Origin of the sequence: Acinetobacter sp. TR11 (assembly GCF_027105035.1) — a bacterium.
Lineage (GTDB): Bacteria > Pseudomonadota > Gammaproteobacteria > Pseudomonadales > Moraxellaceae > Acinetobacter.
In genome coordinates, this window is record NZ_CP114256.1 from 2,305,139 (window position 1) to 2,362,809 (window position 57,671).

A 57,671-nucleotide genomic window follows, 5' to 3' on the forward strand; every position below is an offset into this window, starting at 1 on the left:
GTTTGGTTTTGACAAAGGTATAAATTATTTTCTAAATCAAAATGATACTTCCATAACAGTTGATCAATGTTTTCTATACGATACGGCATCACAAATTCACCTAACGTTAAAACACTTTCTGCAAATCGATGCGGCGTATTGGCATCACGTTGATTTTTTGCTTGTCCAAGTTCAGAAATTCCCTGAAAACCAACAGCAATAGGCACAAGCCAACCTTGAGCTTTACGCTTTGATACCCATGTCACTTTGTCATTTTCATCTATAGTAGAACTATGGGTGACCTTCAAATAATCTAAAACCGCATCTAGTGCATCTTTACCCTCATTCATACTTTCTATAACAAGATCACGGCGCTCAATGATTACGTGTCCTAGCATGAGTTTATTTAAGATAGGTCTTAACTCTTTATCTTGATTTTCATATTCATCATCAAAATCTATGATTTGATAATCTTTCACTGCTAAAACATCTCCACTTGCAAATTTCATACTGCACACGAGATCAGGAATAAGTTCTAAAAGTCGCTCTCTCTTTTTTATGTTTAGATTTTCAACTTCAATTAAAAGTGAAACTTCTAAATGACAACGTGCCTCTTCAATAAAAGCAGGACGACTACCATCTTTATCTAAGGGGTTTGCAGTACCTATAATGGAATGAACAAAATCCCCTTGCCCTTTATAAGTTTGCAAATTAAATTCATGACAACTAATTGCCATTTTCGTTAAAATTACATCACAAGCTTTGCTCTGTAACTGGCGTTGTAAGGCATGAACAGCACCGAGCCACGCAGTCATTGCAGGAAATCCAATCGTATATGGGCTACTCATTGCATTGGCATTGTGAAGTTTTAAATGAGGAATCAATAAAAAATGGCGCATTAAAAAAATCCCTTTGCTTGTTGTAATGATTTTTCTACACGTTGTTTAACATCAAGCAACTCACCTGTTCCTAATGTATAAGCATCGCTAATTATTTTTTCATAACTCCGTAATATCCAACGAGCAATTTCTTTACTTAACTCATCACACCAGTCATTATCTGCTTCTCTTTCTTTTTGATGAATTTTATCTAACCAAATACGCTGTACTTTAGGTAAATTTGCGTAATAATCTTGATTTGACCAACCTTCGGTTGCATATTCTCTAGTTCTTAATGCCTGTAACAATATTTGATCTATCACAAACTGAATGATATTTCGGATCGCATTTCGAATATCAATATTATTTAAATCAAGCTGCATAAATTTATGCAATTGAATAAAACTGTCTTGATAGTTTTTTCTATATAAACATTGAAGAAAAAAATCTGTTTTAGGCAGCCGAGTTGCTCTTTTTTCTAATACAGGTGGGCAACTTGATAATAAATAAGCTCGTCCTGCATTTTGACTATTTAAAACACTGACATTTTGTGGTTGAGTTCCACCATATCCAGTAATAGTCAAATCAAAAATATCAGCATAGCCTATTTCATGATGCTCATTTTTCTTACGTGCCTCTTTAGCTTGTTTAGTATCTTCAGAAAAACGTATCGCATCAATAGATTGTTTTAGTCGGGTGATTAATCCTGATGGTGTTAAAATAGAAAGTAAATGATATTGTGCTTCACGAACTGGAAAATAAATTTGTTTCACCAAATGATCTGTTTTAACAGAATGATCTGTTGCTTTAATTTTTAGAAATTCTGTACTTAAAGTATCAAAGTTTAATTTTGCATGAGTAATTAGAGTTTTCAATGCTTGATCTTGCTGTTCAAAACCGTCCAATACCGTGAAATTTTCATTTAATGGTAAGGACAAAAACTTAAATACATCCATTGCAGCAGCATTGCCAAATACATCTAATGAATAATCCACATTCCCACTTCGTAAATAGCCATCATTAGATTGTTCTACTTTAGCAATCACGCTTGAAGTTTTTGCACTTGGGTGACTGAATTTACTTGGGTGACTGACCATAGAAAGCTGTGTAACTCGCTTTGCTGCGTCAGGTAACCACTCATTTAAACTAAATTTATCATTTGCTTGTTGTTGTAATTCAGCTATTACCGTTTCATTTTCCGCCTTTTTTATCCGATCTTTTAACCAAAGTTCTTTTCGCTCATTCAAAAAAGCATAAATACTTTCTGCCATATTTCCCCCATTTATTATTTATCTAAAACTACAAGTCCAAATTGTTCTGAATAAACAAGTCTTTTATTCTCATCATATTCAGGTAACATAATTTCCCCATAGCGTTCTGATAATATTTCTATCTTTTCTTCAATATCCTCATTTCCACTCACTTTATCAAGAGCAAAACGACACAAAATGTCGTAATAATTTCGATTTAACCATAATCTTTGTTGCTCTAATTCATTTAATTGAATGTGATGAATATTATAAAAGCCATTACGATCAATATATTTTCCAAGATCATTTTTTACACAAAATGCAAGCTTATGATTTTTTAACACTGCAAAAAGCTGAATATTAGGTGAACTTTGTCTAAAAGGCGTAAATCTCTGAGGTAAAGCCGTTAAAAACCAGTTTTGAGTCAACCATGAATTAAGGGGCTTCGCACCTACTTTATTATATGAAGTTAAGGCATCAGCCATAACAGCATGTTCAAGATCAGCCAATTTTTTTTCGGCTTGCAAAGGTTGATTTGCCTGAATACGTGGAATCGCATTAATATTAAAATCAACATTTGAAATATCGAGGAGTTCATTTAAATTTTTGGCCTTTAACTTGAATTTATCATTATTCATTTCAAAACCTGGCTTTTCGAATGCAACCTTCGCCTTTCGTAACCCTTTCAAGTTATATTGCATTAAAGCAATATTGGGTTTTTGAATATCCTGCTCCAATTTTCGATGCCTTAATACACGCCCAGCAAGTTGGATGATAGAGCGATAAGAAGATGGCTCTACAATTGCCCAATCAAAATCATGATCACGACCAACTTCCTCTACAGGTGTTGCAACTAAGATAAAAACAACATGTTCATGCTGTGTTGAATCTAAATGCTGTCGAATCACATTTTCTGAAAATGCAGTCGCCTGCTCTCCTACTTTTTCCTTGCGCTTCAAAACCTGATCTAAATGTCGCTCCTGCTCACTACGTAATAGCAAAACTTGGCGACTATGATATGCCATGACACGAGGTGCAATTCCTTGTGACCACTCAGCATTCAATAAATATTGGGTGAGTGCAACGCATGGTGGAATATTCGCTACGCGTACCACACCAAAAGAAACTTTTTTGCCTGTTTTAATATCAATACTGTGATGATTTAAATGCAACTGTTCAGCATTTTGCTTAATTCGTTCAAAATATTGCGACTGCAAACTTTGCTCTAAACGTTGTACTTCTTTTTCTGCAACAAGATCAGTGCAATCTATAATATAGGCTTTATGTTTTACGATTTGCTGACTTAATGCAGTTGTACGAAGTTCAATAAATTGATCATGTACATTCTTATATTGCTGTATCGTTTCTTTTGATTTTCTTGCATCAATCATTTGAGTCTTGGTTTTAAATTCATCGACCCACATTGCAGCAATATTCGTATTTTTAAGTTTCTTAAACGCACAATACAATGACCAACCTTGCTGATACGCATTAAAGAAACCCTCAGCTAATGCAGGTGGAATGGTTGCCGAGGAAATCATCACTTTTCGCCCTAGCATCCCTGCCAAATGTACTAGTCGAGCAATTGCAATTAAGTCTTGACCGTTAAAATCATCAACTTCATCAATGACTAAATCAGACGAAGAAAGCCTTAAACTGGGTAAAATATATTTCCCGCCACGTTTGGTTTCCGTGGCTGCCATCATATGGTCAATGGTACAAGCTAAAACAGGTTTATATAAAAAAGCTTTATTACGTTGTTCCTGATGCTTTGGAAATAAAGCATTCATAAACTCTGCTTGAGGCATAGCCTCATAATCAAGTTCATTGTCTAATAGTTCTTCTAGTGACTCTGAACCTATTTCCTCAATACTGACTTCATCTGGCTGAGTATTTTTTATATTTTGATGATGTAATTCCTGAACAGCTTTTGAACCAATTAAAACAGCAAGCTCATCATTGCTCAAACCAATATCATGACGATATGAATCGCCTGTTTGTAAAGTTAATGTTCTGAGCCCTAAAGCTAAGATATAGCGTAATGATTGCCCATCTTTGGATAGAGCTTGCATAATTTTAGCATTAGCAATCGTTTTACCCTTACCCGTACTCGCCATATTGACAATAAACCAACCTTGTTTCTCCATCCCCTCATTTTTTTGAATAAATTGTTGTATTCCTTTCACTGCCTGATCTTGCCATTCAAAACCTTGAGGACTTTTCTTTTTTAATTTTTGAATATCATAAGCGGGTTCCATGTCATCGGCTAAGCGACTTAAAGACTGAGCGACTCGCATCGCATTGTCACTAACGCGTACTAAATGCTCATCTAAAAATTGTTTGGCTTGTTTCGTTTTTGGGTCAGTATTTGCAACGAGTGATAAGTTGGTTTTCCACGTTTTATCCGCCTCACAAGATGAATAATAGTGATCACCTAACATAAGACACAATCTGGCATGATGTAAAATCACTCGCCAACTACCATCCACAAATATCTGTTGAGATGCTTGAGACTCCTGTAATAAACGTGTTGACCATTTTTTAATTTGTTTATTCCATTCAGATGACTGAGTCAACAAACCTTGTTTAAACTCAAAACACAATTTAAGGCGTTGTTGATATTCTTTTTCCTCAAATTTATTTTGGTAACCCCAATCTGCTTTGATCAATTCAAATAAGTTATTTATATATGAAACATCTTCACTGCCATATTTCTTATATTCTTCTTCACTTTTTAAATTGGGTAACCGATGATGTGAAACGATCAACCATGCGACCAACTGCGCCAAGGGTGGAAGTTGATCTAAAACTTTTGATTGATCTGAGTTTTTTATAATCGTTTGTTTGAGTACCTCTTCATTCCAACTTTGACTGATAAATAAATTGAGCCATGCTTCATCAGTTTCAATATCGCCCGATGATTGAACCAATGCATTGAGCAAAAGACAAGAAATCCATTCATGCCGTAAAGGATCGCCTTTGAATTGGTTATTTTTACTGAGGAGTTTCTGCTGAAATAAAAGCGTTGCTTTGCCCCAATCATGAAGTAATGCGGACACGGCAACCAACGCTTTAATCAGAGGTAAATAATGCCAGTCATTTTCCCATTTATTTTGATCTAATTTTTTCTTCGTGGTATTCACAGGCACAATACCCTGCGTATTAAACTTATTCCGATTTCCAACAATCCACAGCAATTCACTTCTACGACGACCACGTATCCAGTGACAACTCACAGCGGTACTTTTGGTGACAGTCTTTCTCAACAATTTTTTAACAGCAATCAAACCATCTTCGGTAATGACTGTTTGCCATGTATTGTCACCAATTCGATCCGCAAAAGCATCGAGTACACGGCGAGTTCGAGGAATCGCTTTCTTTTCACATTGAGAGATAAAAGTCACAATCATGCTTGCTCTCCATCATTCGATAAAGCGCGCTGTAAGGCTTTTTCTTTCACCTGATCAAACATCCAATCCAAACAGCGATATTCAGTGAATTTTTGTAGTAACTGCTGTCTAAACTCTTGCTCTTTCATGCCCTCTTTGGCACAAATAAATGCCCAAGGTAAAACTACAGCATCCTTAATTAGATCCGCTACATCAAACACCAAAGCACCACGGCGCGTTTTACCGTGCATCACAGCAAATGAATGAGAAATGCCTAACACCCAAAGTGTGGTAGCGGCTAAACCATAAGCCAAATAATTGCCATGATTTAAAAAATCATTGGCTAAATCACCTTGTTCAGGATTGCGCTCAAAACTAAGTTTGCAACGTGTGGCCGCAATTTTATAAAGCTGCTTGGTCATTTGTGCTTCAGCAAGCAACAAATCACCAACTTTGCTTTGATGCGGAATTTTCTTTTCAAATCCTATTAACGCTTGGGTGATATCTTGGTCATCCAGATAAAATCCTTCTGCTTGTAAATCTCGATCTTTAGCCCAAACTTTACGGATAAATTCGATACGCGCGAACTGAAATTGTTTTGCGACCTCTAAACGTTTTGCCTCATCAAACCAAAAGCTCATCCACCCCTGCATATATTCCGTAGGGCAATATTCACTTTGTGGCATCATCCATTCAATTTCGCTCCCCATAAATAAAGGCGTTCCACCGCCGCCTGTAAAACCGACCAATACTCCTGCACTGGCGAGCATCCGCATTGCCGCTTGGGTAATGGATGTGCCTGTACCCAATAAAATGACCGTGGTATTGGCGATTGGAATATTCCAATATTGGTTTTCATTTTTGGCTTCTGTGAGATATAAAACTCGACCATCTTTTTGCATGACACGAGCATGTTCAAGGTAGTAAAGATTTGCACGTTTAGAATGTAAAATTGCTTTTAAATCGGAAGGATTAAGTTGTTCCATTATTATGATTTCTCTTATTTTTTCTTATCTTACTTGAACACTTGGTAATAAAAAAGCTGCCGAAGCAGCTTTGCGACAGTAAATGTCGTTTATCGTATTAAAGCAAAATATTTTTAAGAATCAATTTTATCCAATTGACGATCAACCAAACTCAAACGCCCACGTGCAACGTCCGACAGCATCCTCCAGTCAGAAATGAAGCTATAAAATGGCTGTTTAAAGCTAGCAGGTTTATTGTGTTCAAAGAAAAAATGCCCCACCCAAGCGCAGGCATAGCCTGAGACTAAGCCATAAGCGAAGTATTTTGCTTTACGCTGACGAATCGCTTTAGTAAAGAAATATAAGCCAATAGAACTGCCTGCGACATGCAATCGGCGGCTCGTGATACTACGATGCTCTGTCAGGTAGAAATAATAGAATTCATTATAATTTTTAATCGGTAATGAAAATTCCACTGGCTTGGCTATATTGGCTGGTGCATTCATTTCTTGATCATCCTAATCGTGCAAGATTGTTCACACGTTAATTCATTTTTTGCACAAAATAAAGTCATTAGGTGTCATCGTATCCAGACTTAAAACAACTTTACAATCATTCTTGAGATCAACCCGTTATACTCATTTTATATTTATCATTCTTTGCGCTCAGGAGTCATAACATCATGGAAATAGAGCTTAAATTTCAACTTCCTGAATCTAAGAAAAAAACCGTTTTACAAACACTGAATAAGCAAAAAGCGCAAAAAATTCAGCTCCAAGCCAAATATTATGATACCGCTGACCGCTTACTTGCCAAAAACTATGTCGCTATCCGTTTACGCCAAGAAGGTGAACACTGGGTACAAACCTTTAAAGCCGCCAGTAAAAACCATCTACAACGCATTGAAGAAGATATTTATCTGGGTAAATGTGAACAAGAACCTGAACTCGATTTATCACTTTATCAGCACAACCGAACCGTTCAAACGGTGCTACATGAAATTTTAGGTGATACGCCTGCTGAGCTACAATTACAGTTTCAAACCAATGTACAACGAAGTTTCCATGTGTTTGAGTTTGAAGGCTCGCAGATCGAAGTTTGTTTAGATGACGGTGAAATTCGTACCCCAACCGATCAAGCCAAAATCTGTGAAGTCGAATTTGAACTCAAACAAGGTGTAGCACAAGACTTAATTCATTTTGCCAAGACATGGGTAGATAAATATCAATTATGGCTTGATGTGCGTAGCAAAGCAGAACGCGGTAATTTACTCGCAGTTGGCAAACGTGTTTCTCCTGCGACCAAAGCCAAACAGCTAAACTTAGAATCCGACATTAGCGCCGAACAAGCAGTTAAATTGATCGTCGAAAATACCTTAAACCAAATATTGCCGAATGCTGCCGCAATTGCCGATGGTGTCGCTGAAGCCGATCATATTCATCAAGCACGTGTCGGCTTGCGTCGCTTACGTTCTGCTTTAAAACATTTTTCAAATTGGTCAGCACAGGTTGATCCAACTTGGGAAAATGAATTAGCAGAACTTTTTAGGGCTTTGGGGCAATCACGTGATCACGATGCAATTCAGGGTTCTGTGATTCCGCTTATAAAACAAAGCTGTGATTTTGAATTTCCTCTTGGTGCTGAAATAGATTCCAATATCGCTAAGCTTTTCAGTGCAGCTAAAACAACACAGCTATTCTTATCATTATTTAGTTTTATATATTGTGGTGATGAGTCGAAATCAAAATTATCTAAACAAGTAGCTAAAAGTTTGAGCAAGCTTTTTAACAAAATTTTAGAGGACGCAGCTCAGTTTTCTACGCTTGCAATTGAAGAACAGCATCGTACTCGTAAGCGTATCAAGCAATTGCGTTATTGCATCGACTTTATTTCAGGGCTTTATCCTGAAAAAGAGGTTCAGCAATTTTTGAATAAACTAGAACCAATCCAAGAATATTTAGGTTTTTATAATGATCTATTTGTGGCGGAACAGATTTTTGAAAAACAAGCACTAGAACAATCACAATTTTTATTTGCTTTAGGTTGGGTAAAAGCACAACAACCGCATGTCGCAAAGAAAGCTAATAAAAAGTTACAGCATTTATCGGTTAAAGATATTTTTTGGAAGTAGTAATCGCCCCCAAATACAGATCAGTGTAAATCACCCCTAACCCCTCTTTGAAAAAGAGGGGGATGAAAAGATTGACTTGATAAGAAATTATCAAATCTTACCGATATTTCCCAAAAATCTTCCATGTCCCATTATCAGCAATCGGATCACTATAACTATCATTACGCTGCTTACGCGGCTTATCCCGTGCATCCACCAATTTAAAATGTGGCTCGACACTTAAAATCATACCATTCATATAAAAACGGGTGCGCGTATACTCGGTTTGCCCGTGTTGAAAAACATAAGTCCGTAAATCAATAAACTCACGATGTGCCACCAACGCAGCAGTATCATCACTACCTAACCATTCCTGCATTGCAAAAATCTGATCTGTCTCAAATTGCCCACATTTTTCGAGCAAAGCCGCCACGCCACGAAAAGTCTTAGATTCTTTAGCCCGTGTTTTATTAATTCGAATACGATCGACATGAAAGAAAAACAGCGGCAAATTAAGATGGCTCGGTAAATGAATGGCATCCACCACGCCATCCTCCATAAAGGACTGACAGAGTTGCTGTGCCCTTTCAATCAAAGGTTGCCATTGTCGGTAGTATTCATCAACCTCGTCCTTTAAACCATAATAAATCGGCAAACCTTCGACATGCTCTAAATATTGTGGTGGATGAATATGTTGGCGTAGTAAGGCAATATCCGTTTTAAGACTTTGAATTGCAATTGCATCTTGCATAGTGATTATTCTAATTACTTAGGCTATTTTAGATTAAGCCAAAGGTTTAGTTTCCACAAGGCTTTGTCTATAATATTGTGTCTTATTTGTTGTTGGGAAAAATCATGTCTCAAAAAATTAATGCCACTGATGTGACAGAAGAAGAAGCTTTAAATGCGATATTTTTTGAGCGAGCAGATGAATTTATCAAACAAGCCAATGAGTTTTGTCGCCCACAAAAAGGACAGCAACCCAAACCAGAAGAGTTACGCGGACAAGTCAGCGCTGCCATGTTATTTGCAACAGCTCGTTTTAATACGTGGGTTGCAGCAAATAATTTTAAAGATGGCAATGAAATGCGTGATGCCAAAGAACAAGTCATGTCTTATCTACTGCAACAATTCCAAATGATGTTAGAAGATAACTTTGACGAATATTGCGAGCAGTTTGAAAATTATCTACGTTTCCGTAAAAATGAAGATTTTCATACGCACAAACACGATCATTGATAATCTAATGATAAAGCTGTTTTTATATATGCAGTGATTAGGTGTAAGTGAATGAAATACTAGTTTCATCCACTTATATCTTTACTTATGATAAACATAAACCATTTAATCTTGCTCTATAGCTTTTTGGAATTTGAGGATTCGTTCTTGCTTCATTAGCTTCATCACTACAATATCTAGAGTCGGGAGAGGCTTCACTTATACACTTATTATAAATTTCTTCTTTAAAGTACTGAGCTGCATAATCCTGTGGTCTAGCATTAGGATTGTATGCAGCATTGGTTGGAATTTTATAATTTTTAGAGCTCCATTTTGATTTATATGCCTCATTTAGCGTTATGTTAAACCATTTTTTTGTTTCAGTTGATAAATATGGTCGAGCAGCAGATTGAGATAGCTGACTTTCTATTTTGTTTCTCGGGGTATCATTCCCATTTCTAAAATACATCATTGTGTGAGCATGCCCCTCTATCTTTTTACAGAATCCTATAGGACTTTGAGCATAAGAGCTAGTTGCAAAAAATGTTAATACTAACAGTATTATTTTATTCATTTGTTCCTAATTTCCACATTTAAGATAATTACAAGACCTCTTGCAAAAGTCAGACAGCTATAAATTATGATTTTTAAGGAATTTTTAAAATCATTAAAATTATACTTATACAAGAAGTTCATAGATAACCTTAATATTAATTTAAATTTAATCCTTTCTTAATATATGGATTAAAACCAAGACTTCTTCCTGAATTTCCGCCAAATCCAGAATCCATAAAATAATTATGATATAATACTGATTTCTTTAATGTTATATCATTTAAATCGCCTGTAAAACTAGAGAATTTTGTGTATCCTTTTTTATCAAACCCATTTCTTTTGGCAATAATCATATGGTTGTTTTTTGGCATATAATACACATAATACTTATTATTTCCATCTGTTGATTTAGCTGAAATATCGAGGACAAGAACTGATTTAAAATACATGTCGAAAGGAGTAACTTCTTCATCAGGATTATCAAAAATTTTTTCTGTTAACTTAACATTGATATCTTTGAATAACTTAGTAGCTTTAATACGAAATTTTTCATCATCATAAAAATTTAAATACTTTGTACTAATAATCATATTTAAATGCTCTGGAAACTTACAAGGGTTAACTACAGCCGAAGCGTAATTATTGAATTCAGATGCATATTTACAGTACTTATTATATGTATCTACAATATCTTCTGGAGGAGTATGATAGTCTTCATAAAACTCTTCTGCAAATACGCTATTGATACAAAGAATAAGCAAAAATGGTAAAAAAATAGTTTTTTTCAAAATATTACACCTTATTAAATTTTGGATAAAAATTAAATATGAATTTCATATGCACACATATAGAATTTTATATGATTATCAATTAGATAGAAATACTTATGAATTAAAATTTATTAAGCAAAAAAATTGTTCAAGGTTAGTCGTAATACTTTCTATGCTCTTATCAAGAAAAGTAAATAGCCAAAACAGCGATGGTACTTCTCCGTTCAAGATATGATGTGATTATTTGGAAATAAAGCAGATAACAAAGCAACAGAACAAGCTATTATTGAACTATATCTCAAAAACAAAGCCACCTCATCGGTGACTTTGTTTTTGTGGTTTACTTCAAGTCTTGGGCTTTACCATATTGGTCAGCCATCACCTCAACAAACTGATCTAGCTTGATATATTTCTTAATCACAGCATCCACATCTGCCTTGGTCAGTTTTGCAAGCGCTTGATCTCGCTCAGCACGATCCATCAAGGTTTTATTACGCTCTAACTGTCCTGTAAGCATTTTATGAATATTTCGTTCATCTTCTAACGAAGTCACGCGCTTCTTCATAATATCTGCTTTAGCCGCTTCCACTTCCTGCTCAGTTACCCCTTTACTCAATAAATCGGTCAATACCTTATGAACAGATTGTGATACCTGATCAGAACGACCCGCTGTATAATTCGCTGTAATACTAATCGACCCACTTTCGTTGTCTGAATCTAGATCAAGATCACTCCCAAAACCATAAACAAGCGCATTTTTCTCACGTAATTCCTGAGCCAAACGAGAAGATAACTGCGAGTTACCCATAATATGACTGAGGAGAATCAAGGCAGGAGCATCTTGATGATAAGCACCTACAGGAATAGTCAGAATACTTTGATAGCTACCAAACTCACGTTGCTCGGATAGAGCATGTACTTTTTCCGCTTTGAATTGAACATACGGCGATGTAATTTTTTGGTATGGCTGTTTGGTTTTCCACTGTCCAAATGCTTTTTGTAAAGTGTTCTGCATTTTCTTCAGATCGAAATCACCTGTCACTGCGATTTGCGCATGATTAGTGACAAAGAATTGATCATAGAATTGCTTAACCTGTGCTTGCGTAGCCGCATTTAACTGCTTCTTCGCAAACTCTGGTTCAAAGTGATAACGCAAATCACCGGGTTGATAGGTTTCAAGTAATCGAGCCAAGGTCATTGAGGCAACAATTGCAGGTTCAGTATACGGTCGATCTAATGCAGATAAGCTTTGATTTTTCGCTAAATCAAATTCTGATTGTGCAAATTTAGGCTGCTTCATGACATCAATAATAAAGTTTAAGAAATCTTCAAACTTATCTTTTTTTGCCTGAATCCCAATCGTCAAACCATTACCATTTGAAGTAATAGATGCACCACCACTTGCTGCAATCGCTTTATCTGTAATTTCTTGTAATGTATGTTTTTCAGAACCACGCAGCATCAAATAACTGGTTAAATCTAAGGTCACCCCTTTGCCAAACAGTGATTTCTCCGTACCAAAATCTAGGCTAATGGTGGCATAGGTTTTATCATCACGTGTTGTGGTTGGGAATAAAGCATAGCGAATACCATTCTTTAACTCACCACGTTGGATTTTTTGCTCATTTTTCTGTAGTTGCTGCGCAGACTGTGCAACAAACTGAGTGACTTCTTGTTGATAAATCGCAACATCTTTTAACGGTTCAGGCTTTTCGGCACTTTGATCTAAGGTTTTAGGTTTATCTTGTGCCTTGAGTGTCATCGCTTTCTTTTGATCTTCAGGTGTAGGTAGAATATCGCCCGAAATACGATGCGATGATACTAAAAACTGTTTTAATGTTTGATTGGCATCATTTAATTTTAAATCTTGAATGGCTTGTAAATCTTTGAAGTACTGATCCCATTGTCCGTGTGAAGACACTGCATAATCACTAAGGCGAGAACCCAAAGCAACAGCATCATTTGCAATCGTATCAGCGGTATTTTGAGTAATGGTTTTGATACGTTGTAGCTCTGCATCTGTAAATGCTTGGCTATTCTCGACGCCTTCAACCAAGGCATCATCGACTTTTTTCGCATCATGATTCGGCGCATAAATAGCGCCCATAAAGACCAAATTAAAATCTTGGTCTAACCATGTCGTCGATTGAACAGCCGTGCTCACTCCTGTTTCTACCATGCTCTTATACAGCGTACCACTAGGCTGCATGGTATAAAGTGCTGGTGCAAGTGCTAATGCTGGCTGTAGTTGCGTATTTTTTCCATTCATATAAATGTGGAATTTAGCAAGATCACTACCCTTTTGCACCGTGAATTTTCGCTGCTCAATCTTACTTGAATCTAAGACTGGAACTTGAACAGGTGTAGGCACAGTACGTGCAGGAATCGGACTAAAATATTGATCAATTTTATTTAATACTTCTGATTTATCAAATTTACCCGAAATCACCATCACAGCGTTATTGGGTGCATACCATGTTCTATAAAACTGATTTAGTTCATTCATTTTTATAGATTTTAATTCAGGCAAATCACCAATCGGCAATCGACCTAAATATTGATTGCCATAAGCTGCTTTCCACATTTGATCCATCAATACTGCAAACGGTTGATCCATTCGAACTTCACGTTCCCGCTTTACAATCTCAATTTCAGAAGGTACAAATTTTTCTTGTAGCACCAATTTATCCATACGCTCAGACTCAAGGTATAGAATTTCATTCAGTGCATTTTTTTCAGGACGAACAATATTTAAATATTTAGTTGAGTAATAATCGGTACTGGCATTGGTCATTAAAGTGAATTGATCCAAACGACGCTGAAACTCCTCTCCTTTTACATTTTGTGTGCCTTTAAATGCCAAATGTTCAAGCAAATGAGCAAGACCACTTTTCCCTTTAGGATCGTTAAGAGAGCCTGTTAAATACACTGTATTTACATAGACTTTATTTTCTTTATCATTTGGTGCAAGAATAACTCTGAAACCATTATCTAATTTATATTCTTCGATATTTTTTTCACTTTTTACGAGTACTGTCTGAGACCAAGATGTCGCACTCAATCCAATCAAACAAAGAGAGAGTGTAAGCTGCTTAAACCGCATTAACATAATTTATCCAAGTATTTTTAGTCATTTAAATAAAACGATAAACCATATAGTAGAGAACGATTCGCATTTTTAATAGTGATGTTTTGAAAAAAGCTGTGCATTTAAACAGCTTTTTTCTATGTTTTTATAGCGTTTGAGTTAAAACTTAGATTGCAAGTTCAGCCTGCATATACAGTTTTGCATAACCTGAAATTTCAATACGATGTTCAGACTCAATCACACACTCTAAAACCCCACCTCGGACTGATGCCTGATATGCGATAAGCTGAGTTTGATCAAGTTTTTCAGCCCACAATGGAGCAATCGCAGTATGAATCGAACCTGTGACAGGGTCTTCATTAATACCAATCGCAGGGGCAAAATAACGAGATACACAATCAAACTGACCTTCACCTCTTGCTGTAATAGCCACATCAGGTTGAGACGCAGTAATTGCGGTACGTAATGCGCCTAATTGCTTTAATTTTTCAAAATCAGGTTGCTCGTTTAATACATCAGCGACTGTTTCATATTCAACAATATATGCCTGACCATTCAGATAAACCGCTTTAAATGGCTTGGTTAAACCATCTCGAAGTTCTTGAGGATATTCAGATATAAGTTCAGCTTTTCGAATAGGGAAATTCATTTTAATCTTGCCGTCTGCTGCTTGGCTAACGATAAAAATGCCCAAATCTTTCACATGAAATTGAATCGTCTTTACAGTGGTGAAATCTTTAAATAAAACAAAGGCACTGGCTAAAGTCGCATGTCCACAGAAGGCAACCTCATCTGTTGGTGAAAACCAACGAATTTCATAATTAGTTTCATCTTGTTTTTTGACAAAAGCCGTTTCAGATAAATTATTTTCCAATGCGATATTTTGCATTAAGTTTTCATCTAACCACTCATCTAACACAATGACTGCTGCAGGATTACCTTTAAATAGTTCTTGGGTAAAAGCATCAACTTGATACATCTTCATGACATGAGACTCTAAATATTTTTCAACTATTCTGAACTTTTAGCCGATGAAACATAGATACAGATTTATCTAAATTTACGATACAGTGCATATTTATATGGTTGAAAATCATGTGAAATGCACAATGAAAGAACGATATTAACAAACGATACAATCGAACTAAAAAAATGCCGACAAAAAAGGGCGTTACTTAAACACCCTTCTCTTGAGCTCAGCTTTGTTTAATCTTCCATGTGTTGAATAATGGCTTGACCAAATTCCGAACAGCGCAATAGGGTTGCATTTGGCATTAATCGTTCAAAGTCATACGTTACTGTTTTCGCTTCAATTGCACCAGAAACACCTTTGATAATCAAATCAGCAGCTTCGCCCCACCCCATATCACGTAACATCATTTCAGCAGAAAGAATAATTGAACCAGGATTAACCTTATCCTGCCCCGCATACTTTGGTGCAGTTCCATGAGTTGCCTCGTAAACTGCTATCGCACCACCAATATTGGCACCCGGTGCAATGCCAATTCCCCCTACTTCTGCTGCCAGCGCATCAGAAATATAGTCACCATTTAAATTAAGTGTCGCAATAACAGAATAATCTGCCGGACGCATTAAGATTTGCTGTAAGAATGCATCGGCAATCACATCTTTAATAATGATGTCTTTACCATTTTTAGGGTTCTTGATTTTAACCCATGGTCCACCATCAAGTAGTTCACCACCAAAGCGTTCTATTGCGAGTTCATAGCCCCACTCTTTGAATGCACCTTCGGTGTATTTCATAATATTACCTTTGTGAACCAACGTCACAGAAGGTTTATCATTATCTATCGCAAACTGAATGGCTTTACGTACTAAACGTTGTGTCCCTTCTTTAGAAACAGGTTTGATCCCAATTCCACAGCCTTCGTCAAAACGGATTTTTGTTACGCCCATTTCTTCTTTTAGAAATTTAATAATTTTTTTAGCTTCCTCTGAATCTGCTTTCCACTCAATCCCTGCATAAATATCTTCTGAGTTTTCGCGGAAAATCACCATATCCGTGAGTTCAGGATGTTGAACAGGTGAAGGAACACCCTCAAACCAACGGACTGGCCGCACACAAACATATAAATCAAGTTCTTGACGCAACGCAACATTCAGTGAACGAATACCACCACCCACAGGTGTGGTTAAAGGACCTTTAATTGAAACAATAAATTCTCGTAGAGCTTCGAAGGTTTCTTCAGGCATGTAAGTGCCATAAATTTTATCTGCTTTTTCACCGCAATAGACTTCCATCCATTCGATCGAACGTTTGCCACCGTAAGCTTTTAACACCGCAGCATCTACTACTGCTTTCATAGCTGGTGTAATATCCACACCAATACCATCACCTTCAATAAAAGGGATGATTGGATGATTTGGAACATTCAGTGACAGGTCTGCGTTTACTGTGATTTTGTCACCATCAGCAGGAACCACGATCTTCTGATAACCCATTTTGCAGGTTCTCCCTCATGTATTTAGCGATTATCACTATGCCTTCTATGGCATACTTTCGTTTTTATTGCATGAAACAGTTTAGTTCAAAACAGGTTTTTTTGAGATTTATACGGGAAATAACAACATTTTCCGATTAAATAGAAACCTTTATTGTTATGATGCCGCCCATAGCCAAAGCAGTATACTCATATGAAAATAGTTGTATTCAACAAACCTTTCGACGTTTTGTCACAGTTCCGTGAGGATGAAGCTCACCTTACACTTTCTCATTTTATTCATGATCCAGATTTACGTCTGGCAGGCAGACTTGATCTTGACTCAGAAGGACTTATGTTCCTTACCGATCATGGTGGTCTGAATCAATACATTACGAATCCTGCAAATAAAAAATTTAAAACCTACCTTGCTCAGGTTGATGGTGATGTAACTGAGGAAGCATTAGAACAATTGCGTAAAGGCGTTGAACTCGCTGATGGCATGACGTTACCTGCTAACGCAATGAAAGTAGATGCGCCAGAATGGTTATGGGAACGAGATCCACCAGTACGTTATCGCGCTAACATCCCAACAAGTTGGATTGAGCTACAAATTTGCGAAGGTCGTAATCGCCAAGTACGTCGTATGACCGCGGCGGTTGGCTTTCCAACTTTACGCTTAATTCGTACTAAAATTGGTGCAATTGATTTGGTTCGTTTAGGTTTACAACCTGGCGAACAAGTTGAAATTGAACCTTTGTTATATCCTGACTTTAAAGATGTTCCTGCAGATAAGCCGTATGAAGGACGCTCTTTTGCTAAAAAAACGAATAATAAACCGCATTTCTCTCGTGCTAAAGATAAAGCACGTGAAGAAAAAGGTGAAAAACCGTTTAAAGGTAAGAAAAAAGCAGGTGGCGGTACAACACGTATTTGGCAAATGGATGAAAGTGAGAAACCACGTCGCAAGACCAATGGTACAACTCGTCCAAATACTAAAGCACCACGTGGTCGCAACCGTAATGGTCGTTAAAAGTTGATTTTTTAAAGCCCACGGAAGTGGGCTTTTTTATTAAATAAAATTTAATAATTTCATAGCATCATCTAAAATATTCTTGTATTTATATTTTTAAACAAATCCTCAATCTCAGTATATTCAAACTCATAGGAATTTGATTTTAACTTCATTTGGAAATATTTGATTCCACGCCCTTTCATAGCCTCCATGACCTGTTCTTGACTCACCTGAGATGAACTATCTGATAATTTCTTATTATCATCATGCAGATCTTGCTTTGTTTTTGGCATTCTTAAACCAAAATAAATTGCCTTCACGGCTCTAGCATCATATTCAACTTACCAAAATGATTGATAATTATTCTTATCTCATCCTCATGCAACCACCTCTTTGATTTTGTACCAAGAATTAACTTGGTCAATTTAGAAATATTATTATGATGAAATACTGAGCTAAAATTCAATTTTGGTATAAGTGTGTTTAGGCAATTAAACATGCGTAAAAAATCAAAAAAATCACCATAAGTGATTGTATTTTATTTATTAATTTAAATAACAAACATGTTTACTTTTTAGCTCTTACTTATCTACATCATATTGCACAATACAATTCAATTTAATACTTTCGATTTTCAATAATATTTCTTGATCATATTCAATAAAAAAACCTTTATGTGCATTAGCGTAATACGCCCATAACAACTCATCTTTTTCAGTTTTACTCAAGGAGTAAATACCGTAATTTTTAACTTCTTTATAAAATCGAGAGAAATCATTTTTAAACAAATGATGTAGTCCAGTTGCATCTAATATCTCATCAATAAATATCCCTTCGTAAGGATCATTTAATTCTAAAGAATTAGGGGCATAAAAATAATTCTGTTGTAAAGAATCTAAATCATGTTTTGAGCCATATCTATATTTATAAACATTCATATTTTTATAGAAAATAATATTAAAAATTAATACTAACTTCAGATCAAACTTAATTCAAATAAATCAAATTTAAAAAAACCGATACTTTCGTATCGGCTTTTTCACTTTATCGACTGATAGCCGATTTTACTAAACTTAAATAGTTTCAAGCGTAGCATTAAGCGTTGAACTTGGACGCATCACTGCATTTACTTTCACTGGATCTACAGCGTAGTAACCACCGATATCAGCAGCTTTACCTTGTACTTCACTTAATTCAGTAAGAATTTTTTGTTCATTTTCAACCAAGGCTTTTGCAAGAGGCGCAAACTTCGCTTTCAATTCAGCATCTTCGTTTTGAGCAGCAAGCGCTTCAGCCCAATACATTGCTAAGTAGAAGTGGCTACCACGGTTATCTAGCTCGCCAGTACGACGTGATGGAGACTTATCATTATCTAGCAATTTACCCGTTGCTTGATCAAGAGTTTCTGCAAGTAACTTCGCACGTGCATTATCTTCTTTAAGACCAAGCTCTTCTAAAGAAACTGCAAGCGCAAGGAACTCACCAAGCGAATCCCAACGTAAGTGGTTTTCTTCAACTAACTGCTGAACATGCTTCGGCGCTGAACCACCTGCACCTGTTTCATACATACCACCGCCCGCCATTAACGGAACGATTGATAACATTTTCGCTGAAGTACCCAACTCCATGATCGGGAACAGATCAGTTAAATAATCACGTAAGATGTTACCAGTCACAGAGATTGTGTCTAAACCACGTGCTACACGTTCAAGCGTATAACGCATTGCACGTACTTGTGACATGATTTGGATATCAAGACCCTCTGTATCATGTTCTTCTAGATACTTTTCAACTTTCTTGATCAACTCATTTTCGTGTGGACGGTATGGGTCGAGCCAGAAAATCGCAGGCATACCAGAGTTACGAGCACGACTTACTGCAAGTTTTACCCAATCTCGAATAGGTGCATCTTTCACCTGACACATACGCCAGATATCGCCTTCTTCTACATTTTGAGACATCAACACTTCACCAGTCTCTAAATCGGTAATGTTCGCAATACCCGCTTCAGGAATTTCAAAAGTTTTGTCGTGTGAACCGTATTCTTCTGCTTTTTGCGCCATCAAACCAACGTTCGGTACAGTACCCATCGTACGTGGATCGAAGTTACCATTCCACTTACAGAAATTAATCATTTCTTGGTAAATACGGGCGAAAGTTGATTCAGGCATAACAGCTTTACAATCGTAAGGTTTACCATCGGCACCCCACATTTTACCGCCACCACGAATCATTGCAGGCATAGATGCATCTACAATCACGTCGTTTGGAGAATGGAAGTTATCAATACCTTTCGCTGAATCAACCATAGCTAATGCTGGGCGATGTTCTTGGCAAGCATGTAAATCTTCAATAATTTCTTCACGAAGTGAAGTTGGTAAAGTTGCGATCTTTTCATAAAGACCTGCCATACCATTATTGACATTAATACCTAACTGATCAAATAACTTACCGTGTTTTTCAAAAGCATCCTTATAGTAAATTTTCACACAGTGACCGAAAACGATCGGGTGTGAAACTTTCATCATGGTCGCTTTTACGTGTAATGAAAATAAAATACCAGCTTCACGGCAGTCATCGAGTTGCTTCTCATAGAAGTCACACAATGCTTTTTTGCTCATGAACATCGAGTCAATCACTTCGCCATCTTGAAGCGCAACTTTAGACTTGAGAACGATTGTCTCACCGCCCTTCGTGATTAACTCCATCTTCACATTACGTGCACGATCAAGTGTCATTGATTTCTCGCCATGGTAGAAGTCACCTTCTTCCATATGAGAAACGTGCGTTTGTGACCACTGTTTCCACTCACTCATTGAATGAGGATGCTTTTTCGCATAATTTTTTACAGCAGCAGGCGCACGACGATCTGAGTTACCTTCACGTAATACAGGGTTTACAGCAGAACCAAGACATTTACCGTAACGCGTCTTAAGTTCTTTCTCTTCATCCGTTGTTGGATTTTCTGGATAATCAGGAATTGCATATCCTTTAGACTGCAATTCTTTGATGCATGCTGTTAACTGAGCAACTGAAGCACTGATATTTGGCAGTTTAATGATATTTGTATCTGGATCTTGAGTAAGGCGACCAAGCTCAGCAAGGTTATTGCTTACCTTCTGCTCATCGCTTAAGTATTCCGAAAATTCCGCAAGCACACGTGCTGCAACAGAAATGTCACTCTTGACAATTTCTATGCCAGCTGGCTTAGTAAAGGTCTCAATGATCGGCAGTAGCGAATAGGTCGCCAACAATGGCGCCTCATCAGTCAGTGTATAAATGATTTTTGACTTTCCACCAGCCATATATAGCCCCTTGTGTTTGGTTGAGTTTTTCATGAACGAGCTTTTGGCCCAGTCCATTAAAACCGGTTTGCTTGATTAAGGTCTGAGAGTATCAGTCCTCAACGTATCTCAGTCAACGCAATATCTTGTGATATTGACATTTCGCTACGAAATAATGGTATAAAGCTTACGCTTTGTGACCAAGGAACCGGTTAGCTTAAATAAAACATGAGAGTATCAGTGTTGATTACTTCTCAGTCAATGTAATATATCGTGATATTGACATTTCGATACGAAATACCAATGCTTGAGTACTTCCGTACGATTAAACCCTACATTTTTTAAAATTCTATTTGCTGATTCATTTCTGCCAAATATTTTATAAAATGCTTAATCATAATAAATTGTTTAAGTCCGTACGAATATTCGACTCAAGTTTCATTTACACTTTTTAAACCTATATCTTGAACAAATGATTAAAATCATTTTTTATTTTTTAGGATTGGTCAGATGTTAAAAGTTTTGATTCCTTGCGTAGCCATTTCTCTTTCATCTTTTAGCTTTGCGCAAAACCCTTTAAGTGTGCATGTGCTTAACTTAGAAAATGGACTTCCTTCAGCGGGTGTAAAAGTTATTTTGGAAAAACAAGAAAATAACCAATGGAAAGAGCTTAACCAAAGTACAACCAATCAACAAGGTCGGATCACAGCGTTATATCCTGAAGATGCTGCCCTTCAAAAAGGTATTTACAAAGTTACTTTTAAAACAGGTGAATGGTTCCAAAAGAATAAACAAAGCTCATTTTTCCCAGAAGTTCCTGTCATTTTCTCTGTGGATGGCAATCTTGAACATTATCATATTCCACTTTTGATTAGTCCTTATGGATACTCAACTTATCGTGGTAACTAATAATTTTCAAAAAATCTTAATTAAAATTTTGGGTGGTGTTCTAAAAAGTATGCTCATAAGAAAAGGAGGCAACGAGGAACAATTCAGCTATATTTAAATGTGTGAAAATCGAAATAGAACTTCATTGTCCTCGATGCCAGAGTACAAGTATAAAGAAGAATGGCATTAAACACGATGGTAAGCAAAACTATCGTTGTAAAGAATGTAATAGGCAGTTTGTGGGTGACCATAATTTGACGTATTTAGGCTGTCATTCAAAAGCGGTCAAATTGATTTTGCTTATGCTTGTGCGATGTTGTGGCATTCGGGATATTGCAAAGATTACGAGGTTTAGTATTGGCAAGATACTTAAAACGCTTACACAATCAAATCATGAAATAATTCCTCAAAGAACTCATTATAAATGCTTGGAAGTTGATGAATTTTGGACATTTGTAGGCAACAAGAAAGATAAGCATTGGCTACAGTACGTCTATGATAGAAGTAGCGGAGAAATAGTGGCTTTTGTATGGGGAGGAAGAGATGCTCATACAGCACAAAGGCTAAAAAACCGTTTAGAAGAACTGGGTATTACTTATGATTGTATATCGAGTGATCATTGGGAAAGTTTCATCAAAATTTTTAAGCCGGACCAAGAAGGGAAATATTATACAGTCGGGATAGAAGGAAACAACTGCCGATTAAGACACCGCATAAGGCGAGCAGTAAGAAGAACATGCTGTTTTTCGAAGAAGGTATTGAATCATGTAAAAGCTTTTAATCTTGGATTCTTTTACATTAACCACAGTTTTGTATAGTGATGTTAAAATGATCAGCATACATTTTGAAACACCACCTAGTTTCTTTCTGAAAAACATCAAGTTTGCAAATAAATATAGATTGAGAATAATCCTTATTTACTTCTTGTAAAATAGATTCTGTTTGGAATTGAAGTGACTTAAAGTCACATAATATATCTAGATCACTCAAAGTATTTTTTTGAAAAATTTTTTCTAAATATTTATAAGCCAAATTTTCAACTTTCAAAAATAATGCTGACGATCTTTCAACTCTGGCCATTTTAATTCACTCTTTTTAGTAGGTCATAAAAAAGAGCCGCTCTTTAGCGACTCTCTTTAATTTCAACCATTAACCCATTGCTGGTAATGGTGGCGGTGTAGATGGACCATCTTTAGGAGGTTCAAATGCAGCCACTGGATTTTCAGCAATATAAACTTTGGGTGGTTGAGGCTCACGACCTTCCATAATGTCACGGATTTGGTCGCGATCAATGGTTTCCCAATCCATCAACGCTTTCACCATTGCATGTGCGATATCCTTATTATTTTCCAAGATATCACGAGCAACTTTATATTGTTCATCCAAGATACGACGTACTTCTTCATCAACTTTTTGCTGAGTTGCTTCAGAAATCGTACGGCTACCCACATTACCGAAGAAACCACTTTGGTTTTCATCTTCATAAACCATGACACCAAGGCGATCTGACATACCGTACTTGGTTACCATTGCACGTGCCATTTTGGTTGCACGTTCAAAGTCGTTAGATGCACCAGTGGACATTTGATTAATAAACACTTCTTCAGCAATACGACCACCAAACAGGATAGAAAGTTCATTCAACATCTTATCTTTATAGTGGCTAGTTTGGTCTTGCTCAGGCAACTGCCAAGTTACACCTAATGCCCAACCACGTGGCATAATTGTTACTTTATGCACTGGGTCTGTACCAGGTAAAATTTCAGCGACAATGGCATGTCCAGCTTCATGGTAAGCCGTCGCACGACGTTCTTCTTCACGAATCACCATCGATTTACGTTCTGGACCCATGTAAATCTTGTCTTTTGCATCTTCAAAGTCATGCATATCCACCGTGTTTTTATTACGGCGAGCAGCAAACAACGCAGCTTCGTTGACTAAGTTCGCAAGTTGAGCACCAGAGAATCCTGGAGTACCACGTGCAAGAACTTTAACATCCACACCTGTAACAGATGGAAGTTTCTTCAAATGAACATTTAAAATTTGTTCACGACCACGGATGTCTGGTAAACCAACCATTACCTGACGGTCAAAACGACCTGGACGAAGCAAGGCTTTATCCAGTACATCAACACGGTTAGTTGCAGCAATGACAATTACGCCTTCATTACCTTCAAAACCATCCATCTCAACAAGCATTTGGTTCAAGGTTTGTTCACGCTCATCATGACCACCACCTGTCCCCGAACCACGGTGACGACCCACCGCATCAATCTCATCGATGAAAATGATACATGGAGCATGACGTTTAGCTTGTTCAAACATGTCACGAACACGTGATGCACCGACACCAACAAACATTTCAACGAAGTCAGAACCAGAGATACTAAAAAATGGAACTTTAGCTTCACCTGCAATGGCTTTCGCAAGTAATGTTTTACCCGTACCTGGAGGACCAACCATCAATACACCACGAGGAATGGTTGCACCAAGACGTTTGAACTTAGAAGGATCTTTCAAGAAGTCAACAATTTCAACCACTTCTTGTTTTGCTTCATCACAACCCGCAACATCGGTAAATGTAATCTTAATCTGATCTTCAGATAACATTTTCGCTTTTGACTTACCAAAACTCATTGGGCTGTTTTTGCCACCAGCGCCCCCACCCATATTACGCATAAAGAACATGAATAATAAGATGATCAGTAATACAGGGAAGCTCGCAATGAGAAGTTGCATCAAAATGCCTTGACGTTGTGGTGCAGTACCTTCAACGACTACATTCTGTTTATTCAAGCTTGGAAGCAATTCAGTGTCTTCTACTTGTGGACGAACCGTTTCAAAAGAAGAACCATTGGTTTTTTCACCACTAATGTTTAAACCGTCAATTGTGACTTGTTTAATTTGCCCAGCATTTACCGCTGCAACGAAATCAGAATATTTCATCGCTGCAGGCTTATTGCGGTCACTGACGTTGCTAAAAATCAAAATCAGAACACCGAGTATGATGAGCCACAATACGGCATTCTTGAAGTAATCGCTCAAGGCTTTATTCCCATATCAATCTAATTTGATCATACCTAATCTTGGCTGACCTTCACAAAAACAGCAATAAATTTGCGTTGCAAAAAACTTAAAAGGTACAAAATGCACAATTTTTAACAACTTGGCAAGTACACTTTTATTGCAATGCCTTTTTACGACCTTGACCAATCAAAAAAACTTCTTTTGATCGAGCACGAGATGCCGCAGGTTTGGCTGTTTTTAATACATCAAAACTATCAACAACTTGTTTTCTGAACTCATCAAATCCTGAGCCTTGGAACACCTTAACAATAAACTGTCCATTTGGGCCTAAAACTTTTTGAGCAAAATCTAATGCCAACTCACATAAGTAAATCTGGCGTGGTTGATCGACAGCCCTATTACCTGATGTATTGGGGGCCATATCTGAAATTACAACGTCTACTTGACGCCCATTTAAAATATTTAACAATTTTTCGAAAACTTCTTCTTCTCGGAAGTCGCCTTGCAAAAATGTCACATCTGGAAGAGCGTCCATTGCGAGAATATCTGAAGCAATTACTAAACCATTTGATCCAACCAGTTTACCTGCAATTTGCGACCAACTTCCGGGTGCTGCACCGAGATCAACAATTGTCATGCCCGGTTTGATCATTTTATATTTTTCTTGGATTTCAAGTAACTTGTACGCTGCCCGTGCGCGATAACCCTCTTTTTGTGCTTTCTTTACAAAAGGATCATCCAAGTGCTCTCTCATCCACACACGGCTGCTTTTCGACAATTTTTGATTGGTAATGCGCGTCGCCATAACTCACTAAATTTCAAAAAACTTCTGATTGATCATTGTACGTGAAAATTACTCCCATTACAGTACGGTTGTAGTTCATTCACACGAACTTTTACAGATTTTTTCCGATTGCCATGATTGGCTATTTGCCTAATTTTCACATATTTGTTTCAAGTGCCTGTCTGCTAAATCTATCTTAGAAACGGGATGCAAGTTATACTAGGTCGTTTTCCCAATCAGGTATTTTTAATGGCGGCTTTATCTATCCATGAACGTAAGCGTTTACGTCAAATTGGCCACGCACTTAATCCAGTTGTAATGATTGGTGGCCAAGGTCTTACAGAAAACGTCATTGAAGAAACTCATCGCGCACTAAATGATCATGAACTCATTAAAGTGAAAATTGCAGGTGAAGATCGTGATGCACGTGCAGCAGTAATTGATGCGCTTGTTGAAGCAACAGGTGCTGAATCTGTACAAAAAATTGGTAAAATTGTTTTGCTTTATAAAAAAGCAGCAAAACAAAACCAGCATCTTTCTAATTTAGTTCGTTTTGCTCACTTAAGTAACAAGTAATCAAAATGGCAAGTTATGAACTTTCCGCTTTCGATCGCTTTAATGCTATTACTGTCGTTGGAGCAATTGAGCAACAAACACCAGCGACATTAAATGTTGGTTTTTGGGTTCGTGATCCCAATCAGTTTCTGATTTACCCAGATCAAGTCAAGGCTCATCCTCGCCAAGACTTTTTATGGGAACAGACTTGTTTTGAGATTTTTATTGGTGTGAAAGATGAAGATTTTTATCGTGAAATCAATCTCTCTCCCTCTCAAGCTTGGCAAGCCTATCAATTTGAAGAATATCGCTTCCCTGAGAATATGCCGCCCGTTGCTGCATATGACATTGAGTTGAACCATTTGCAACGCACACACTATGGTTTAAATGTCAGTTTAGACTTATCTCAATTTATGCAACAAAATAAGTTAAAATGGGCTGACCTATATCTAGGTTTAACTGCCGTGTTAAATACCACACAAGGCATGCATTATTTTGCAATGCAACATAGTGGTCGCCAAGCAGATTTCCACAATAAACGGGATTGGTTACATCAATTTTAATCATAAAAAAAGCGAGAAATAAATTTCTCGCTTTTTCATCTCTATCTGCAATTAACTTGCACGTACTTTATTCCAAGCTTCAACTGCTTGTTCTTTAGTACGCTTAAAGCTACCCACTAAAGTATCTTTATGCTTAACAGAAATCTGACTAATATCATCTTTCAACTCTTTGCTGACTTTGGTTAAGTCTTCAATCAAAGCATTCAATTCTGTTTTTAATGCATTGGTTAATTCAACTAAATTACCTTGTGATGAATTCAGTTGAGTTTTAATGACATCAATACGCTGCAAGATATCTTGTTTAATTTGTGCAAGCTGATTTTGGATATTTTGGTTGAGTTCTTTCGCTTCAGCCTCAATTTTTTCTTGAGTTTCAGCTAATACTTCTTTCACTTGCTCTTGAGTCTCAGCAATCACTTCTTTCGCTTGTTCCTGAGTCTCAGCAATCACTTCTTTCGCCTTCGCTGTTTTTTCAGCTACAACTTCTTTCGCTTTTGCAGTTTTCTCAGCAACCACCTCTTTCACTTCTGCCGTCTTTTCAGCAACAGCTTCTTTGACTTCAGCGGTTTTCTCTGCAACAACTTCTTTTGCTTTCGCTGTTTTTTCAACCACAACTTCTTTAACTTCTTCAGTTGCTGGTGTAGTTTGATTATCAGCCATTGTGTTTCCCCTCTATATTGTTTGTTGATTTTTTGGCTAAATATAAGATAAAACGCTTTACTTTTAGACTATGAAAAAATTGTTAGACAATTTGCATAATATCTCATGATATAGATAGAAGAATGATTGATTTGGCAATAGACATAACAACAGTCAAACTTATAAAAGAAAAACCACAATTACTCACTTTAGCCAATAAAACAGATAGACTTTTGAACTACTCATGCGTATAATGCGCTGTTAAGTTACAAGCGAGCAGACTGGAAGGAGGGGCATGTTTTTAAAGACAGCCTACCTTTTTTTATGTCTTCTCGCTTTTTTACAGCCCTATTTTTGTGGTTTTAGTTCAGGAGCTTTGGTTTGAGCACCCCCGCCATTTTAGCCCTCGCAGATGGAACGATCTTTAAAGGAACGTCTATCGGTGCATCGGGAAGTACGACTGGTGAAGTCGTTTTTAATACAGCCATGACTGGCTACCAAGAAATTTTGACTGACCCAAGTTATGCGCAACAAATTGTGACGCTGACTTATCCCCATATTGGAAATACAGGCTGTAATAGCGAAGACGTTGAATCTGGTCGCATCCATAAAGTGTGGGCGAACGGTTTAATTATTCGTGATCTTCCTTTATTACATAGTAATTTCCGTGCAGAACAATCACTCAGTGAATACTTGGAACAACATAATGTTGTTGCAATCGCTGATATTGATACGCGTAAATTGACACGTATTTTACGTGACAAAGGCGCGCAAAATGGTTGCATCCTTGCTGGTGAAAATATCACTGAAGAAGAAGCAATTGCAAAAGCACGTGCATTCGGTGGTTTAAATGGTTTAGACCTTGCAAAAGAATGCTGTGATCCTAAAGGCTTTGAATGGACTGAAGGTTCTTGGACTTTAGGTCAAGGTTTTAGCCAACCAGAACTTAAATTTCATGTTGTTGCATACGATTATGGTGTCAAAACCAACATCTTACGTATGCTTGCAGACCGTGGTTGTAAACTCACTGTTGTGCCTGCACAGACCCCTGCTGAGAAAGTTCTCGCTTTAAACCCAGATGGCGTGTTCTTGTCAAATGGTCCTGGTGATCCAGCAGCATGTGGCTATGCGATTGAAGCAGTAAAAACGATTGTTGAAACTACGACTTTACCTGTATTTGGTATTTGTTTAGGTCACCAAATTTTAGCACTTGCTTCTGGCGCGAAGACCATGAAAATGAATCATGGTCATCACGGTGCAAACCATCCTGTACAAAATCTTGAGAATGTTACAGTGATGATTACTTCTCAAAACCACGGCTTTGCTGTCGATGAGAGTACTTTACCTTCAAACTTAAAAGTAACGCATCGTTCGTTGTTTGATGGTACAAACCAAGGTATTCATCGCACTGACAAACCAGCATTCAGCTTCCAAGGTCACCCTGAAGCAAGCCCTGGTCCACATGACTGTGCTCCATTGTTCGATCATTTCATCGAACTTATTGAAGCATCTAAGAAGTAATTAAGGAGCGAATAATGCCTAAACGTACGGATATTAAAAGCATCTTAATTATTGGTGCAGGTCCAATTGTGATCGGTCAAGCATGTGAGTTTGACTACTCAGGTGCACAAGCATGTAAAGCACTTCGTGAAGAAGGCTATCGTGTTATTTTGGTGAACTCTAACCCAGCAACCATTATGACTGACCCTTCAATGGCGGATGCAACGTATATCGAGCCAATCACTTGGCAGACTGTTGCTCAAATCATTGAAAAAGAACGCCCAGATGCAGTCCTCCCAACCATGGGCGGTCAAACTGCATTGAACTGTGCGCTTGCATTAGATGCCAACGGTGTTTTAGAGAAATACAATGTTGAGTTGATTGGTGCATCAAAAGAAGCGATTGAAAAAGCAGAAGATCGTAAACTGTTTGACATCGCCATGCGTAAAATCGGTTTGGAATGTCCTCGTGCCGATGTTGCTGAAACCATGGAACATGCACTGGAAATTCAGTCACGTTTCGGCTTCCCAGTGATCATTCGTCCATCATTTACGATGGGTGGTTCTGGTGGTGGTATCGCATATAATAAAGAAGAATTTATTGAAATCTGTGAACGTGGTTTCGATCTTTCTCCAACCAAACAATTATTGATTGATGAATCTTTAATTGGTTGGAAAGAATACGAAATGGAAGTTGTTCGTGATAAAAACGACAACTGCATTATCGTTTGTGCGATCGAAAACTTTGACCCAATGGGCGTACACACTGGTGACTCAATCACAGTTGCTCCTGCTCAAACATTGACAGATAAAGAATATCAAATCATGCGTAATGCATCGGTTGCTGTTCTTCGTGAAATCGGTGTTGAAACAGGCGGTTCGAACGTTCAATTCGGTATTAACCCGAAAGACGGTCGTATGGTTGTGATCGAGATGAACCCTCGTGTTTCTCGTTCATCTGCGCTTGCATCTAAAGCAACAGGTTTCCCGATTGCGAAAATCGCGGCAAAACTTGCGGTTGGTTATACCCTTGATGAATTGAAAAATGACATCACAGGCGGTATCACACCTGCAAGCTTCGAACCAGCTATTGACTATGTTGTAACCAAGATCCCTCGCTTCAACTTCGAAAAATTCCCACAAGCTGAGCCTGTATTGACGACTCAGATGAAATCTGTGGGCGAAGTGATGGCAATTGGTCGTAACTTCCAAGAATCAGTACAAAAAGCACTTCGTGGTCTTGAAGTGGGTGTCAGTGGCTTTGATGAAAAAGTTGAAGTTGGTGCTGCTAATGCCAAAGAGATCATCTTAAAAGAGCTTAAAGTTCCTGGTCCTGAGCGTATTTGGTATGTCGCTGATGCATTCCGTCATGGTTTCTCATTAGATGACGTATTTGAAGCAACTAAGATCGACCGTTGGTTCTTGATCCAAATCGAAGACATCGTCAAAACTGAAGCTCAAGTAAAAACTTTAGGTTTTGGTGATTTAAACGCTGATAATATTCGCTCATTCAAACGCAAAGGTTTATCTGACCTTCGTATCGCTGACTTGATGGGTATTTCACAAAAGCAATTCCGTAAACAACGTTGGAACTTGGGTGTCTACCCAGTTTACAAGCGTGTTGATACTTGTGCTGCCGAATTTGAATCTGGCACAGCGTACATGTACTCAACTTACGATGAAGAATGTGAAGCGAATCCATCGAACCGTGACAAAATCATGGTGATTGGTGGTGGTCCAAACCGTATTGGTCAAGGGATCGAGTTTGATTACTGCTGTGTACATGCTGCGCTTGCAATGCGTGATGACGGTTATGAAACTATCATGGTGAACTGTAACCCTGAAACGGTTTCAACTGACTATGACACTTCAGATCGCTTGTACTTCGAACCTGTAACACTTGAAGATGTACTTGAAATCGTACGTACAGAGAAGCCTAAAGGCGTAATCGTACAGTACGGGGGTCAAACACCATTGAAATTGGCACGTGCTTTAGAAGAAGCAGGTACACCAATTATCGGTACATCTCCTGATGCAATTGACCGTGCAGAAGACCGTGAACGTTTCCAACAAATGATTCAACGTTTGCAACTTCGTCAACCGAACAACAGCATTGTAAAATCTGCTGAAGAAGGTATTTCAGAAGCAGCAAAAGTCGGTTATCCATTGGTTGTTCGCCCATCTTATGTATTGGGTGGTCGTGCAATGGAAATCGTCTATAACGAAGATGAACTTAAACGTTACCTTCGTGAAGCAGTTCAAGCATCGAATGAAGCCCCTGTCCTACTTGACCGTTTCCTAGATGATGCAACTGAAGTTGACGTAGACTGCGTATCTGATGGTAAAGACGTTGTGATTGGCGGTATCATGCAGCACATCGAACAAGCAGGGATTCACTCAGGTGACTCAGCATGTTCAATTCCTCCTTACTCACTTTCACAAGAAGTTCAGGATGAAATGCGTCGCCAAACTGTTGCAATGGCAAAAGAACTTGGCGTAATCGGCTTGATGAACGTTCAGTTTGCAGTAAAAGGCAACGACATTTATGTACTCGAAGTGAACCCACGTGCATCACGTACTGTTCCTTTCGTATCTAAGTGTATCGGTGAGTCTTTAGCAAAAGTTGCGGCACGTTGTATGGCGGGTCAATCTTTAGAATCCCAAGGGTTCACCAAAGAGATCATCCCGACTCACTTTGCAGTAAAAGAAGCTGTATTCCCATTTGCTAAATTCCAAGGTGTTGATCCAATGCTTGGACCTGAGATGAAATCTACAGGTGAAGTGATGGGTGTCGGTCAAACTTTCGGTGAAGCATTCTACAAAGCAGTACTTGGTTCAAACGAACGTTTGCCAGGCTTGCCAACAGAAGGCGAAGTGAAGCATGCTTTCTTATCTGTACGTGAATCAGACAAGAAATACATTGCCAACATTGCTAAACAGTTAATTGCTTATGGTTTCAAACTTGTTGCAACTAATGGCACACATCGTGTTCTGAAAGAAGCAGGCATTGAATGTGAAGCTGTCAACAAAGTCACTGAAGGTCGTCCACATATTGTAGACCGCTTGAAAAATGGTGAAATTCATCTTATTGTCAACACAACTGAAGGTAAACAGGCTCAATATGACTCTGCGATGATCCGTCGTGCTGCCCTTCAAGGCAAAGTGTATTACACTACGACGATTAATGGCGCAGAAGCTGTTTGCCAAGCATTTGCTGTGAAATTGCCAATGGATGTATACCGCTTGCAAGATTTACAAACTGTAGGTTAATTCTTTACCGATAAGTCCCGCCACCTTATCGGTGGCGGGCTTTTTCTTTTTTTTAATCCTGTATTTTCCCAACCAATTTAGAGGGACTGAAATGCAACGTTATCCTATGACTCCTGAAGGCAAGGTTGCCTTAGAGAAAGAATTACAACAGCTCAAAACAGTGGATCGCCCACGTATTATCCAAGCGATTGCGGAAGCTCGTGAGCACGGTGACTTGAAGGAAAATGCTGAATATCATGCTGCTCGTGAACAACAAGGTTTCTGCGAAGGTCGTATTCAGGATATCGAAGGTAAATTGGGCGCAGCTCAAGAGATTGATGTCAAAACCCTTGAACAAAATGGTCGTGTTGTGTTTGGTGTTACGGTAACGATTGAAAACCTAGACACTGAAGAGCGTAAGACCTATAAAATTGTAGGTGATGATGAGGCAGATTTTAAAATCAATAAAATCTCAGTGAACTCACCGATTGCCCGTGGTCTTTTAGGTAAAAGCGAAGGCGACGAAGCAAAAATTCAAACACCGCAAGGTGAAGTTGAATACGAAATCGTCAGCGTGGAATATCTTTAATATTCTAAACTGAATTAGCCCCTCTATTTGAGGGGTTTTTTTTCTCAGTTATTTTTCTTTTGTTAGCTTTTAAAAGCTTAGTATTCATTTTCACTCCTAAGAGTTTTAATCATAATCTATATTGCGAGATTTTAGAAATGAACGACTCTTTTCAATCTGTGGAATAAAAGAATCTTTCATTCCAACTCTTTCATCATCCATAAAGATGCAAAGGAAATATACCCAGTCGGTATCATCCATTCCTATTGCTTTATCAATGACTCGATCAAAAGAATCTTTTAGTTTATAAATATCTATCTCAGCTAAATATCCATACAAAATTCTAGAGCCAGGCCAATTTATATCCATAAAACCCTCTAATAACTGATCTAAGTTTTCTTCTATGATTTCTCGTGGAAGATATGGAATCATCATCGTTAAATTTTCCCATTCAGAACCACCATACGGTTGAATTAATGCAGAAAAATGTAACTCTTTACTTTTCAATTTTCCTTTAATTTCAAATACTAAATTAATTAAATCATGTATATATAAAGGTTTTTCACCAATAATTTTTAAAATTGAACTTTCATTTATTGGTTCAATCATTAACATTTATCCTTTTGTTATAAATCAGATATTATGTATTTATAAATGAATTCAGTTCAATATTTTTTATTCTTTTCCTTTAAACTCATAATTTTATTGCCAATAACATCGATTAAATTAAATATGCAAAATTTACTCAATTATATCTAAAATAAATTTTTAACCGATTGAATGGTTCTTTTTTTTCAAGAGCATCCTATTTCTAAATACAATAAAAATGAAATAAAGAAATGCAAGATCGACTGATCATTAGCATTATGTATGCGATCATTGGAATAATCCTATGGATTGCTGTTGTAATCGTATGAGCTTTCCATATCATTCTTATGACCAATCCAGTACGCTATATGCTATTCTAGACTTTGTATTTACAATCAAATTCAATGTTTTTGATTTTGTTTTAGAAATTTTTCTTTAACTAGCGTTCTCTCCTGATATAAAAGCTATAATAGCGCGGATTTCTTTTAGTATTTTGCCTTAGTTATGGATTCATTGATCAACTCCCCTGTTCAACATTGGTGTGAATTCGAATTTATTTCCAAAACAGTAAAAAATCCAAATATCCATATCAAAGGTAATTATTCTTATTATTCTGCTTATTGGGATCAGGGCTTTGAACGTTGTGTGGTACGTTATCTACATGACAAACCTGCTACATCTAAAAAACCAATTGATCAACTGTATATTGGCAATTTTGTCTGCTTTGGTGCTGAATGCGTGATTATGATGGGTGGCAATCAATTACACCGTCCCGATTGGATTTCGACCTTCCCTTTTGATACCCGTAGTTTCTTGCCTGCTGGTGATACTGTGATTGCTGATGGTTGCTGGATTGGTAGCCGCGCCATGATTATGCAGGGAGTAAAATTGGGTGAAGGTGCTATCGTGGCAACAGGTGCTGTGGTTACCCAAGATGTACCGCCTTATGCAATTGTTGCTGGTGTTCCAGCCAAAGTTATTAAATACCGCTTTGCCTCAGCTGATATAGAAAAATTGCTTTCACTTAAACTCTACGACCTAGACGAAAAGCAGATTTTAAAAATGCGTGAACAGTTGCAGGCTGATGATATTAATCAACTTTCTCAGTTTCTAAAAATTGATAAGAAATAGCTACTTAGTATAATTCTAATACAGCAGATTCTGAAATAAAGTTAACCATCTCCTGAATTTCACAATACTGCCCTACAAAATTATGTTTTGAATATTCAAAATTTTTCCATACAATTTTTAAAGGAGGCTGAACAGGTCTACTCATACTTCCATCTAAACAATCTCTTAATGCAGAAAAGTTAGCTCCCATATAACCTAGCACACCACACACTTCTTCACCAATATAGCAATACAAATCCAATTCAGATTTTATATAGTAGCCATCCAAAGTAATTTCTTTGACTTTTTCAGACTCATGATTTTCTAACCTAGCAAGAAAGAGAGCAATATGTAGCCAACATGTTTTCTCAAATAAATTCAAACTGAACCAATACTTTTCGCCACATTCATGATTTAAATATTTATAAATCAATTCTTTTCTTTTAAAAAAAGAGTCTAAATCAGAATATTCTTTATCACTATAAATTTTTTCTAATTCTTCCTTATTATCATAAATGACAAGATCATTTTCTTTATAAGCAAAATCAAAAGTAAAATATAGGCCATCCTTAATACTCTGATTCCTCCCCTCTTGATTGCAAGTTATTAAAATTCCGAAGTAATCATGTTTTTTATTATGAATTAATAATTTTAAATCCATCATTTCTTGCAGAATAATTTCTGACAAACAATTTTTAAAAATAATCTTCTCACTATCATAATGAAAATCATCAACAATTAAAGTATAAATTACATGCTCTATTTCATTTGCAAAATCATGTTTAAAAAAAATTACTTTCATTTCTTGTTTGATCATTTAGCATCCAGAATTTTGTAAAAATTAACTATTCTTATATCTATATCATATATATAAAATAAATTAGCAACTACCTTATGTAGATTACTATTTAAATTTTTTTTGAAAAATATTCCTATAAATTTGCTAGGTTTTATTTCATGAAAAATACAGGTAATATAAAAACATAGATCCTAATTTTCACAAAAAACATAAGTTTATTTAATTTAAAATTGTAATAATAAGGAGTAATAACCATGTCTTATCAAAAAATCTTGGTTGCAATTGATGACTCTGAAATCTCCGATAATGTCATTCAACAAGCAGCTCAACTTGCAAAAGCCCTAAATAGTGAAATCACTGTGGTTGAAGTGATGACCTTAGACCCATATTTGGCAGATGCATACCTTAGACTCGGTCAAAGTAATGAATTGATTGAACGTGTTCGTAGCTATGTACAAGAAAATTTAACGAAAGCGGAAAAAAAATTTGAAGCTTTAGGACTGACAGTCGCAACTCAAGTGTTGGAAGGCTTCTCTGTAAATGGGGAAATTATCAGTGCTGCAAATAACTTAGGTGCTGATTTAATTATTATGGGATCACATGGTCGAACTGGTTTCAAAAAATTTATCTTAGGTAGCGTAGCTCAAAAAGTATTAGGTGAAAGCCATATCCCTGTTTTGGTTGTACGTTAAATCTTCTAATTTTTAGTTTAATACAACATCGTAACCCGCCTGAAACCTTAAGTTTCAAGCGGGTTATTTTGATTATTGAGTTTTTAATTCAATAGGTTTTGCTTTTTGTAAAACTTCTTTTGGTAACTCAGTCGTAGAAACGATTGTCAATGACTGTGTATTTGCTTGAATAGTTTCTTTCTTAAGATCATTCAGTACAACATTGGTATCTTTAGTACTTAAGCTATACATTGCACCTGTTGCAGGATCGATAATTAATAAACCTAATACCCCACCAAATAATAGATTCCCAACATACCAACCATTTACGTGCGCAGAAATATTAACAGTTTTGGTTTCATAACCTTCTTTTTCAAACACTACAGTGTATTTTTCAGGAACAAAGAAGCCTGAACTTCTTTTTAAACTTACAGTCGCAGGTGCTTGTCCTACATGAACTTTTTTACCAGCTTTATTTAAAATCGTAATATTACTTAATTCGGGTGTGCTCTCAAATGTCATTGTTTGAGTTCTTCCTGACATGATAGTTGCGCATCCAGATAAACTGAGAACAGCAATCCCACACATAACAGCTAATTTTTTCATTTAAGTACCAATTATACATATGTATTCTTTATGTACAATTATTGTAAAATAAAATAAAAACAACAGCAATGATATTTATACAAACCAGTCTGTTTATTTTTATATTAAGGCATCCAACCAAAGATTTTCAAATTAACCTTAGCATTGATTAAGTAAACTCCTTCTTGCTCCAACAAGCTTTGCTGTATGTTATTTCCATCTTCATCTATACGAATGACACTAATCTTTCCCTGTGAATTAATCACTCGATACCAAGGGATTTCACTGCTCTTATCTAAATGCTTCAAAACATAACCGACTAAACGTGCATGCTTAGGCAAACCTGCTAATTTTGCAATTTGACCATAGGTCGCTACTTTTCCATATGGAATCAAAGCGATAACCTCTAATATCTGTCGATGTAGTTCATTAGCATCTTGCATAAAAATAACCTATAAAAATCTGATACTATGATTAAAGTGACACTTAAAAGCTTAAACAAGAAATAAATTTGATGTTATACAGCTTATTTACCATTTTTTTATACTGTCAATGCGTAAGTCCTATTGATGTATTTTCAAGGGCGATTGTGGGTTGGAAGGTATCGACAAGAATGAATACTGACATGGTGCTCGATGCCCTGGAGCAAGCACTACATGATCGAGGTATGCCTGAAGATGTCATTCACCATAGTGATCGAGGCGCACAATATCTTTCAATTCGGTATACAAATCGCTTGGCAACTGCAAATTTAAGAGCATCCGTTGGTACAACTGGAGACTCATATGATAATGCGTTGGCTGAGACAGTGAATGGTTTATATAAAACAGAGGTGACTGAATATTTAAAATCAGGTTGGTCGGGCTTGGCTGATGTTGAATTGGCAACATTGGATTGGGTTGATTGGTTCAACAAAAACGACTACACAGCGCAATTGGCTATGTTTCACCTTTTCAGTTTGAAGCAATGTACTCTGATAGAATGAATGTGTTAGGTTTCGTGACCTAACTTAAATAAACTCTCTCCGATATAGTCGGTACGATTCAAAACCCATCATGCTCAAATCAGTATAGACAATATAATTTTACGTTAATTTTTCTTATACATCGTATATCTTACGTATAAAAATCAAGGACAAATATTAATCATTTTTCCTTAAAAGTATCACATTGATTGACATCTCCAGATTTCAGACCTTGCTGAAACCAGTGCATTCGTTGTTCACTACTGCCATGTGTAAAACTATCGGGAACAACCTGACCTGTAGCTCTACGTTGCAAATAATCATCGCCAATTTTCTCGGCAGCATCCATCGCTTCTTCAATATCCCCCTGTTCTAAAAATTGAGTGCGCTGTTGATTCTGATGCGCCCAAATACCAGCAAAACAGTCCGCCTGTAATTCTAAACGGACAGAAAGCTGATTTCCTTGTGTTTGGCTAGCTTGTGCACGTGCTTGCTGTACTTGACCAGAGATGCCCAATAGATTTTGAATATGATGCCCAACTTCATGCGCAATGACATAAGCCTGCGCAAAATCCCCTGCTTGATCTTGACGAGAAAGTTCTGTCTGATTCTGCTCACCAGAAATACCCATTTGCTGGCGCATATCTTTAAAGAAAGCAGTATCGATATAAACTTTTTGATCCGCAGGACAATAAAACGGCCCCATCGCTGCTTGTGCCCTACCACAAGCTGATTTATCGACACCGCTAAACAAAACTAAGCGTGGTGGCGTGTAAGTCATGCCAAGTTTTTGAAAAATCGGAGTCCAAGTATCTTCTGTATCCGCAAGAATAGTTCCAACAAAATCACTTGCCTCTTTCTGTTCAGCAGTTAAATTTTGTGGCGCAACACCCTCTTGCGAAGATTGGGCACTGGTAACCGCTTGAGTTGCTTGATAAGCTTGTTGTGGATCTACTCCAAAAAACTTCCACGCAACAAATGCAACGATCAAACCTATAATACTGATACCACCTGCTTTTGCTCCGCCACCACCACGACGATCTTCAACATTGGTACTGACACGACGACCTTTCCAACGCATATTAACCTCACATATGATAATGATGGTGATTGAGCATTTTATTTATGCAGATGCTTTTGACCAAAATTTTTGAATAAGCATGACAACCATTAATACAATAGCACCTGCAATAAAGCCGATTCCTAGATTAATCAAAGTTGGTGTTAAGGCACCAATAATTGAACCAAAACTTGGAATCAACTCTAAATGGTCAACAGTTTTTTCAGTAAAATGATGTAATAAAGGAACTGTATGCGAAATAATTCCACCACCTACCAAAAACATTGCAACCGTTCCAACAATAGATAATGTTTTCATTAGAATAGGAGCAAATGCGAGTAGACCACGACCTATTTTATTTTTAAACGCAGATGCCTGTTGTGTTAAATATAAGCCTAAATCATCAATTTTCACAATCATTGCAACAAAACCATAAACACCTACGGTCATTACGATTGCAATCACACTTAATACAGTCACTTTAGTCATAAATGCTGCTGTTGCAACTGTACCTAACGAAATCACCACAATTTCAGCAGATAAAATAAAATCGGTACGAATCGCACCTTTTACTTTTTCTTTTTCAAACTTGTCTAAATCTATTTCGATCTGTTCCAAGCTTTCATTGGCTTCCTCAGCTGTTTTTGCTTGTTTATGCTGGAGCATGTGTACAACTTTTTCTACTCCTTCATAACATAGAAATAAGCCGCCAATCATTAATAAAGGATTGATTAACCAAGGTGCAACTACGCTAATCAGTAATGCTAATGGAACCAAGATAAGTTTATTAACGAAAGAACCTTTAGCTACGCCCCATACCACAGGCAACTCTCGATCTGCGCGTACGCCACTGACTTGCTGAGCATTTAGCGCTAAATCATCACCCAACACCCCTGCTGTTTTTTTTGCAGCCATCTTACTCATGACTGCAACATCGTCTAAAATCGTTGCAATATCATCGAGTAATAACAATAAACCACTCGCCATTTTTATTTCCCAGTTTGTATTTATTTCGCTATTGTAGAATTCCTCAATAAATTCACAACATTATTTTAAGAAAAAGTTTAAGCAATCGCTGACGAAAAAATTTTATTTCCCGTACAATAATATCCATCTTTATATATATGAAACTACTGAATCTTGGAACATATCATGAGTAATGCTGATCAACGTCCAATCATCTTGACAGGCGACCGCCCTACTGGACAACTTCATCTTGGACACTTTGTTGGCTCATTACGCTCTCGTGTTGGTTTACAAGACAGTCATCATCAACACCTTTTATTAGCAGATGCTCAAGCACTGACAGATAATGCTGATAATCCAGATAAAGTTCGCAATAACATTCTTCAAGTTGCATTAGATTATTTAGCGGTTGGTATTGATCCAACGAAAACAACCATCTGTGTCCAATCATGCTTGCCTGCTCTCAATGAACTGACCATGCTCTATCTGAACTTTGTGACGGTTGCTCGTTTAGAACGTAATCCAACGATTAAGTCAGAAATTCAAATGCGTGGTTTTGAAAGAGATATTCCTGCTGGCTTTTTATGTTATCCAGTAGCTCAAGCAGCAGACATTACCGCATTTAAAGCGACTGTAGTACCTGTTGGCGAAGATCAAATCCCAATGATTGAACAAACCAATGAAGTTGTACGTCGTGTTAACCGCCAAATTGGTCATGACTTATTACCTGAATGTAAAGCATTATTATCAAATATGGGACGTTTACCTGGTTTTGATGGTAAAGCTAAAATGTCTAAATCACTCGGCAATACGATTGTCCTGAATGCTTCTGATAAAGATATTAAAAAAGCAGTCAATGCGATGTATACCGATCCAAATCACTTAAGAATTGAAGATCCAGGTCAAGTCGAAGGTAATATTGTATTTACTTACCTTGATGCGTTTGATCCAAATAAAGAAGAAATCGAAGAACTAAAAGCGCATTACCGTCGTGGTGGTTTAGGTGATGGTACGGTGAAAAAACGCCTAGAAGGTGTACTCAAAGAATTGATTCTACCGATTCGTGAACGCAGAGCTGAACTCGAAAAAGATCCTGATTATATTATGGACATTTTAAAACATGGCACAGATAAATGCCGTGACATTACTCAGCAAACATTAGATGAAGTGAAAAGTGGATTAGGTTTGTTTAAATTCTAATTTACGTTACTTTTATTGCAAAAAAGCCTAGTATTTAGGCTTTTTTCATGTAAATATCTTATTTAAATTTAGTTTTAGACCTCGGTAACAACCCGATAACTAACAATTTCTGTCACTTATTAACATCCATTAACACTAGTTTACATGAATACTTATGAACTATGTCAGGTTTTTTTGTACTATAGCCAAGTAGATTAGTAAACACTAATCTCATGACATTTCTCCTTTCAACCGAAACTGTCTTTGCAGATTCGTTGTTCAACGCAATGACCACCCCAATCATTGCGTTTTTTTTGTCTTTAATAATATTAATGATTTGGGTTGAAATTAAATCAAGTTACATTTAATCTTATAAATGATTTATTTTTATAAAAATTTTATTAATTATCTCTAAAAGAAATAAGAGTAATACAAATGATATGGGATTTATTAACACATCCATCAAACATTGTTTTTAGTATTTCATTAATGCTTTGCCTATTTATAGGTACTCTAGAATTAATTTTATTATTATTTGGCGGTAGTAGTAGTTTCATTGATCAATTTTTACCAGACAGTCTAGTTGATGTTGATCATGGTGATATTTCTATTGAACATACTGACGGTATTTTTACTCAGCTTTTAGAATGGCTTTATCTAGGAAAAGTTCCTCTTCTCATTTGGTTAATTATCTTTTTAACGGTCTACTCACTCACAGGTTTCATTATTCAGGATATTTTTTTCCACTTAACCGAGCATTATTTATCTGCTTGGATCATTGCTCCTATGTGTTTATTTTTATGTATGCCACTAGTGAGAACAAGTGCAGCATTGATCAGTAAAATTATTCCAAAAGATGAAACCACAGCTATTCATAGTGATGAGCTGATTGGTCGTACAGCACAAATTATTTTAGGACAAGCCAAACAAAACTCCCCTGCTCAAGCTAAGGTAAAAGATCAATTTGGTCAAACCCATTATGTCTTGGTTGAACCTGAGTTAGATATTATTTTTTACCAAGGTCAAGATGTGATTTTGACCCAAAGAACAAAAATTGGATTCCAAGCAATTAACGCTTAATTTGTATATTAATTTAATGAGGGATTTTAAATGTTGAATTCAGCATTGACTGAAATTTTAATCATCACAGGTATTATTTTTGCAGCACTCATTTTTATTGGCGTTGTGATTGCTCGCCTATATACCCGTTCTAGCAAAGAAGTATCTTTTGTGCGAACAGGTTTTGGGGGTGAAAAAGTTATTCTGAACGGAGGAGCAATTGTCCTTCCTGTTTTACACGAGATTATTCCTGTGAACATGAATACGCTGCGCCTCGAAGTTAAACGGGCAGCAGATCAAGCCTTGATCACGCGTGATCGTATGCGTGTCGATGTCATGGCTGAATTCTATGTTCGAGTCAAACCTACTGGTGAATCAATTGCAACGGCAGCCCAAACATTGGGTCGAAAAACCATGTCACCTCAAGAATTGAAAGACTTGGTTGAAGGAAAATTTGTTGACTCTTTACGTGCTGTTGCTGCTGAGATGGCAATGGAAGAACTGCATGAAAAACGTGTGGACTTTGTACAGAAAGTTCAACAAGTCGTTTCTGAAGATTTATCTAAAAATGGTTTAGAACTGGAAACAGTGTCATTGACAGGTTTAGATCAGACCAGTTTTAAATTCTTTAATCCACAAAACGCCTTTGATGCAGAAGGTTTAACCAAGCTGACTGAAACTATTGAAGATCGTCGTAAAAAGCGTAACGACATTGAACAAGATGCTGATTTAGCAATTCGTGCAAAAAACTTACAAGCAGAACGAGCACGTTTAGAAATCTCTCGTGAAGAAGAATACGCGAAGTTACAACAAGAGCGTGAAATTTCAATTCGTAAAGCAGAACAAACTGCTGAAATCGCATCTCAAGAAGCAGGTAAAAAACGTGAAGCTGAAGAGGCTCGTATCGCTGCGGAACGTGAAGTCGAGTTGAAACGTATCGCCTCTGCCCGTGATGTGGAAAATGAAAATATCCAAAAGGCACAATTGATTCAAAAGGCGCAGGTTGAACAAAAGAAAACCATTGAATTGGCTGAGCAAGATCGTGCCATTGCCATTGCGGAAAAATCTCGTGCTGAATCAGAAGCCAAAGCCCAAGCCGACAAAGCCCGTGCTGAAGCGGTTAAAGCAGAAGAAGAAGTTGTAACTGTACGTGAAACCCAACGAGCTGAACGTCAAAAAGCGGTTGAATTGGTTGCTGCTAAACAAACTGCTGAGAAAGAGGCAATTGCCATTACTGTTGCCGCCGATGCAGGTAAAAAAGCCGCTGCGGATGAAGCGGAAGCTGTTCGTATCGCTGCTGAAGCAGATGCTGAAAAAATTCGCTTAAAAGCGAAAGGTGAAGCCGATGCTAAAATCTTGCTTGCTCAAGCGTTGGAAAAACAATATCAGGTTGATGCGGAAGGTGCGCGTGCGGTGAATGAAGCAGCCAATACCCTTTCTGCTGAGCAAGTGGAAATGCAAGTTCGTTTGGCATTGTTAAAGCATTTACCAGAGATTATTCGTGAAAGTGTTAAACCAATGGAAAATATTGATGACATCAAGATTTTACAAGTGAATGGTTTAAGTAACTTTACAGGTGGCGGCGCCGTCGGTAGTGATACAGTTGAAAATGGTCAAACTTCTTTGTCTGATCAAGTGGTGAATAGCGCCCTACGCTACCGTTCACAGGCACCATTGATTGATAGCTTAATGAATGAATTAGGCTTACAAGGTGGTGATATCAATGGTTTAACTCAAGGGTTAAAACCAAAAGCTGAGTAAGGAAGATTCCCCCTTTAGTTTCCTATTTCAATGTTGACCGAAAGGATAATGTTCGGTCTTCATTTTTTATCTTGTATTCTTCATTCGTATATTGAAAATGAGCAATCAAATGCTAAGTTAATATCAAACAGGACATCCCTCTCCTTGAATTAAACCATTTCATGAAAAAGCATAGCGAAACAGATAGCCAAAGTTTAATATGAGAAGCAGACTACGACCATTTCAATGGATGGGTAGACATAAGGCTAAATAGTGCTTTATGGACTAGAAGCTGGTAGTAAAGGAGTTTGTTTAAGAGGCTCGCGTTTTGCCCCTAGTTCGCGAAGCTTTTCCATGAAACTAGCCTCCTGAATCGGTAGACCACCAATGATTTTCCCTACTTCTGAATTGATGATAGCAGCAACAATCAATCCACCGATAGCTCCTCCTGCAGCGCCAGCTCCTGCGGCTTGACCGTAGCTCATATTTCCTGAGGGAAAGTTCCTACCAATTATTGCACCAGTAGCACCTCCCACTGCACCACCTGCGGCAACGGATAATATACTAACTTTTTGGGATACAGGTTCTTTAGTGTAGGTCAGAGTCTTACACGTCAAATTGTCAGGTGGAACTTCAACAGGTACTGCGTTTGTTGTGAAGTAGCGATAAATTTTGACTGGCTCCTTAGGGTCTTTTGGTAAGTAAAAACCACCATCGGCTGTAGTAGTTAGTGCTGGATTCGGTGGATTTCGAAATGAAATACTACCAGATGCTCCTCTGAAGAATGTGCCCTTTTCATCTATCTTTTCTGACCAATATGGTCCACGCTCTAGGCGAGTGGTCCATTCCACATTGAACAGACCATAGTGTCCTGTTGTTGATAGAGGCTCTTGGAGGTAGATACAAGTAAATTCAACTGGTGTCTGTAACTTTTCTGGATTTGTGGCACACCCCGAGATTAAAGTGCAGAAGAGGATCACACTAAAGATTTTTATGTACATGACGATTGCCTTTGTCATTGATGTTTTGTAAAAGTATAATCAGTCTACCAGATTTTATTTATCAATCTAAGTTATTAAATATATTAATAATATTCCAAATAAAAAACCCCAATGTCTCCATTGGGGTTTTTTAAAAGATTAAAATCTAACGTATTACGCTAAACCTTTCTCTTTTAAAACTTGCAACATAGTAGAACCAAGCTCAGCTGGGCTACGCGTGTAAGCCATTCCCGCGCGTTCAAATGCAGCGAATTTCTCTTCAGCAGTACCTTGACCACCAGAAATAATCGCACCAGCATGACCCATACGCTTACCTTTAGGTGCAGTTACACCAGCGATGTAACCAACAACAGGCTTAGTTACGTTAGATTTGATGAATTCAGCAGCTTCTTCTTCCGCTGTACCACCGATCTCACCGATCATGATGATTGCATCAGTATCTGGATCGTCTTGGAACAATTGAAGTGCTTCAATCTGGTTCATACCTGGGATTGGGTCACCACCAATACCGATACAAGTAGACTGACCTAAACCAAGCTTAGTTGTTTGAGCAACCGCTTCATAAGTCAATGTACCTGAACGTGAGATGATACCAATACGACCTGGTTGGTGAATGTGACCAGGCATAATACCAATCTTACATTCACCCGGAGTGATCACGCCTGGGCAGTTAGGACCAACTAAACGAGTACCGTTACCGTTAGTTTCTAAGTAGCGTTTCGCTTTAAGCATGTCGATGGTTGGAACACCTTCAGTGATCACAACAATTAGGCTAACACCAGAATCAACCGCTTCAACAATTGAGTCTAAAACAAATGGAGCTGGTACGTAGATCACAGTTGCATCAGCATGTGTTTCACGAACAGCATCTTTCATCGTGTTGAATACAGGCAGTTCAAGATGAGTCGTGCCACCTTTACCTGGAGTCACACCACCAACAACTTTTGTACCGTAATCTAAAGCTTGTGCAGAGTGGAAAGTACCGTTTTTACCAGTAAAACCTTGTACCAATACTTTAGTGTCTTTATTAATTAATACGCTCATGATTGATACTCCTTAAGCTTTCACTGCAGCTACAACTTTTTCTGCGGCATCAGATAAACCATTCGCAGAAATTAATTTCAAACCAGATTCATCAAGTAACTTCGCACCTAACTCAGCGTTGTTACCTTCTAAGCGAACAACAACAGGCACAGTAACGTTTACTTCTTGAACCGCTGCAATAATTGCTTCAGCAATCATGTCACAACGTACGATACCACCAAAGATATTGATTAAAACACCTTGTACAGACGTATCCGCAAGGATGATTTTGAACGCTTCAATTACACGCTCTTTGGTTGCACCGCCTCCAACATCTAGGAAGTTTGCAGGCTGACCACCATAAAGTTTGATGATGTCCATCGTTGCCATTGCAAGACCAGCACCATTCACCATACAACCAATGTTACCTTCTAGAGCAACATAGTTAAGATCAAATTCAGATGCTTTTAATTCACGCTCGTTCTCTTGAGATTTATCACGTAACGCTGCAACTTCAGGTAAACGGTATAGCGCATTCGAGTCGATCCCTACTTTGGCATCAACACATAAGATTTCGCCATTCTCACGAACAGAAAGTGGGTTAATTTCAAATAAAGCAAAATCATTTTCGACGAAAGCGTCATAAGCAGCCGTCATGATTTTCACAAACTGACCAACTTGTTTATCTTTTAATGCTAATGCAAATGCAACTTCACGTGCTTGGAAGGGTTGTAAACCAACTAACGGATCAACTTCAACTTTAATAATTTTTTCAGGTGTTTCTTCTGCAACCTTCTCGATTTCTACGCCACCTTCGGTAGAAGCCATGAACGTAATACGACGACTAGAACGATCTACCACTGCACCTAAATACAACTCACGTTCAACGGGATAAACATCTTCAGCAACAATAATACTATTTACTGGCTGACCATTTGCATCTGTTTGATATGTTACAAGACGCGTACCAATAATATTGTTTGCAAATTCGATAACATCTTCTTTTGATTTCGCAACTTTTACACCGCCAGCCTTACCACGACCACCAGCATGAACTTGTGCTTTCATTACAGCAAATTTACCACCAAGCTGTTCAAACGCAGCAACGGCTTCATCTGCATTTGTTGCCAAGATACCTTCCTGTACTGGCATACCATATTTTTTCAATAATGCTTTAGCTTGATATTCATGTAAGTTCATTCAGTTACCTACCATGTTGTTTATAGTGTCATTCATATAGTCTAGAAATATTATTAATTATAGACTGTTATAAGTTATATTAAATGATGGTTCTTATATCAACCATCATTAATTAAAAAGTGTGGCGAACCACACTTATTTTGTTATTTACGTTTACGTTGAATCGCGTGGATGGCACGACCATCAACAGCAAGCGCGGCTTCATGGACAACTTCTGAGAATGTTGGATGACCAAAAGTCATTAATTGTAGGTCTTCAATTGAAGATACAAATTCAAGTGCGATCATACCTTGATGTACGATATCAGATGCATTTGGACCCACAACGTGCATACCTAATAAACGGTCAGTTTTTGCATCAGCAACGAACTTCACAAAACCAGCAGTATCACCAGCAGCCAACGCACGACCATTCACCGCAAATGGGAATTGACCTGCTTTAACTTCGTGACCTTTTTCAGCAGCTTGTTCTTCAGTTAAACCAACCCAAGCAGCTTCTGGGTGTGTGTAAATAACGCTGATGATGGTGTCATAGTTCACTTGAGCAGCATGACCGTGTATACGTTCAACAGCCATTACGCCCTCTTCCATTGCTTTATGTGCAAGCATTGGACCGCGTACTAAGTCACCAATTGCGTAAACACCTTCTACAGATGTTTGGCATTGATCATTTACATCAACCAAACCACGTTCAGTCAATTTAATGCCAGAATCTTCTGCCAATAAACCTTCTGCATACGCTTTACGGCCTACACAAACGATTAACTTGTCAAAAACTTGTTCTTTGTCTTCACCAGCTTGGTTGTATTTAACAGTCACTTCACGACCATTAATTTCACTACCAGAAACTTTTGCACCGATACGGATCTCTAAACCTTGTTTCTTCAAGATTTTTTGATATTCCTTCGCCAATGCTTTGTCTGCCATTGGTAAGAATGCATCTAATGCTTCAAACACAACAACTTCTGATCCAAGACGACGCCATACCGAACCAAGTTCTAAACCGATAACACCTGCACCAATCACACCAAGACGTTTAGGAACTTCTGGGAATTTTAATGCACCAGTAGAATCAACAATTAAGTCTTCATCAACAGGTGCTACTGGAATATTTACAGGTACAGAACCAGTCGCAAGGATGACGTACTTTGGTTCTAAAACCTGTACATCACCTTCAAACGGTGTGAATTCTACTTTTTTACCTGCGAGTAATTTACCAGTACCTTGTAACCACTCGATACCATTACCTTTAAGTAATTGAGCAACACCACCCGTCAATTGATCTACAACTTTGTCTTTACGTGCCAACAAAGTGTCTAAATCAAATTTAACTTCACCTGTCGTGATCCCGTGTTCAGCAAGCTCATGAATTGTTGCTTCGTAACGGTGAGAAGAATCAAGCAATGCTTTAGAAGGGATACAACCCACATTTAAACATGTACCACCCAAAGATGGCTTACCGTTGTGAATACGTTTTTCGATACAAGCGACTTTGAAACCAAGTTGAGCTGCACGAATCGCTGCTTCATAACCACCAGGTCCACCGCCAATGACAACAAGATCAAACTGTTGAGACATTTTTCTATTCCTTAAATCTCCCCCTAACCCTCTCTTTGCAAAGAGGAGAAATACCGTGACTGGTAGTCCCCCTTTATCAAAGGGGGATTTAGGGGGATTTAAATATGTTAAAGATCAAGAATGAGTTTAGCTGGTTCTTCTAACAATTCTTTAATTGTTACCAAGAAACCTACAGCTTCTTTACCATCGATTAAACGGTGGTCATAAGAAAGTGCTAAGTACATCATTGGCAAGATTTCAACTTGACCATTTACCGCCATAGGACGTTCTTGGATTTTGTGCATACCCAAAATTGCCGTTTGTGGTGTATTTAAAATCGGTGTAGATAACAATGAACCGAAAGTACCACCATTAGTAATCGTGAACGTACCGCCAGACATTTCTTCAATCGACAATTTACCTTCACGCGCTTTAGCAGCATAAGCCCCAATACCGTTTTCAACTTCAGCGTAGTTCATACGATCTGTATCACGAAGAATTGGTACAACTAAACCACGGTCAGAAGAAACTGCTACACCGATGTCATAGAAACCGTGATAAACAATATCATCACCATCAATAGATGCGTTTACAGCTGGGTAGCGTTTTAATGCTTCAGTTGCCGCTTTAACGAAGAAAGACATAAAGCCTAAACGCGCACCATGACGTTTTTCGAAAGCATCTTTATATTGCTTACGCATTTCCATGATTGGCTTCATGTTAACTTCGTTGAACGTTGTTAACATTGCAGTTTGTTGTGTAGCTGCCAATAAACGCTCAGCAACACGCTTACGTAAACGTGTCATTGGAACACGTTTCTCGATACGCTCGCCGACAGCAACGCTTAATGGTTGAACTGATGCAGCAGGTTTAGCTTGATGGCTAGCAACATCTTCTTTAGTGATGCGACCACCACGGCCTGTACCTTGTACATCAGCAGCATTGATACCAGTTTCAGATAATGCTTTACGAACTGCAGGCGCTTGGTTTTGATCAACTGCTTGAGTTGATGCAGCTGCTGGCGCAGATGCAACTGGAGCAGCTGCGGCTGGTGCAGCAGCTTCAGGAGCAGCGGCAGCAACAACACCAGCTTCGAATTGAGCAATCACTTCGTCAGAAAGAACTGTATCGCCTTCACCTTTGATGATTGCAACTAAGCTACCATCAGCTGGAGCAACCACTTCTAAAACAACTTTATCGGTTTCAATGTCACAGATCACTTCATCACGTGATACAGGTTCACCTACTTTCTTGTGCCAAGTTGCGATCGTACCGTCAGCAACTGACTCTGGAAATACCGGTGCTTTAATTTCGGTTGCCATTATTTAGAATCTCCTGATTGTTCAACTTCAATCGCAAGTGCGTCATTGATAAGCTGAGCTTGTTGTTTTGCATGCAAGTATGGCGAGCCACAAGCAGGTGCGGCAGATGCGTCACGACCAGCATAGCTAATACGAATTTGTTTACCTGATTTAAGAACGTCTTCATATAAACGAGGAACGATAAATAACCAAGCACCTTGGTTCTTCGGCTCTTCTTGTGCCCAAACAAGCTCTTGAATGTTTGGATACTGAGCCATAACCTCAGCTAAGCGTTGTTCTGGGTATGGATACAATTGTTCGATACGAACGATCGCAATATGGTTTAGACCAAGCTCACGACGTTTTTCGAGTAAATCGTAATAAACCTTACCACCACAAAGAACTAAACGAGTCACATCAGCTTTATTGATTTGATCAACTTCATCAATCACGGTTTGGAATGAACCGTTTGCTAATTCATCTAAAGTTGAAGTCGCAAGTTTATGACGAAGTAATGATTTTGGTGACATTACGATCATTGGCTTACGAATCGGACGAACCGCTTGACGACGCAATGCATGGAAAATCTGCGCTGGTGTTGTCGGTGTCATCACTTGCATATTGTCTTCAGCACAAAGCTGTAAGAAACGTTCTAATCGCGCAGATGAATGCTCTGGACCTTGGCCTTCATAACCGTGTGGTAACAACATTGTTAGGCCACACACACGCTCCCACTTGGTTTCACCCGAAGCGATAAATTGGTCAATAACAACTTGCGCACAGTTTGCGAAGTCACCAAATTGTGCTTCCCAAACGATTAAGCTTTTTGGCAATGTCGTTGAATAGCCATATTCAAATGCAAGCACTGCTTCTTCTGACAACAAAGAGTCATAGACCGCAGTACGTGGCTGATTTTCTTTTATATGACAAAGTGGAATATAAACCGAACCATCGACTTGGTTATGTAATTTGGCATGGCGGTGCGAGAATGTACCACGACCCACATCTTCACCCGTGATACGCACAAGGAAGCCATCGTCAAGCAAAGATGCATAAGCTAAAGTTTCAGCAGCACCCCAGTTCAGTGGCATTTCACCTGTTTGCATCTTCACGCGATCTTCGATCACTTTCTGAACTTGACGTTGTAATACAAAACCCTCTGGTAATGTATTCATTTTCAAACCTAGTTCTTTTAGACGATCGATGCTAAAAGTTGTATCCCAAATATCTGTGTATTCATGACCTAAATATGGCGACCAATCTACAAACATCTTTTTGTTTGGTTCAGTCACCAAAGCATTTGCAACGTGATTACCTGCTTCTAAATCAGAACGATAACCTTCCACCATTGCATCTGCACTAGCACGGTCAAGTACTTTTTCTTGAACCAATTGATCTGCATACAAGGTACGTGTTGTCGCTTTCTTGTTGATCACTTGATACATCAAAGGCTGAGTTGCAGATGGTTCATCTGCTTCGTTATGACCACGACGACGGTAGCAGAACAAGTCTAAGATCACGTCTTTACGGAAAGTATGACGGAAATCATGTGCAAGCTGAGTTACGAAAATCACAGCTTCAGGATCATCACCATTCACATGGAAAATCGGCGCCTGAATCATCTTCGCAACGTCAGTACAATACTCTGTAGAACGTGTATCACGCGGATCAGAAGTTGTGAAGCCCACTTGGTTATTGATCACGATGTGAACGGTACCGCCCACTGTGTAACCACGTGTTTGTGACATTTGGAAGGTTTCTTGGTTTACACCTTGACCCGCAAATGCAGCATCACCATGTACAATCACTGGAAGAACGTCATCGCCGCCAATATCTTTACGACGAACTTGACGTGCACGAACCGAACCTTCTACTACAGGACCAACAATCTCTAAGTGTGATGGGTTAAACGCCAATGCTAAGTGAACTTCGCCACCCGGAGTCATTACGTTTGAAGAGAAACCTTGGTGATACTTAACGTCACCAGAACCTTTTTTATGTAGGCTCTTGCCTTCAAATTCACCAAAAAGATCCGCTGGGTTTTTACCCATGATGTTCACAAGAAGGTTGAGACGACCACGGTGTGGCATACCAATCACAACTTCTTTACAACCAACACTGCCTGCACGTTGAATGATTTCATTCATCATTGGAATAAAAGACTCACCGCCTTCTACACCAAAACGTTTCGCACCAACGAATTTATTACCAAGATATTTCTCTAAGCCTTCCGCAGCGGTTAAACGCTCCAAGAAACCTTTTTTCTGATCATTGGTGTAATTGAATTTACCGCGAGCACCTTCCAAACGTTGTTGAATCCAACGTTTTTCTTTTGTATCAACGATATGCATGTATTCTGCACCGATTGAAGAGCAGTAAATTGCTTCCATGGATTCAACCATTTCAGACAATGTCGCTTCTGCTTTGCCAATCGCGAGGTTACCTGTATTAAATACAGTATCTAAATCAGATTTAGTTAAACCGTGTGCAGATAAATCAAGATCTGGAACTTCTTCGCGTTTCGCAAGACCTAATGGATCAAGTTTGGCTTTTTGATGACCACGGTTACGATAAGCAGCAATCAGTTGTAATACACCAATTTGACGACGCTCATGTTCTGTACTTACAGTGCTTTGTACAACAGGTTGAACTCGGTTTGAATTACGACCCAAAAGGAGGAATTGCTCGCGCACACTACCGTGTGGTTGATCACCTTTAGGGTATTTATCGAAATATTCACGCCAATCCTCTGACACTGAGGTTGGAGAAGTTAGGTACTGTTCGTAAAGCTCTTCAATATACGCTGCACTATCAGCGGAAAGTTCAGTGTCAAGACGCAGTGCGTCAGCAACTTCTTGCATTTTTGGACCCATTTCCTATTGCAAAAAATAATACAGGTTGCCTTTTAAGCACACCCATGATTCATAGTATCAAATTGGTAACATGACACTACTACTCAAGATCATCCAACCTTGAGACATTATCACTACACATCAGGAGTATTCCTTTTGATGTAATAAATGAGCTATGCACTTTCAATTCAAAGCACATAACTCATCCTTATACTCGATGAAATCGAGCAATTTTTTGCAAACCATTTTAGAAAAATTAACAAAAATATTAACTTTTCTAAATTGACTTTAACCCAAACTATATCCATACAATTGGTAAGCATTAGAGTGATATAACATCAGGAATATGCTTATTTTTTGCTTCAGGTCGTGGCGGAAATCGTACCATGTTCTCATGTACGAATTGATTTTTTTGACACATACCATCTATAAAGCAGCGAAATACACATTCTTAATTATATTCTAATATACCCCCCTTTTTATAATAGTTGCACCTTTATCGACCAAAGTTAAAGATTTTCTACAATTCTTGCACAAACATTATGCAGAGCGCCTAAAAATAGATCATTCATTTTTCTTATTAATCCAACTCATTTTTCTTAAGCTCAAAATTTATAAATTTTCAAGACTCAATAATATTTTTTAAGAACTCGATAATAAACCTTGCAAGCCCACCAACATAGAAAACTATTTAACCAAAATAAAAAAGGGAGCTTTTAAAAGCTCCCTTTTCACATATCAGAAAACTGTATTAACCAGCTTGGTCTAACAACATATTACGAATGTGACCAATTGCCTTCGTCGGGTTTAAACCTTTAGGACATACAGACACACAGTTCATGATCCCTTTGCAACGGAACAAAGAGAATGGGTCGTCTAAACGAGCCAAACGCTCTTGTGTTGCCGTATCACGAGAGTCAATGATAAAGCGATATGCATTTAACAATGCAGATGGTCCGAGGAACTTATCAGGGTTCCACCAAAATGATGGGCATGATGTTGAACAACATGCACAAAGAATACATTCATACAGACCATCCAAGTGTTCACGTTCTGCTTGAGACTGTAAACGCTCTTTCGCTGGCGCTGGCTGATTGTTAATCAAGAACGGTTGGATTTTGTCATATTGATCGTAGAATTGATTCATATCTACAACCAAATCTTTTACCACTGGTAAGCCAGGTAAAGGACGAATCACAATCTTCTCTGGTAAATCGTTCAAGTTCCACAAGCACGCTAAACCATTTTTACCATTGATGTTCACACCATCAGAACCACAAATACCTTCACGGCAAGAGCGACGGAATGTTAATGACTCATCTTGCACTTTCAACGCAAGTAACGCGTCAAGCAACATACGGTGCTTATCGGTTAACTCAAGTTTGAAAGTTTGCATGTACGGCGCTTTATCCTTATCAGGATCATAGCGGTAGATTTCGAATGTACGAGTGCCTCTACTCATCTTTGTTCTCCCGATTAGAATGTACGTGGCTTAGGTTCAATTGCTTCAACCGTTAATGGGCTGAAACGTACCGGCTTATATTCAAGACGGTTGTCTGATGAATACCATAAAGTATGCTTCATCCATTCATCATCACGACGACCGTAAGAATAAGTTGGATGATCAGGTGCTAACTCATAGTCAACAACTGTATGTGCACCACGACATTCTTTACGTGCAGCAGCAGAAATCAAAGTCGCTTTCGCAACTTCATATAAGTTTTCAACTTCTAATGCTTCAACACGTGCAGTGTTAAATACTTTAGATTTATCTTTCAAATGAATATTACGAACACGTGGTTCAATCGCAAGAATTTCTTTTACGCCCTTGTCAAGCAACGCCTGAGTACGGAATACACCTGCGTGATCTTGTACGATGTCACGGATTGCATCAGCAACTTCTTGTGCATTCTCACCCGTGGTTGAATCATCTAACTTACGAATACGCCCTAAAGTATTTGCTAATACATCAGTTGGAAGCGGTTGGTAATCATCACCGTGATGTTTAGTCACGTAATCAATGATGTGTTCACCAGCAGCTTTACCAAATACTACAAGGTCAAGCAATGAGTTAGTACCTAAACGGTTTGCACCATGTACTGATACACAAGAACATTCGCCAATTGCATAGAAACCTTTCACAGGTTTTACGTAATCGCGCGTACCTTTATAGGTATATTCTTTCGTGTCTTTATCATAATGCGCAGAGAATTCACCCTCTTCCACACCATGAGGCACAACCACTTGACCATGAATATTCGTAGGAATACCACCCATTTGATAATGGATCGTAGGTACAACTGGAATTGGCTCTTTCGTACAGTCAACGTTTGCGAACTTCTTACCAATCTCAAATACAGATGGTAGACGTTTCATAATCGTTTCAGCACCCAAATGCGTCATATCTAACAAGATATAATCCGCCTTAGGACCACAACCACGACCTTCTTTAATTTCTTGGTCCATAGAACGTGATACGAAGTCACGTGGTGCCAAGTCTTTTAAAGTTGGTGCATAACGTTCCATGAATGGTTCGCCGTCTTTGTTACGAAGGATACCACCTTCACCACGACAACCTTCAGTTAACAATACGCCTGCGCCTGCAACACCCGTTGGGTGGAATTGCCAGAATTCCATATCTTGTAATGGAATACCTGCACGAGCAGCCATACCAAGACCATCACCCGTATTGATATACGCATTGGTAGATGCACGGTAAACACGACCAGCACCACCCGTAGCAAATAGAGTCGCTTTTGCTTGGAATACTGCAATATTACCTGTTTCTTGATCAATTGCGGTTACACCAAGAACATCACCCGCTTCGTTACGGATCAAGTCCAAAGCAATCCATTCAACGTAAAACTGAGTACCCATTTTTACGTTGCTTTGATACAAAGTATGAAGTAGCGCATGACCTGTACGGTCAGCAGCAGCACACGCACGTGGAACTGCTTTTTCACCATAGTTTGCTGAGTGACCACCAAATGGACGTTGATAAATCGTACCATCTTCGTTACGGTCAAACGGCATACCTAAGTGTTCAAGCTCGTAAACAACTTTTGGCGCTTCACGGGTCATAAACTCGATTGCGTCCTGATCGCCTAACCAGTCAGAACCTTTAACCGTGTCATAGAAGTGATAATGCCAGTTATCTTCTTGCATGTTACCTAACGACGCACCGATACCACCTTGGGCAGCAACTGTGTGCGAACGTGTTGGGAATACTTTGGTCAATACAGCAACTTTTAAACCAGCTTGAGCAAGTTGGTAAGAAGCACGCATACCTGAACCACCACCACCAACGATCACAGCGTCAAATGATAAGGTCTGAATATTCGAATAATTTTCTTTAGAGATAATCGCCATGTTCTATTCCTATCAATTTGCCCAGAAAATCTGGATACCCCAGATTGCGTACACAAACACTGAAATAATGACAGCAGAAGTCAATACAAGGCGTAAACCTGAAGCCGAAGGCCCCATTTGACGAGTCGTTACATAATCAGTAAAGACTTGCCACATACCAATCCAAGCATGAGCAACAAGTGACAATACGGCCAATAAAGAGAAAATCTTCATTGGTAGAGTCAACATAAAGCCAGCCCACTGTTCGTAACCAAATCCGCTATTACACAAGATCCAACCGAACATCACCACAGTATAGGCAGCTAAAACCACAGCACTAACACGCTGGATATACCAATCGCGAGAACCTGAACCTGTTAAACCTGTAGCACTTTTCATCAGAACATAATCCATACAAATGCCGCGAGAATACCGATCGCAGACAAGATCAATGAAATAGTAGCTGCAATACGACCGCTTTGAAGTTCCTCAGCAAAACCAAGGTCAGCAAGTAAATGCTTTACCCCAGCAATGAAGTGAAAAATTAAGCCAGCTACAAATACCCATACGATGAAACGTACACAGATATTTCCGAAAACGACATTTTTAACGTAGTCAAATCCTTCTGGTGAAGATAAAGATTTATCCAAAATCCATAAAAGAACAGCGACTAATAAGAAAACGATTACACCTGATAAACGGTGTAGAATTGATGCAATAGCCACGGGTGAGCGTAAATTTACCGCTAACACCTGACCCATGGACAAATTGACAGGTCTGTTGCTTTTCACAGCGGGCATCCTGTAGGTAGAAACTCCATCCGGAGTTTGTTTGAATTAATTCAAAGGAAAGCTGGCATAGTCAGGCAAGCATAATGCACGCCTAACCTATATAACGACAACGAATTATAAAACGTGAAATATCAAAATACAAACAATCAGTTTTCGCTTTAGTCGAAAATTCAATGAAATAAGAATCATTCACATTTAATGCGTATATAAGCTGCGCTGGAAACCGCAATAGAACCCAATATATTACTGTTATATAAAAATAAAACATGAGTTATTATTTTTTAGTTTACTAAATTTTTTGTCAAAATTATTTCTAATATATTTCAATAATACTCCGCTAAATGTCTAAAAATTAATCAAAAACTACAATCTTAAATATAGGCGAAAATAATACCCCTCATTTATATATTAAATATCAGGGATCAATAATCTGTTTCCTCATACCAGATGCTCACAAAAAATAAGCTATTTTTTATACAGTTAATCGCACCACAATGAATCAATTATGACTCAATATATAAAACTTTTAATCTATTTTTTAATGGATAGTTAATTCTAAACCCTGAGATATATAGGCTTTTGAATTGTGGTAAGTATTTATTTTTTAAGCACCAAAATATAACTCGGATAAAAATTTACTTACAATTGTACTGGTGCTTCATTTTTTTTATGCACCTCAAACCTGATTTGACATATTATACTCGACCGATGCTGTGATTTTACTCAATTTTTTCTTTGATACTGAATGACTAATTGACTGCAATAACGTTATTTTTTATCCCTAAGTATAATTGACAAAATTTTAGTAGCCACTAATCTTATAGCAAATTTTGACACCGTCTGATTCGCATACGACAAGATTAGGATTTCGAGTCAGATAATCATTCACCAGGACAGGAGATCTTTGAATGTCTGCAGCAACTGGCAAAAAAGCCGTATTACAGCTTGATGGCAAAGAAATTGAATTACCAATTTACAGCGGTACATTGGGCCCAGATGTAATTGACGTTAAAGATGTATTGGCATCTGGTCATTTTACTTTCGATCCTGGTTTTATGGCGACAGCTGCTTGCGAATCTAAGATCACATTCATTGATGGTGACAAAGGTGTGTTATTACACCGTGGCTATCCGATTGATCAATTAGCGACTCAAGCAGACTATT

General features: G+C 38.0%; 50 protein-coding genes and 1 pseudogene (2 of these 51 running past the window's edge). 17 read left to right on the plus strand and 34 right to left on the minus strand.

What is annotated here, in order from left to right:
* From csy2 to O1450_RS11000, 5 genes are all read right to left on the minus strand, one after another.
* Positions 1-878 carry the 5' portion of a type I-F CRISPR-associated protein Csy2 gene (csy2, locus tag O1450_RS10980; protein ID WP_269228444.1) on the minus strand. It extends 10 nt beyond the left edge of the window, so only the first 878 of its 888 coding nucleotides appear in the window; it begins with the start codon at positions 876-878; its stop codon lies beyond the left edge, outside the window.
* Entirely contained in the window at positions 878-2,128 is a 1,251-nt protein-coding gene (csy1, locus tag O1450_RS10985; RefSeq protein ID WP_269228445.1) for a type I-F CRISPR-associated protein Csy1, read from the minus strand. Before csy1 ends, csy2 begins: the two co-directional genes overlap by 1 nt.
* 14 nt (positions 2,129-2,142) lie before the next feature.
* Positions 2,143-5,517: a type I-F CRISPR-associated helicase Cas3f gene (gene cas3f, locus O1450_RS10990; RefSeq protein ID WP_269228446.1), complete on the minus strand. Its 3,375-nt coding sequence runs from the start codon at positions 5,515-5,517 to the stop codon at positions 2,143-2,145.
* On the minus strand, positions 5,514-6,482 hold the full coding sequence (gene cas1f, locus O1450_RS10995) for a type I-F CRISPR-associated endonuclease Cas1f (RefSeq protein ID WP_269228447.1): 969 nt from the start codon (positions 6,480-6,482) through the stop codon (positions 5,514-5,516). The genes cas3f and cas1f overlap by 4 nt, the downstream gene beginning before the upstream one ends.
* 113 nt (positions 6,483-6,595) lie before the next feature.
* Positions 6,596-6,967, minus strand: coding sequence for a DUF962 domain-containing protein (locus O1450_RS11000; protein ID WP_269228448.1), 372 nt, complete (start codon positions 6,965-6,967; stop codon positions 6,596-6,598).
* Positions 6,968-7,143: 176 nt separating this feature from the next.
* Here O1450_RS11000 and O1450_RS11005 point away from each other — a divergent pair, with 176 nt between their 5' ends.
* Positions 7,144-8,592 (plus strand): CYTH and CHAD domain-containing protein, encoded by a 1,449-nt coding sequence (locus O1450_RS11005; RefSeq protein ID WP_269228449.1) that lies wholly within the window; start codon positions 7,144-7,146, stop codon positions 8,590-8,592.
* Positions 8,593-8,689: 97 nt separating this feature from the next.
* Here the strand turns inward: O1450_RS11005 and O1450_RS11010 are convergent, their stop codons facing one another.
* Positions 8,690-9,322 (minus strand): hypothetical protein, encoded by a 633-nt coding sequence (locus O1450_RS11010; protein ID WP_269228450.1) that lies wholly within the window; start codon positions 9,320-9,322, stop codon positions 8,690-8,692.
* Between the two features lie 104 nt (positions 9,323-9,426).
* Between O1450_RS11010 and O1450_RS11015 the strand changes: the two genes are divergently transcribed.
* The gene (locus tag O1450_RS11015) at positions 9,427-9,810 is read left to right on the plus strand and encodes a DUF3144 domain-containing protein (protein ID WP_004663269.1); all 384 of its coding nucleotides are present in this window, start codon (positions 9,427-9,429) and stop codon (positions 9,808-9,810) included.
* A gap of 85 nt (positions 9,811-9,895) precedes the next feature.
* Here the strand turns inward: O1450_RS11015 and O1450_RS11020 are convergent, their stop codons facing one another.
* From O1450_RS11020 to icd, 5 genes are all read right to left on the minus strand, one after another.
* Entirely contained in the window at positions 9,896-10,363 is a 468-nt protein-coding gene (locus O1450_RS11020; RefSeq protein WP_269228451.1) for a hypothetical protein, read from the minus strand.
* Between the two features lie 136 nt (positions 10,364-10,499).
* Positions 10,500-11,132, minus strand: a complete 633-nt coding sequence (locus O1450_RS11025) for a hypothetical protein (protein ID WP_269228452.1) — start codon at positions 11,130-11,132, stop codon at positions 10,500-10,502.
* A gap of 322 nt (positions 11,133-11,454) precedes the next feature.
* Entirely contained in the window at positions 11,455-14,223 is a 2,769-nt protein-coding gene (locus O1450_RS11030) for a M16 family metallopeptidase (protein WP_269228453.1), read from the minus strand.
* A 145-nt stretch (positions 14,224-14,368) separates the two neighbouring features.
* Complete coding sequence (locus O1450_RS11035; RefSeq protein WP_269228454.1) at positions 14,369-15,187, minus strand: PhzF family phenazine biosynthesis protein; 819 nt, start codon at positions 15,185-15,187, stop codon at positions 14,369-14,371.
* Between the two features lie 221 nt (positions 15,188-15,408).
* Positions 15,409-16,665, minus strand: coding sequence for an NADP-dependent isocitrate dehydrogenase (gene icd / locus O1450_RS11040; RefSeq protein ID WP_269228455.1), 1,257 nt, complete (start codon positions 16,663-16,665; stop codon positions 15,409-15,411).
* 192 nt (positions 16,666-16,857) lie between these two features.
* Here icd and O1450_RS11045 point away from each other — a divergent pair, with 192 nt between their 5' ends.
* Positions 16,858-17,676, plus strand: coding sequence for an rRNA large subunit pseudouridine synthase E (locus O1450_RS11045; protein WP_269228456.1), 819 nt, complete (start codon positions 16,858-16,860; stop codon positions 17,674-17,676).
* Positions 17,677-17,747: 71 nt separating this feature from the next.
* Here the strand turns inward: O1450_RS11045 and O1450_RS11050 are convergent, their stop codons facing one another.
* From O1450_RS11050 to O1450_RS11060, 3 genes are all read right to left on the minus strand, one after another.
* A complete protein-coding gene (locus tag O1450_RS11050) occupies positions 17,748-17,951 on the minus strand; it encodes a hypothetical protein (protein WP_269228457.1) in 204 nt (67 codons plus the stop codon).
* Positions 17,952-18,239: 288 nt separating this feature from the next.
* Positions 18,240-18,596, minus strand: a complete 357-nt coding sequence (locus O1450_RS11055) for a DUF2971 domain-containing protein (protein ID WP_269228458.1) — start codon at positions 18,594-18,596, stop codon at positions 18,240-18,242.
* Between the two features lie 135 nt (positions 18,597-18,731).
* Positions 18,732-20,963, minus strand: coding sequence for an NADP-dependent isocitrate dehydrogenase (locus O1450_RS11060; RefSeq protein WP_269228459.1), 2,232 nt, complete (start codon positions 20,961-20,963; stop codon positions 18,732-18,734).
* A 489-nt stretch (positions 20,964-21,452) separates the two neighbouring features.
* On the opposite strand from O1450_RS11060, the gene uraH reads away from it, so the two are divergent.
* Together uraH and O1450_RS11070 are read left to right on the plus strand one after the other, a co-directional pair.
* Positions 21,453-21,851, plus strand: a complete 399-nt coding sequence (gene uraH / locus O1450_RS11065; protein ID WP_241306155.1) for a hydroxyisourate hydrolase — start codon at positions 21,453-21,455, stop codon at positions 21,849-21,851.
* A gap of 101 nt (positions 21,852-21,952) precedes the next feature.
* On the plus strand, positions 21,953-22,648 hold the full coding sequence (locus tag O1450_RS11070; RefSeq protein WP_269228460.1) for an IS1 family transposase: 696 nt from the start codon (positions 21,953-21,955) through the stop codon (positions 22,646-22,648).
* Here O1450_RS11070 and O1450_RS11075 read toward each other — a convergent pair.
* The 3 genes from O1450_RS11075 to rlmE all read right to left on the minus strand — a co-directional run bounded on the left by O1450_RS11075 (position 22,629) and on the right by rlmE (position 25,662).
* Positions 22,629-22,910 carry a hypothetical protein gene (locus O1450_RS11075; protein ID WP_269228461.1) on the minus strand — a complete coding sequence of 94 codons (282 nt, stop codon included), beginning with the start codon at positions 22,908-22,910 and terminating at the stop codon, positions 22,629-22,631. The genes O1450_RS11070 and O1450_RS11075 overlap by 20 nt on opposite strands.
* Before the next feature lie 69 nt (positions 22,911-22,979).
* Entirely contained in the window at positions 22,980-24,875 is a 1,896-nt protein-coding gene (gene ftsH, locus O1450_RS11080) for an ATP-dependent zinc metalloprotease FtsH (protein ID WP_269228462.1), read from the minus strand.
* Between the two features lie 136 nt (positions 24,876-25,011).
* Positions 25,012-25,662, minus strand: a complete 651-nt coding sequence (rlmE, locus tag O1450_RS11085; protein WP_269228463.1) for a 23S rRNA (uridine(2552)-2'-O)-methyltransferase RlmE — start codon at positions 25,660-25,662, stop codon at positions 25,012-25,014.
* Positions 25,663-25,890: 228 nt separating this feature from the next.
* On the opposite strand from rlmE, the gene yhbY reads away from it, so the two are divergent.
* Together yhbY and O1450_RS11095 are read left to right on the plus strand one after the other, a co-directional pair.
* Positions 25,891-26,217, plus strand: a complete 327-nt coding sequence (yhbY, locus tag O1450_RS11090; protein WP_004660805.1) for a ribosome assembly RNA-binding protein YhbY — start codon at positions 25,891-25,893, stop codon at positions 26,215-26,217.
* A 5-nt stretch (positions 26,218-26,222) separates the two neighbouring features.
* On the plus strand, positions 26,223-26,759 hold the full coding sequence (locus tag O1450_RS11095) for a DOMON-like domain-containing protein (RefSeq protein WP_269228464.1): 537 nt from the start codon (positions 26,223-26,225) through the stop codon (positions 26,757-26,759).
* A 51-nt stretch (positions 26,760-26,810) separates the two neighbouring features.
* On the opposite strand, the gene O1450_RS11100 is transcribed toward O1450_RS11095, so the two are convergent.
* Complete coding sequence (locus O1450_RS11100; protein ID WP_004660802.1) at positions 26,811-27,419, minus strand: hypothetical protein; 609 nt, start codon at positions 27,417-27,419, stop codon at positions 26,811-26,813.
* A gap of 360 nt (positions 27,420-27,779) precedes the next feature.
* On the opposite strand from O1450_RS11100, the gene carA reads away from it, so the two are divergent.
* The 3 genes from carA (at position 27,780) to greA (ending at position 32,735) form a co-directional block, all read left to right on the plus strand.
* Positions 27,780-28,919, plus strand: coding sequence for a glutamine-hydrolyzing carbamoyl-phosphate synthase small subunit (gene carA / locus O1450_RS11105; protein WP_269228465.1), 1,140 nt, complete (start codon positions 27,780-27,782; stop codon positions 28,917-28,919).
* A 14-nt stretch (positions 28,920-28,933) separates the two neighbouring features.
* Positions 28,934-32,167, plus strand: coding sequence for a carbamoyl-phosphate synthase large subunit (carB, locus tag O1450_RS11110; protein ID WP_269228466.1), 3,234 nt, complete (start codon positions 28,934-28,936; stop codon positions 32,165-32,167).
* Positions 32,168-32,258: 91 nt separating this feature from the next.
* Complete coding sequence (gene greA, locus O1450_RS11115; RefSeq protein ID WP_018676937.1) at positions 32,259-32,735, plus strand: transcription elongation factor GreA; 477 nt, start codon at positions 32,259-32,261, stop codon at positions 32,733-32,735.
* 105 nt (positions 32,736-32,840) lie between these two features.
* Here the strand turns inward: greA and O1450_RS11120 are convergent, their stop codons facing one another.
* The gene (locus tag O1450_RS11120) at positions 32,841-33,323 is read right to left on the minus strand and encodes a hypothetical protein (RefSeq protein ID WP_269228467.1); all 483 of its coding nucleotides are present in this window, start codon (positions 33,321-33,323) and stop codon (positions 32,841-32,843) included.
* A 483-nt stretch (positions 33,324-33,806) separates the two neighbouring features.
* Here O1450_RS11120 and O1450_RS11125 point away from each other — a divergent pair, with 483 nt between their 5' ends.
* Positions 33,807-34,433 (plus strand): CatB-related O-acetyltransferase, encoded by a 627-nt coding sequence (locus O1450_RS11125; RefSeq protein WP_269228468.1) that lies wholly within the window; start codon positions 33,807-33,809, stop codon positions 34,431-34,433.
* A 4-nt stretch (positions 34,434-34,437) separates the two neighbouring features.
* Here O1450_RS11125 and O1450_RS11130 read toward each other — a convergent pair whose 3' ends face one another.
* Entirely contained in the window at positions 34,438-35,229 is a 792-nt protein-coding gene (locus O1450_RS11130; RefSeq protein WP_269228469.1) for a barstar family protein, read from the minus strand.
* A gap of 236 nt (positions 35,230-35,465) precedes the next feature.
* Here O1450_RS11130 and O1450_RS11135 point away from each other — a divergent pair, with 236 nt between their 5' ends.
* Positions 35,466-35,903 carry a universal stress protein gene (locus O1450_RS11135; RefSeq protein WP_269228470.1) on the plus strand — a complete coding sequence of 146 codons (438 nt, stop codon included), beginning with the start codon at positions 35,466-35,468 and terminating at the stop codon, positions 35,901-35,903.
* Between the two features lie 72 nt (positions 35,904-35,975).
* Here the strand turns inward: O1450_RS11135 and O1450_RS11140 are convergent, their stop codons facing one another.
* The gene (locus tag O1450_RS11140) at positions 35,976-36,488 is read right to left on the minus strand and encodes a hypothetical protein (protein WP_269228471.1); all 513 of its coding nucleotides are present in this window, start codon (positions 36,486-36,488) and stop codon (positions 35,976-35,978) included.
* Positions 36,489-36,592: 104 nt separating this feature from the next.
* On the minus strand, positions 36,593-36,910 hold the full coding sequence (locus O1450_RS11145; RefSeq protein ID WP_269228472.1) for an MGMT family protein: 318 nt from the start codon (positions 36,908-36,910) through the stop codon (positions 36,593-36,595).
* Between the two features lie 122 nt (positions 36,911-37,032).
* Between O1450_RS11145 and O1450_RS11150 the strand changes: the two are divergent.
* A pseudogene (locus tag O1450_RS11150) lies at positions 37,033-37,475 on the plus strand (DDE-type integrase/transposase/recombinase); the annotation flags it as partial.
* Positions 37,476-37,612: 137 nt separating this feature from the next.
* Here the strand turns inward: O1450_RS11150 and ypfJ are convergent.
* On the minus strand, positions 37,613-38,512 hold the full coding sequence (gene ypfJ, locus O1450_RS11155) for a KPN_02809 family neutral zinc metallopeptidase (RefSeq protein WP_269228473.1): 900 nt from the start codon (positions 38,510-38,512) through the stop codon (positions 37,613-37,615).
* Between the two features lie 42 nt (positions 38,513-38,554).
* Entirely contained in the window at positions 38,555-39,478 is a 924-nt protein-coding gene (locus tag O1450_RS11160; RefSeq protein ID WP_269228474.1) for a DUF808 domain-containing protein, read from the minus strand.
* Positions 39,479-39,643: 165 nt separating this feature from the next.
* On the opposite strand from O1450_RS11160, the gene trpS reads away from it, so the two are divergent.
* From trpS to O1450_RS11175, 3 genes are all read left to right on the plus strand, one after another.
* Entirely contained in the window at positions 39,644-40,657 is a 1,014-nt protein-coding gene (gene trpS / locus O1450_RS11165; protein WP_004664430.1) for a tryptophan--tRNA ligase, read from the plus strand.
* Between the two features lie 414 nt (positions 40,658-41,071).
* Positions 41,072-41,716 (plus strand): YqiJ family protein, encoded by a 645-nt coding sequence (locus O1450_RS11170; RefSeq protein ID WP_269228475.1) that lies wholly within the window; start codon positions 41,072-41,074, stop codon positions 41,714-41,716.
* A 30-nt stretch (positions 41,717-41,746) separates the two neighbouring features.
* Entirely contained in the window at positions 41,747-43,456 is a 1,710-nt protein-coding gene (locus O1450_RS11175; RefSeq protein WP_269228476.1) for a flotillin family protein, read from the plus strand.
* Between the two features lie 257 nt (positions 43,457-43,713).
* Here O1450_RS11175 and O1450_RS11180 read toward each other — a convergent pair whose 3' ends face one another.
* From O1450_RS11180 to sdhC, 10 genes are all read right to left on the minus strand, one after another.
* Positions 43,714-44,436 (minus strand): hypothetical protein, encoded by a 723-nt coding sequence (locus tag O1450_RS11180; protein WP_269228477.1) that lies wholly within the window; start codon positions 44,434-44,436, stop codon positions 43,714-43,716.
* 153 nt (positions 44,437-44,589) lie between these two features.
* A complete protein-coding gene (gene sucD / locus O1450_RS11185; RefSeq protein WP_269228478.1) occupies positions 44,590-45,480 on the minus strand; it encodes a succinate--CoA ligase subunit alpha in 891 nt (296 codons plus the stop codon).
* Between the two features lie 12 nt (positions 45,481-45,492).
* Positions 45,493-46,659, minus strand: a complete 1,167-nt coding sequence (gene sucC, locus O1450_RS11190) for an ADP-forming succinate--CoA ligase subunit beta (protein WP_269228479.1) — start codon at positions 46,657-46,659, stop codon at positions 45,493-45,495.
* Between the two features lie 143 nt (positions 46,660-46,802).
* Entirely contained in the window at positions 46,803-48,236 is a 1,434-nt protein-coding gene (gene lpdA / locus O1450_RS11195) for a dihydrolipoyl dehydrogenase (protein ID WP_269228480.1), read from the minus strand.
* A gap of 107 nt (positions 48,237-48,343) precedes the next feature.
* Positions 48,344-49,537, minus strand: coding sequence for a 2-oxoglutarate dehydrogenase complex dihydrolipoyllysine-residue succinyltransferase (odhB, locus tag O1450_RS11200; RefSeq protein WP_269228481.1), 1,194 nt, complete (start codon positions 49,535-49,537; stop codon positions 48,344-48,346).
* Positions 49,537-52,377, minus strand: coding sequence for a 2-oxoglutarate dehydrogenase E1 component (locus O1450_RS11205; RefSeq protein ID WP_269228482.1), 2,841 nt, complete (start codon positions 52,375-52,377; stop codon positions 49,537-49,539). Before O1450_RS11205 ends, odhB begins: the two co-directional genes overlap by 1 nt.
* 742 nt (positions 52,378-53,119) lie before the next feature.
* Complete coding sequence (locus O1450_RS11220) at positions 53,120-53,830, minus strand: succinate dehydrogenase iron-sulfur subunit (RefSeq protein ID WP_004664446.1); 711 nt, start codon at positions 53,828-53,830, stop codon at positions 53,120-53,122.
* A 14-nt stretch (positions 53,831-53,844) separates the two neighbouring features.
* The gene (gene sdhA, locus O1450_RS11225) at positions 53,845-55,737 is read right to left on the minus strand and encodes a succinate dehydrogenase flavoprotein subunit (RefSeq protein ID WP_269228483.1); all 1,893 of its coding nucleotides are present in this window, start codon (positions 55,735-55,737) and stop codon (positions 53,845-53,847) included.
* Between the two features lie 12 nt (positions 55,738-55,749).
* Positions 55,750-56,115 (minus strand): succinate dehydrogenase, hydrophobic membrane anchor protein, encoded by a 366-nt coding sequence (sdhD, locus tag O1450_RS11230; RefSeq protein ID WP_004908359.1) that lies wholly within the window; start codon positions 56,113-56,115, stop codon positions 55,750-55,752.
* Positions 56,115-56,516 (minus strand): succinate dehydrogenase, cytochrome b556 subunit, encoded by a 402-nt coding sequence (gene sdhC, locus O1450_RS11235; RefSeq protein ID WP_018676974.1) that lies wholly within the window; start codon positions 56,514-56,516, stop codon positions 56,115-56,117. Before sdhC ends, sdhD begins: the two co-directional genes overlap by 1 nt.
* 899 nt (positions 56,517-57,415) lie before the next feature.
* Here sdhC and gltA point away from each other — a divergent pair.
* On the plus strand, positions 57,416-57,671 hold the beginning of the coding sequence (gltA, locus tag O1450_RS11240) for a citrate synthase (protein WP_269228484.1). Its footprint extends 1,019 nt past the window's final position; only the first 256 of its 1,275 coding nucleotides appear in the window; the start codon lies at positions 57,416-57,418; its stop codon lies off the right edge, out of view.

Bases quoted from the DNA above. Each gene is read 5' to 3' on its own strand.
- csy1 (WP_269228445.1), bottom strand. From the start codon at position 2,128: ATGGCAGAAAGTATTTATGCTTTTTTGAATGAGCGAAAAGAACTTTGG.
- cas3f (WP_269228446.1), bottom strand. From the start codon at position 5,517: ATGATTGTGACTTTTATCTCTCAATGTGAAAAGAAAGCGATTCCTCGA.
- cas1f (WP_269228447.1), bottom strand. From the start codon at position 6,482: ATGGAACAACTTAATCCTTCCGATTTAAAAGCAATTTTACATTCTAAA.
- O1450_RS11000 (WP_269228448.1), bottom strand. From the start codon at position 6,967: ATGAATGCACCAGCCAATATAGCCAAGCCAGTGGAATTTTCATTACCG.
- O1450_RS11005 (WP_269228449.1), top strand. From the start codon at position 7,144: ATGGAAATAGAGCTTAAATTTCAACTTCCTGAATCTAAGAAAAAAACC.
- O1450_RS11010 (WP_269228450.1), bottom strand. From the start codon at position 9,322: ATGCAAGATGCAATTGCAATTCAAAGTCTTAAAACGGATATTGCCTTA.
- O1450_RS11015 (WP_004663269.1), top strand. From the start codon at position 9,427: ATGTCTCAAAAAATTAATGCCACTGATGTGACAGAAGAAGAAGCTTTA.
- O1450_RS11020 (WP_269228451.1), bottom strand. From the start codon at position 10,363: ATGAATAAAATAATACTGTTAGTATTAACATTTTTTGCAACTAGCTCT.
- O1450_RS11030 (WP_269228453.1), bottom strand. From the start codon at position 14,223: ATGTTAATGCGGTTTAAGCAGCTTACACTCTCTCTTTGTTTGATTGGA.
- O1450_RS11035 (WP_269228454.1), bottom strand. From the start codon at position 15,187: ATGAAGATGTATCAAGTTGATGCTTTTACCCAAGAACTATTTAAAGGT.
- icd (WP_269228455.1), bottom strand. From the start codon at position 16,665: ATGGGTTATCAGAAGATCGTGGTTCCTGCTGATGGTGACAAAATCACA.
- O1450_RS11045 (WP_269228456.1), top strand. From the start codon at position 16,858: ATGAAAATAGTTGTATTCAACAAACCTTTCGACGTTTTGTCACAGTTC.
- O1450_RS11050 (WP_269228457.1), bottom strand. From the start codon at position 17,951: ATGCCAAAAACAAAGCAAGATCTGCATGATGATAATAAGAAATTATCA.
- O1450_RS11055 (WP_269228458.1), bottom strand. From the start codon at position 18,596: ATGAATGTTTATAAATATAGATATGGCTCAAAACATGATTTAGATTCT.
- O1450_RS11060 (WP_269228459.1), bottom strand. From the start codon at position 20,963: ATGGCTGGTGGAAAGTCAAAAATCATTTATACACTGACTGATGAGGCG.
- uraH (WP_241306155.1), top strand. From the start codon at position 21,453: ATGTTAAAAGTTTTGATTCCTTGCGTAGCCATTTCTCTTTCATCTTTT.
- O1450_RS11075 (WP_269228461.1), bottom strand. From the start codon at position 22,910: ATGGCCAGAGTTGAAAGATCGTCAGCATTATTTTTGAAAGTTGAAAAT.
- rlmE (WP_269228463.1), bottom strand. From the start codon at position 25,662: ATGGCGACGCGCATTACCAATCAAAAATTGTCGAAAAGCAGCCGTGTG.
- yhbY (WP_004660805.1), top strand. From the start codon at position 25,891: ATGGCGGCTTTATCTATCCATGAACGTAAGCGTTTACGTCAAATTGGC.
- O1450_RS11095 (WP_269228464.1), top strand. From the start codon at position 26,223: ATGGCAAGTTATGAACTTTCCGCTTTCGATCGCTTTAATGCTATTACT.
- O1450_RS11100 (WP_004660802.1), bottom strand. From the start codon at position 27,419: ATGGCTGATAATCAAACTACACCAGCAACTGAAGAAGTTAAAGAAGTT.
- carB (WP_269228466.1), top strand. From the start codon at position 28,934: ATGCCTAAACGTACGGATATTAAAAGCATCTTAATTATTGGTGCAGGT.
- greA (WP_018676937.1), top strand. From the start codon at position 32,259: ATGCAACGTTATCCTATGACTCCTGAAGGCAAGGTTGCCTTAGAGAAA.
- O1450_RS11120 (WP_269228467.1), bottom strand. From the start codon at position 33,323: ATGATTGAACCAATAAATGAAAGTTCAATTTTAAAAATTATTGGTGAA.
- O1450_RS11125 (WP_269228468.1), top strand. From the start codon at position 33,807: ATGGATTCATTGATCAACTCCCCTGTTCAACATTGGTGTGAATTCGAA.
- O1450_RS11130 (WP_269228469.1), bottom strand. From the start codon at position 35,229: ATGATCAAACAAGAAATGAAAGTAATTTTTTTTAAACATGATTTTGCA.
- O1450_RS11135 (WP_269228470.1), top strand. From the start codon at position 35,466: ATGTCTTATCAAAAAATCTTGGTTGCAATTGATGACTCTGAAATCTCC.
- O1450_RS11140 (WP_269228471.1), bottom strand. From the start codon at position 36,488: ATGAAAAAATTAGCTGTTATGTGTGGGATTGCTGTTCTCAGTTTATCT.
- O1450_RS11145 (WP_269228472.1), bottom strand. From the start codon at position 36,910: ATGCAAGATGCTAATGAACTACATCGACAGATATTAGAGGTTATCGCT.
- ypfJ (WP_269228473.1), bottom strand. From the start codon at position 38,512: ATGCGTTGGAAAGGTCGTCGTGTCAGTACCAATGTTGAAGATCGTCGT.
- O1450_RS11160 (WP_269228474.1), bottom strand. From the start codon at position 39,478: ATGGCGAGTGGTTTATTGTTATTACTCGATGATATTGCAACGATTTTA.
- trpS (WP_004664430.1), top strand. From the start codon at position 39,644: ATGAGTAATGCTGATCAACGTCCAATCATCTTGACAGGCGACCGCCCT.
- O1450_RS11170 (WP_269228475.1), top strand. From the start codon at position 41,072: ATGATATGGGATTTATTAACACATCCATCAAACATTGTTTTTAGTATT.
- O1450_RS11175 (WP_269228476.1), top strand. From the start codon at position 41,747: ATGTTGAATTCAGCATTGACTGAAATTTTAATCATCACAGGTATTATT.
- O1450_RS11180 (WP_269228477.1), bottom strand. From the start codon at position 44,436: ATGTACATAAAAATCTTTAGTGTGATCCTCTTCTGCACTTTAATCTCG.
- sucD (WP_269228478.1), bottom strand. From the start codon at position 45,480: ATGAGCGTATTAATTAATAAAGACACTAAAGTATTGGTACAAGGTTTT.
- sucC (WP_269228479.1), bottom strand. From the start codon at position 46,659: ATGAACTTACATGAATATCAAGCTAAAGCATTATTGAAAAAATATGGT.
- lpdA (WP_269228480.1), bottom strand. From the start codon at position 48,236: ATGTCTCAACAGTTTGATCTTGTTGTCATTGGCGGTGGACCTGGTGGT.
- odhB (WP_269228481.1), bottom strand. From the start codon at position 49,537: ATGGCAACCGAAATTAAAGCACCGGTATTTCCAGAGTCAGTTGCTGAC.
- O1450_RS11205 (WP_269228482.1), bottom strand. From the start codon at position 52,377: ATGCAAGAAGTTGCTGACGCACTGCGTCTTGACACTGAACTTTCCGCT.
- O1450_RS11220 (WP_004664446.1), bottom strand. From the start codon at position 53,830: ATGAGTAGAGGCACTCGTACATTCGAAATCTACCGCTATGATCCTGAT.
- sdhA (WP_269228483.1), bottom strand. From the start codon at position 55,737: ATGGCGATTATCTCTAAAGAAAATTATTCGAATATTCAGACCTTATCA.
- sdhD (WP_004908359.1), bottom strand. From the start codon at position 56,115: ATGAAAAGTGCTACAGGTTTAACAGGTTCAGGTTCTCGCGATTGGTAT.
- sdhC (WP_018676974.1), bottom strand. From the start codon at position 56,516: ATGCCCGCTGTGAAAAGCAACAGACCTGTCAATTTGTCCATGGGTCAG.